The organism is Parapedobacter koreensis, assembly GCF_900109365.1.
Classification (GTDB): Bacteria; Bacteroidota; Bacteroidia; order Sphingobacteriales; family Sphingobacteriaceae; genus Parapedobacter; species Parapedobacter koreensis.
In genome coordinates, this window is the sequence record NZ_FNZR01000006.1 from 288,357 (window position 1) to 346,027 (window position 57,671).

Here is a 57,671-nt window from a genome sequence, read left to right on the forward strand (position 1 = left end):
CACACTCAATGCCGCGGCCGACAATAAAAACCCCTGTTTGAAAAACAAGGCAGCCGTGAAGAGTTTGCCGGTAAGGGCATTGAACAACGGGAGCAACATGACGCTGATCAATACGGCCAATACCAACGCCAACGAAGTGATTAGTATGGATTCGCCCAAAAACTGTTTCAAGAGCTGTGGTCGCCCGGCTCCCATCACTTTGCGGATGCCGATTTCCATGCCGCGATTTACGGACTGCGCAATGGCTAAGTTGGTGTAGTTTACACAGGCAATCAGCAAAATGAGCACGGCTACTACGCTCAATACATAGATATACGTGATGTTGCCGTTGGATTCCAGCCCAGCCAATGGCGAATGCAGGTGCACAGCTTGTAGCGGCTCCAGGTGAAAGGTCCAGTAATCATTTTCTGGAAGGCTCATTTCCTCCTGATTGACTTGCCGCATATGACTGGCAACAGCAGTTGCCAACGGATCGATTTGGCTCGCATCTTGGAGTAGCAGGTAGGTAATGTAATTGGCAGTACCCCATATTTCCGTTTTGGATGCATTGAGCGTATTGAAGGAAATGATCAGGTCGTATTGAATTTGCGAATTGAGTGGAGCATCGCCCGCGATCCCGGTTATTTCATATTCACGATCCCCGCCATCGAGCCGGAATGTTTTGCCAATGGGATCGGCATTTCCAAAGTATTTTTTTGCGGCAGAAGTAGACAGCACGGCTTTTTGAGGAGCATCCAACACATTGTTGGCATTGCCCTGCAACAACGGGAAGGAAAAGATGTGAAAGAAATCCGCATCAGCATATAAAACGTTGTGTTCTTCAAACGACTGCTGGCCGATGGCTACCGAATGCGCATATTTACTCGTGCGGACGTACCGTTCTACCTGAGGAAACGTCCGTTTGAACTCAGGTCCTACCTTAGTGCCGGTCTGGGCAAACTGACGTTCGGATCCGGACCTGCTCATATCCGATGTTACCCGCACAATCCGGTCGGCTTTTTCATGGAACCGATCGTAGGTTACCTCATTCCAGATATATATCCCAATCAACATACAGGCCGCGAGGCCGGTTGTCAGCCCAACGATGTTGACAAAGCTATACAGTTTGTTTTTGCGGAAGCTCCGCCAGGCAGTTTTGAAATAGTTTTTTAGCATTTTTTAGACGTTAGACAATAGGCTTGCCCATTTTTAGTTTTTATTCCTTTATCTTCCTCATCACCCACCACTCATTACCACCGATTCAAGCCGTTGCGGATGAAACCTAGGAGACGGCAGCAAAGCGAATCTACACCCTTCTTCCCGCCTCCACTGTTTTATGCCCGTTGCAGCCAAGGCCTAGGAGACGTTAGCGAAGCGCCACGGATCCAGTCTTAGCTGCAATGGGCTAAAACACCAATCACTCATCCCGCAGCGAATCCACCGGATTGGCTAAAGCTGCTTTGATGGCCTGCGAACTAACCGTCGCTAACGCAAGCACAAGTGCTCCGGTACCTGTCAATACAAAAATCCCCCAACTGATTGGCGCACGGTACGTATACATATGGAGAAAGTAACGATCCATAAACCAATAAGAAAAAGGGAAAGCCACTAAACAGGCTATTAACACCAGTATCACAAATTCTTTTGACAGCAGTTTGGCAATGGAGAATACCGAAGCCCCCAACACTTTTCGGACGCCGATTTCCTTGGTGCGATTTTCGGCCATATACGCCGCCAACGCAAATAAGCCAAGGCAGGAAATGGCGATGGTGATGAAGGTAAATAACGCTGCCAGTGTGCCGTACGTCTGGGTTTCCTCGAATTTTTGCCGATAGGCTTCATCCACAAAACTATATTCAAAAGGGAATTCGGGATTATAGCGTTTGAAGATGGCTTCCGTTCTGCTCAAGGCTTCCGATGTCGTTAAAGCGGGGTTAAACTTGATGTGCATCGCATTGAACCATCCCGCAGCCCCTTCGATGACCATTGGTGGGATGGGTTCAAAAGGTGAACGTAGGATAAAATCTTTAATGACGCCGATGACATGCCAGTCCTTGCCATTGTCTTGAATGGGTTGTCCAATAGGATCTTCAAAACCCATGGCCTTTGCCGCAGATTCGCTGAGGATAATCCCCAAGGAATCGGTCGGATACGTTGAGAGATCGAAATCTCGCCCTGCAACGAGGGTGAGGCCGGCAGTTTTTACAATGTGGTCGTCCGCACAAAACCTATCGAAGACGGTTTTGTCATCCGGCCGTTTGCCTTGCCAACTGAACGCCCAGCTGTTGCTCCATCCTTCGGTAAGGGGTGCACTCGTCCGGGTTACGGACTCCGCGACCCCACTATTGAGTAATTCGTTTTTGATGAGGGTACTATTTTTAGCCACTAATCCTTCCTCAAAGATGTAGACAAGGTTGTTTTGGCTGTAGCCGTTTTCGCGGTCTTTGCCATGCTGTACCTGCCGCTGTATGACAATGGTGCTCACGACGAGCGCAATGGCTACTGTAAATTGGGTGACGACCAGTACCTTCCGTGGATTAAACGCGGCATTGACACGTTTAAACGTGCCCTTCAGCACTTTCACAGGCTGGAACGACGAAAGGAAAAAGGCTGGATAACTGCCCGCCAGCGTGCCGGTAAGTAGGATAAAGCTGAGAAAGGATACCCAAAAAATAGGTGATGCAAAATCGATGAACAACCGACGATCCACCAGCTCTCCGAATGCCGGCAAACTCAACCATACGATGCCCAGTGCCAGTACCCCGCCGATGAAGGCGATAAGGACGGATTCACAGAGGAATTGTCCAATAAGAGAATGCCGATATGCACCCGCCACTTTGCGGACGCCTACCTCCTTGGCCCGCTTTTCACTCCGGGCAGTGCTGAGGTTCATGAAATTGATGCAGGCGATGAGCAAGACGAAGGCTGCGACAAAGAGAAATGCTTGCACCATATCGATGCGTCCGCCTGCCATTTTACCATTCACGAATTTGGTATACAACCACCAATTGGGCAGCGCATAGAGGAACACTTCATTGTCTTCCCGTCCATCTGAGTGTCTGATGGTGATATCACGGATTTTTTTGTTCACGTCGTCAATGGAGGCCCCGGGAGTGAGCTCAATATAGGTCGAGACGGAGTTGTTGCCCCAAAAATTGTCAGACATTCCCAACTTTTCCATGTAGGCCCAGGGCATGAAGAATTCCGCCTGTCGAAACCGTGTATTGCCGGGCATATCGGCCATGACGCCCGATACGGTGGCTAAGTCTATCGTATCCAGCCGGATGGTCTTTCCTATGGCATCTTCATTGCCAAACAGTCGTTTGGCAAGCGACTGGGTGATCACTACGTTTGTGGTGTTGGTAAGCACGTTGTTCGCGTTGCCCTGAATAAGCGGGAAGTCAAACATTTGCAGAAATGCCGAATCCACAAAAATGCCGTTCCCTTTTAGCTTCTTATCGCCCACGGTCATTAAGACAGGGCCCATGCTTGAATAACGGCTTATGCGGACGATCTCTGGAAATTCTGCTTGCAACGCGGGACCGAGGGGCTTGGGGGTGCTAAACCAGGTGTTCAATTCGCCATTGAAGACAGCTTGGTTGGCCGCTATGTATAATCGGTCCTTTTTGCTGTGGAACATATCAAAACTTACTTCGTTTTGTATCCACAGCAGGATAAGTATAGCGGCCGCCATTCCAAGGGCAAGCCCCCCGATGTTGAGCGCCGAATAACCCTTGTTATTCCAAAGGTTGCGCCATGCGATTTTGAAGTAGTTTTTGATCATTTCTTAAATGTCAGATATAGGACACTAGATTTGAGACACCAGATAGGCTGCTCCTTGCTCTTTTTATCCTTCATCTTTTTTTACACACCCCCGGCCACTATTCCCTCCACCAGGAGACGGCTGCAAAGCCAGTACCGTTACCCTACGGTCTCCATCAGCACCTGCCCATCCAGCATGCGGATGATGCGATCGGCATAGCGAGCGTCGTGCTCGCTGTGTGTCACCATCACAATGGTCGTGCCCTGCTCATTAAGCTCGGTAAGCAACTGCATTACTTCATTACCGTTGTTGGAATCGAGGTTACCAGTAGGTTCGTCAGCGAGGATAAGTTTGGGTTTATTCACCACAGCACGGGCTACAGCCACACGTTGCTGCTGACCGCCAGAAAGCTGTTGCGGGAAGTGGTTGCGACGATGCATGATTTGCACCTTTTCCAAGACTTCTTCTACCCGTTGCTTACGCTCGGCAGCGGGCACCTTGGTATAAATAAGAGGTAATTCCACGTTTTCAAATACCGTCAGTTCATCAATTAAGTTGAAACTTTGGAATACGAAACCAATATTGTGCTTACGCAGGTCAGAACGTTTGCGTTCGTTGAACTTGGCCACTTCAATGCCGTTGAATAGGTAGCTGCCTTCGTCTAAATCGTCCAGCAAGCCGACGATGTTGAGCAGTGTGGACTTTCCACAGCCTGACGGTCCCATCACGGCTACAAACTCGCCTTCTTTCACATGGATGCTCAGGTTATTGAGCGCTACCGTCTCCACCTCCTCGGTGCGGTAAAATTTTTGTAGTTCGGTAATTTTTATCATGTTATTTTGCTTTCAGCAGTCGGCTATTGGCTATCAGCGGCTGGCCTTGTGCGTGGTTCGTTACTTGTTGTTCTTCTTTATTCCAGAACTATTCATTATCGTTCCAATTTTTTAATGAATTGGAAATCAATGATGTGTTGCTTATGTTGATTTTGAAACTGTTCGATATCGAACACTTGTTGTCCGCAAGCGGACAATCGGCAAACTTGGATGATAGCCGGCATTTGGTAAGGGTTCTGCTTGGTGGCAAAGGCAACCTATGGGATAAGCGTATGTAAGATGTTTGCTGGGCTAAGGGAGGCGTACGTGGATGTGGACGCTATCAGAGACCAATTCGCTCCCGAACGACATAAAGGTGAGGAAGACCTCTATATCAGTACCTATCCAATTTTCCTTTGCCGGAAGGATGCACTCCTGTGCATCGCGGGTTGTCTCGTTAAGGAAATTTTGCCAGATTCCCAACGCATGCGAATAGACGAGAATGGACAGCCTGTCAGTGCCATATGCTTTTTCCGCACCGGTATTATCGCACCAAGAGACGTGAAGCCCGGAGTCGGTCCACCTGGCATTTACTGCCTCTGCACCTGGAAGGTCACCTTGACTGGTACGGAATTTACTCCAGTCGATTTCAAGGTTCGGGTATTCTCCTTTAAGCGCTTGCTTTTTGTTTAGCGAAAGTGCCAGGTTGAACGCGCTCATATTCAACGGATCCGCTACATTACGGAAGCTCGTGCGGATGAATACGGTTAATGGTTTGAGTGCTTCCATGATGACCTTCATGGCCTGCTCATTGGCCAATCGGGCCTCGCTTCTCGGCTTGCTGCTCTTGCGGGGCAACCCACGGATGACATCAAGTCCCTTCCATTTATAGCCGACTACACTGCCTACTTTTCCGCTGAAGCTCCCATTCGGTCCATTTTTGAATACTGCCATTGCCCAATCTCCTATTTTTTGATCCCCAAATATAAAATGTTGGTTTAAATAATCAAAAGAATAATAATATATTAATCATATATAATACATATATTATTCATATTTTCCCCTATAAATACCCTATTAAAACCCTATAATATATGAATAATATTTTATTAAACTGGAGATTTTTCGTTGTATTAATAAAGAAAGAATGGGTGTGGTCAACGTGATCCATAGCACCCTGCGTCAAGTTAAATGCGTATTATTTTTTTGATTATCTTGTCTTTTTAAGCGGCATATATCAATTTGCTTTGTTTTCTTTGTATATAGAACATCAAATGATCGATATGGCGGCTTCACGTTATTCCTTCCCTTACCCAGTACAGGAGCTATTTGCTAAACGGGTGGCGTATTTTTCTATGGAATTTGCGATTGACCAAGCGTTGAAAATTTACAGCGGTGGCCTGGGCTTCCTGGCCGGTTCGCACCTGCGCAGTGCTTATGCATTGGGGCAGCACCTCGTAGGAGTTGGTATGCTGTGGAAGCTGGGCTATTATGATCAGGGCCGCAACGAGGATCAAACGTTGCGCGTAGATTGGCAGCAGAAACTGTACGCTTACCTCGAAGATACGGGTATTACGTTTACCGTTCGCATCCATGATGCCGACGTATGGGTGAAGGCCTATTACCTGCCGCCCCATGTTTTCCAGAGTGCACCATTATACTTGCTGACAACGGATGTGGCCGAAAACGACTATGTTTCCCGAACCATTTCCCACCGCTTGTATGACGGCAATGCGGCTACCAAACTGGCGCAATACATGGTATTGGGCATTGGGGGTGGAAAACTGCTTGATTTGTTGGGCTATGATGCCGAGATTTACCACCTGAATGAAGCCCATGCACTGCCTGTAGCGTTTCACTTGCTGCAAAAGTTCAATAAAGACCGGGAGGCACTACGGCAACATTTAGTGTTTACGACCCATACTCCGGAAGAGGCGGGCAACGAGAAACATCCCATAGACCTATGTCTCGAAATGGGCTACTTCAGTGGGCTAGCTAAGCCGGAGGTCCAAGAGGCCACAGGGATTGACGATGGACTATTCAACCTCTCATTAGCGGCACTACGGCTGGCCAAAAGGGCCAATGGGGTATCTGAACTGCACGGCCACGTGGCCAGCGAGATGTGGGGAAAGTACGACGGTATCTGCGACATTGATCACATCACCAATGCACAGAATTATAGCTATTGGGCGGATACTGAGCTTTACGAAGCTGCTGATCGAGCGGATGATGCCCGCTTGGCCGAGCGTAAGGCGACATTGAAGCGCCAGACATTTCTCGATGTGGCCGATCAGACGGGCCGCTTGTTCCGACCCGATGTGCTTACCATCGTCTGGGCAAGGCGATTTGCGGGCTACAAACGTGCCGATCTGCTGCTCCGCGATCGGGAACGATTTGAGCGGCTGGTGACGAATACGGAGTATCCCGTGCAGATCATCTGGGCGGGCAAGCCATACCCTGCCGACCAGGGAGCCGTCGACCTGTTCAACTCGCTTGTGCATTTGAGTCATCAATATCCGAATGTGGCCGTGCTCACCGGCTATGAGCTGGCCTTGAGCAAACTGTTAAAGCAGGGTGCCGATATTTGGCTCAATAATCCGCGGATACCGCGTGAGGCATCGGGAACCAGCGGTATGACTGCTGCCATGAATGGTGCACTCAACCTTTCAACCAACGACGGTTGGATACCGGAGTTTATTAAGCCGGGAGTCAACGGATTTCTGGTGCCAGAGGCCGATTATCAACATATCGGCATCAATGAACAGGACAACCACGATGCGTATTACCTGTATGAATTGCTGGAGGAACATGTACTACCGATGTATTATGAGCGGCAGCACGAATGGCTTGCCCTGGTGAAGCAAAGCATGGCCGATGTCCGCACGGCCTTTGGCAGTGACCGTATGGCTCGGGAGTATTATGAGAAGTTGTATGTTTAGCTGTGGCTGAGCGGATACCTGCGATTAGCGATATTGCAGCAATGCCCGCTCAATATCTTCCAGGTAAATCTGCCATGGCATCTCGACATAAGGGTCTTGGGCATGATAGCCATCGCCTGTGAAGAGCGCTTTGGCTTTTTCGAGGCTTGCGAGTGCTTGGGCTTTTTTCCCAATCTTTGCTAGCAGCAATCCCCGGTAATAGTGCCCATCAGCCAGTTTATCATAGTGGGCGATTTGCCGGTCCAAGTCCGCTAACGCGCCATCGTAGTCTTTCAATTCCATCTTAAGAATGCCGCGATAGAGATAATCGTGATAGCCTACCCATTCTGGGCCGAGATGTCGAATAGCTTCATCAATGGTTTGATCAAAATACTTCAGCGCCGCCGATGAATCCTGTAAGCCGAGTTTGGCGAACGCCATCCATGAATGGATATTAAAATCGCCGACCATCTTGGGCGAGCCGGCTACGAGCGTATCATACCGTTGGAGGTCGGCCAATCCGCCCGCATAGTCGTGCAAGAACTTGACTTTGCACCAACCCCGGGTGTCCAGGTAATTTGAGGGCTCCAGTTCCACTACTTTGTTGATGAGTTGCATCCACGTGGCGTAGTCTCCGCGCTTGAGGTAGGGCACGCTTTTCTCATGCCAAGCTTTGGCGAAGGCGGGGCATAGGGCGATGGCACTGTCTAAGTATTGTTGGGATCGCGCGCTGCCTTGGTTGCCTTTTTGATTGTACAGCCTTTCGGCCAGTTCACAGTCCGAAAGCCCAGCGTTCGGGTCGTACCTATTCGTATTCCGCTGTCCGCAGGCCGTTACCACAAATAGGCTAAGGCAATATATCCACCACTTGACCATCGTTTATTTTGAATGTTAACTGTTGGAAATAATCATAGGACGATCCCTGGTATTGCCCGGGGATCCAATCATCCAAGGCCTTGGTGAAGGTGAGGATTGCCGCTACAAAGGCGGGATCAAATATGGTAGGCTTGTAGATTCGGTCGATTTGCAGTACGCGGAAACGGTCGACCTCACCACGGCAGTTGACCACAAAACGGACGGTAATATATCCGGTCTTTATCGGTATAGCCCGCTGTTTAGCCAGCGGCTTTATTTCCAGCAGTTGCAGTAAGCGTTTGCGTCCGCCCTGGTATCCGCCGGATACGGCATAATTTTCTTGGATGGTACCACCGCAAAGCGTGAAATCTGGATTGTCCAAAGCGGGATCGAATGTGATGTGACCTACAGGCATCCCATCCTTGTGTTTAAGGTCTGTCAACTGCTGGGCTGTACTAGACAGTGGCGCTGTCCATAGGACGAAGGCTGACCAAAATAATACCTTCATGCATCCAGCCATTTCAAAATATCGGGCTCAATGGCTTCCGGCTTGGTGGTGGGCGCATAGCGCTTACGGGGCCTGCCATCTTTGTCTATTAGAAACTTCGTGAAATTCCACTTGATGCGGCTACCGAACAGGCCTCCCAACTGGCTTTTCAGGTACCTAAACACGGGATGGGTGTTTTTGCCATTGACATCGCATTTCTCGAACAGTTGGAACGTCACCCCATGGTTGACCTTGCAGCTTTCCTCCACGGTGTCGTTGGTTTCGGGCTCCTGCCCCATGAATTGATTGCAGGGGAATCCCAGCACGACCAAGCCCTTGTCTTTATAGCGTTGATGCAACGTTTCCAGGCCTTCGAATTGTGGCGCAAGACCGCATTTAGTCGCGGTATTGACTACCAAGACCATATTACCTTTGAACGCTGACATCGGAATAGCTTTCCCTTGTGGGGTATTAGCCGATAATTCATAAAACGTCATTGCCATAAAGCGAAGGTACGGAAAATGAGTTTATACAAAAAAATCCACCCAATGGCCAATATTTGTATGGCCAAATTTTTTATGGTTGTTAATGGCTTTGCAAATTCATGTGGGATTTTGGGGAGTAAGAAATAGGATTATTTCATTTTTTATTATAAAAATATACGAAATAGGTAATTGTAACTCAAATTATATATAAATATTTTGATACATAGCTGATATTGCAATATTTTTATTCACATTTGTAATCTAATCGCGATTTAATAAAAATATTTACTTCCCATTAATCAAATTGTTTAATTTTTCATCGTTGAATGCTTGTTTGTTTGTGTATTTTGTAAACTCTATTATCTTTTTTAATTAATCAAATTTATATGAAACAAAAACTACTATGTTTCTTCGTGCTCAGCATGGTATTGACAGGGTCAGTCTTTGCGCAAGGTCGAAGAATCACCGGAACGGTGACGTCAGCAGATGATGGTTCGCCCTTATCTGGCGTTTCGGTAATTGTGCGTGGTACGTCATTGGGTGCCCAGACAGACTCGGAAGGGAATTATTCGGTAACGGTACCAAGCGGCGCATCGTCACTGATTTTTCGCATGATTGGCTATGCAGAGCAGGACATTTCATTGGGTGGAAACACAACCATCGATGTCGCTTTAGCGCTGGATGCCTCGGTATTGACCGAAGTTATCGTTACGGGTTACGGTCAGGAAATCAAAAAGCAAAGCTTGACTGGGGCTGTATCGGTGTTGAGTGGCGGGGATATTGAAAATATGCCCACCCAAACCTTCGACCGGGCGCTCCAGGGCCGCTTGGGCGGTGTTCAGGTTACCTCCAGTGGGGGGCAACCCGGGGGTGGTTTGCAGATTAATATCCGCGGAGCGGTGTCGGTAAATGGTAATGCGCAGCCGCTATACATTATTGACGGTGTGCAGATGAACCCGCCGAGTGGTGCTGGAGGCGCATCAAGCGTCACTTCACAGAACATCTTCGCTTCCATCAACCAGGAGGATATTGAGTCCATACAGGTGCTGAAAGATGCGGCAACGGCTTCCATTTATGGTTCGCAAGCGGCAAATGGCGTTGTGATCATCACCACGAAAAAAGGTAAAGTAGGCAAGACCACCGTAAAAGCTAATATCCAGCAAGGTTGGTCGACCAACCCTAACCCGTATAACTTGCTGAGCGGTCCGGATTATTATCGGCTCTACGCACGGGCTTATGCCAACCAATATACGTGGACGCAAGGTAGTCCTGAAGCCGGTGTGCGGGCATTTAATCAGTCGATCTACGGTACCCCTGAATCGCCGGACATTTCGTCCATTCCCAATGTGAATTGGTATGACGCGGTTTTCCGGACAGCCAAGCTTGGCCAGTATAACGTTTCGTTTGCTGGCGGTAGTGAAAAGACGACATTTTTCGTGTCCGGTGGTTATAATTCTACGGAAGGAACGAATATCGGATCCGATTTTACCCGTGGGACGTTCCGGGCTAATTTGACGCATTCGGTGTCAAATAAGTTTTCGATCGAATCGAATATCAGTTTGTCAGGTACCCGGTCACGCGGACCGACGTCTGGCAACGGCTTTTATGTCAACTCGCCGTTTTCAGGAACGCTTTTGGTACCGACATTGAACCCCATTTACAATGAAGACGGTACATGGAACAATGATCTGATCAATGGGTATGGTTACAACATCTTGCAATTGATCGAAGAGCAGAAGCGTTCGACAAATACCTATGCAACGGTCAGCAACATGGCCTTGAATTACGATGTCATTCCTGGCTTACGTTTGAAGGCGTACGCAGGTATCGATTTTTCAGATGCCAATAACTTCACGTATAGCCCCTCGTCTATCCCGCAATTCTTAGCTGTTGGAGGCTCGGGCTCTGAAAACTACCGGCGGAGAATGAACTGGAACACGTCATTGACGGCATCGTTTAACCGGACATTCAATGAAAATCACAATTTCAGCGCGTTGGGTGGATTTGAATACAGGGATTATTCGGATACGGAATTATCCGCTGCCGCGCAGGGATTTGCCAATCCGGCGTTGGAACTGATTAGCCAAGCTGCTACGAATACAAGCTATGGTTCTACTTTCACAGGCTACAGGCTGGCCAGCTTGATTGGTAGTGTCAACTACGATTACAAAGCGAAATACCTGTTGACAGCGAATGTGCGGTACGATGGGTCGTCACGCTTCGGGGCAGATAACAAGTTCGGTTTGTTTGGTGGTGTATCGGCCGGCTGGCGGATATCTGAGGAAACGTTTATGGATCCGCTTTCCTTCCTTGATGAGCTAAAATTGAGAGCCAGCTACGGGATCACGGGTGACCAAAGTGGTATTGGTGACTTTGAGCCCTTGCCATTATTTAGTTCACCGGGAGCTGCCGCTTCCTATAACGGAAGCCCCACGTTGAGACCTTCGCAAATCGCTTCGCTCGCATTGGGTTGGGAAAGCTTGCATTCGTTGAACTTGGGGTTGGATTTTGGATTCTTCAAAAATCGAATCTTTGGTACGTTTGATATTTACAGCAACGATCGGGATAACATGTTGCTGAATCAGCAATTGCCCATGGATTCCGGATACGGATCAGTGACTATCAATGCGGGTAAAGCGCGGATGCAGGGGATTGATATTGAACTCGGTGTGGTGCCATTCCGCTCAAACAGTGGGTTTAAATGGACATCGTCCTTCAATATTGCGTTTGTACGCAGTAAATTACTTGCGTTGAATGACGGCGCCACGGAGGTCAACAACGGTCGCTATGTGGTCGGCAAGCAATTGAATTTGGTGTATTCGCCGATTTGGGCGGGCGTTAACCCTGCTGATGGCCGGGCGATGTACTATGACGCAAACGGCAACATCACCTATTCACCCCAAAGTACTGCTGATCGGAAAATAATTGGCTCGTACAACCCTGATTTTTATGGTGGATGGACCAATACGTTCTCCTACAAAGGCTTTACGCTGGACGCGTTGTTCCAATACCAATACGGTAATACGGCAATGACCCAAACGAATTATGCGCTTGAACTATCCGGTGCATATGGCTACAATGTGCTGCATTCCCAATTGTATGACTCATGGACTACTCCGGGACAAATTGCTACAGTACCCAGGCCTTATTGGGGTGGTGCTGAGCCCGGAAACGTAGCCATAACTACCTTTTCGTCACGCTGGATACAGGATGCTTCTTACATCCGGTTGAAGCAAGTTTCGCTGAATTATGATCTGCCACGCCCTTGGTTATCCAAGATTGGAGTCCAAGGTCTTCAGCTTTATGTGCAAGCATTGAACTTGTTGACAATCACTGAATACACCGGTGAAGACCCGGAAAATACGTCGTATACCGGCAATTTGAACGTCTATCCGCATCCGCGTACCTATACAGTGGGGGCCAATTTTACATTTTAATGTTGAATGAGTTATGAAAATTAAAGTATTAAGTATATATGCGATTTCCGTTGGTCTACTGATGACGGCGTGTGAGAGCATGGTGGAATTAGATCCAAAGAACAATGTGGTTGCAGGGGCCGTTTTTGGGAATTTGTCTGGGGCGCAGGCCGTGCTCAATTCGGCATACAACCGGATGATTCGATCCAATGCATCCTACGGCAGGGACTACGTGCTTATGGGAGATGCCCTTGCTGACAATCTTTTTACCGCCACGCAGTATTCCTCCCAGCGGTGGAATACGGTCAACGTAAATAACATTGGCCAGCACTACAACTCGTGGGAGGTCTGCTACCAAATCATCAATGACCTGAATGAAGTGATAGCGAAAGCGCCGCAAATACCCATTGTCGAGAGCGAACGGAAGAATTTAAACAGCCTGTTGGCGCAAGCGTATACACTTCGGGCGCTGACGTATTTTGATATCGCACGCGCATACGGCTATGAGCCCAACAAAATCCCAACAACTGGCCAAGGTGCGGGATTCGACAGAAGTGCGGTAATCCGGCTTACGCCTACTACAGATGTGGAAAGTGCGCAGCCTATCCGCAGGTCTTCCATCGTAGAAACCTACACCCAGGTGGAAAATGATCTCACTACAGCGATTGGATTGTTTGCGGATGCCACTGAGCCGACGAACTATTACATGACACTCGGTACAGCGTATGCATTGCGGGGCCGATTGAATTTATACTGGGAACGTTGGGAAGCTGCCATCAGTGATTTTGATGATGCTTTTGCCAATTCGGATGCCGAGTTGACGGATGATATCGTATCTGCATTTACCTCGATTAGAAATCCGGAATCGTTTACCCAGCTTTCCGTGGATTACGCTACGCAGGCATTGGGCTCTGGTGATTCGCCTTACGGGTATACGCACCGTCCGGGTTACAATGGAATCCAGACGTTTGGTGGGCAAACACTGGCAAACGAGGTATTTGCGCTGCTTGAAGAAGGTGACGATCGCTTGGGGTTAATCTTTTTTGACGGTGGATTTAATTGGTCCAACAAATACAACGGTGCTGCCGGATTGTATGCCGACCACTTGACCATCATCCGCTACAGCGATGTGTTGCTCATGAAAGCCGAAGCCTTGGCTCAATTGGAGCGATACGGTGAAGCGGCCGCGTTGGTGACCACCTTGCGGAGCAATCGCAACGCCTCGCTCAGCGGTATCCCCACTGGCCCAGCTATTATGAATTACATCAAGGACGAACGTCGGCGTGAGCTGCATTTTGAGGGACAGCGTTGGTTTGATTTGAAGCGGTGGGGAGAGGGAATTACCAAACCTGCACAAGCAACGGGAGCGAGCTTTATCCCATCCGATGATATCCGAATCCTCGCCCGGATACCGGTTACACAGATTACATTGTTTCCGGAGTTACCCCAAAATCCAGGTTATTAATTTTATGATTTGATGAACGATATGAAAAAATTACATGTTAATAGTTTGATGGGTATGCTCTTTGTGTTGCTGGCACTTGGCGGTTGCATGGAAGAGCGGGAGTTGAGATATACCGGACCTACCGTGGTCGAATTCAAAAATCACCTGTTCGGCCGTGTTGCCGGGTATCTTCCAACGGGCGTGTATCCCAACCAATCGGGAACACCAATGACTACCTTGTCCAAATACATCTCTGTTGAAACGCGGGGAAAAGATTCCGTTTTGGTTCAACTCATTGGACCACAACTGTCATCAGATTCCCAAATCGAATTCAGTATTGCCGAAAATAGCACGGCAGTGGAAGGAACGCATTTTGAATTTGAGTCGGCCGGGTCTCGCACCGTTACGCTGCCAGCAAATTCTTCGTCCACTTACATTGTCTACGACTTGATACCAGGCAGTTTGGAAACCGGTGAAACGGTGACATTGCGACTGAACCTGATCGGAAACGACCAGGTTGGTTTTAGTCAGAACTACAGCCAGTTTACCACTTATTTGCGACAATAGTCGTTAGTGACATTTCGCTTGAAATCGGTTGTTAATTGTCCAACAATTAGCAACCGATTTTGGCGTTTGGTACAACCGTATTTTTCACATGATTAACTTGATTATTATGCGTCTATTTTTTACGTTATCATGTTATCTCCTTGGCTTGCCTTTCTTAAGCGGGCAGGTGGTGGAGCATGTCAACGGAACCGTTGTCACGGAGAAGCAGTATACAGACATCCAGGGTAACCCGTACCTGTTTAACGGATGGCGAAAAGGGGAAGTGACCTTAACTGGCAATGAAAAGTTTACGGGGCTAAACCTGAAATACGACCAGGTCAATGACGAGGTGCTATACGAAGGCAAAGGAGGTAATGATTATCACTTTGCTAAGCAGGTGGTTGCATTTTCCATCGTTGCTGATGACGGTGAATCGGCATCCTATCGTAACGGGTTTGGTGCATACGAAAAGTTAGGCAACAACGCGTTTTACCAAGTACTTTACGATGGTAAGGTGAAATTTCTGAGAAAGGAAGTCAAGACCATTGTGGAACGTATCGTATACGGTTCGGCCAATGCCAATAAACTGGTACAACGATCGGAACGCTATTTTATTAAGCTGGAAGGGAAAACATTGGCTGAGGTCAAGCGCGATCGAAAATCCCTACTTGCCTTTTTGGGACCGGAAAAATCCGGTGATTTGGGAGCCTTTATCGACCGGGAAAAGCTGAAATTCAAATCGGACGAGGACGTCATCAAATTACTGCAGTATTTCGAGGGGATGTAGATGTAATAAGGGGGCCACTTCATTGCAGCCCCCTTTATTATTTTCACGATATACGTTGGACGCAATGGTCCGCTACCTTGTTTTCGGAATTTCCCTGTTCATTTCCACCATGTCGACGCTGTCACTAGCGGAGTTGCCCAGCAGGTGTTGGCTAAAGTAATCGCCCATCTTCCAGAAGAAGTACTCCATCATGTTGGCGTACCCATGTTGCTGGCCGGGCATCAACAGGAAATCGAATCGTTTATTCGCTTTGATAAGTGCTTCGGCCATCTGGATGGTATTGGCGGGATGGACATTGTTGTCTACATCTCCGGTAGATAATAACAGATGCCCTTTGAGGTTTCGGGCAAGCTCGCTATTTTTTGCAATACTGTAGATGAATGTGGTGTCGCCTTTTGGCGTGATTCGCTCGGTCACCCCATGGTGCCGTTCGCTCCATCGACGGTTATAAATGTTGTTTTCATGGTTTCCTGAGCCGGAGACCGCTACCTTAAAAAAGTCAGGGTATACCAACATGGCTGCGGTAGACATAAATCCGCCGCCGGAGTGACCGGTAATACCTACGCGATTGATGTCTATAAAGGGATACCTGTCGGCAAGTTGCTCGGCAGCAGCTTTTTTATCCGCCAGCCCATAGTCCCGGAGATTGCCGTAGCCATAGGTGTGGTACCACTTAGACCGATTGGGATGCCCTCCTCTGTTGCCTATGGTGATAACGACAAAGCCAAACTGTGCCAGCCGATCTACCCGATCCATGCTACGTCCAAAAGCCTTATTGACCGATTCGGTTTGCGGGCCTGGGTACACATACTCAATGATGGGATAACTGCGCGTGGAATCGAAGTCAAATGGTTTGTACATCACACCGTAAATGTCGGTAATCCCGTCATCGGATTTTACCTTAAAAGGTTCTGGGAATTTGTAACCGGCTTCGAATAGCCTGGAAAGATCTGCGGTTTCCAAATCCATGATTTTTTGCCCGGCACTGTTGTATAGTACCGATACCGGTGCAGTATTCACGCGTGAAAAGTTGTCTACGAAAAACTGGTTGTTTTCGTCCATGTTTGATTGATGGTCAAAATCACCGGGGTTCAACAACTTCATGCCGCTGCCGTTGAGGTTGACGCTATAAAGATGCATGTAATAGGGATCCTCGTTGGGCTCGCGTCCGTTGGCTGCAAAATAGAGTGTCCGTGTTTTTTCATCTACTCCCACAACGTTTGAACTGAAGAATTCACCCGAAGTGATTTGGTTTTTTAAATTACCTTGCCTGTCATAGAGGTAAAAATGACCCCAGCCGTCGCGTTCTGACCAAAAAACAAACTCCTCGCCATTGTTGATCAGTTCGGGCTGCTGAACGTCTTGGTAGGTATTGGAACGTTCTTCGACGAGGATATCGACCGTTCCGTCAACGCCGACAGTGCCCATGTCTATGCGCTTCATATCACGGCTGGTGCGCGCGAAATAAAAACGTTCATTGGTGCCCAGCCAGGTGGTGATCCGGATTTCGTCGTTGTTTCTTCCGAATCCAAATCCACCTTGAGACTGATTGTCAGTCCACAGGGAAAGCGTCTGGTTTTTAAACGCAGAGACATCAATGCGTCTTGGTTTTTTTGTGGCAAAATCGAAGATATATAATTCTTGTTCGGTGCTGTCGACTTCTCCGGGCATTTGATACTTATACGTTTCGAGGGTGGGTCGTTTCCCTCCGACATTATTGATCACCCACAGGGGATTGATTCCGCGATTGTCTTTTTTAGTCACCACAAAATGGCGGCCATCTGGCGACCAGATGATCCGTGCACTTCGACGTTCTTCCTTCGGATCTTTATCGCCAGTGGTTGTATTATTGGGATCGCCACCCCAAGCATAGTATTGAATGCCATCCGTGGTAATCTGATGCTCTACGATGGTACTGTCTTTTTCATTCTTTTTTGCTTTGGCGTAGTTTTCCCGATCCATCCAGTAGAGATTGTAGTTGCGGGCGAATATCACCGTATTGGTATCCGGCGAAAACGATGCCCATGAGGGGTGAGGTTTCGGTTTAAGGGAATCTGCAAGTTCAGTAAGCTGCCGTGTAGCTAAATCGTATTCAAAATAAAATACTTTCTTTTTCAGCGAATCCGACTTGTTGGTGGTTTTGGCAAGCTCTTCCTTGGTCTTTAACGTGTCTTTCGTGCTGTTTACCTCAAAACGGATCTTTCGTTCATCTTCGGTAAACTTCAGGCCGCGCAGTTCAATGTGCTGTGCGTCAAACGGATCTTTTACGATACGGGTGAGCTGAGTCGCAAGTTGGGCATTGTCAAATAATTTCTGCTTGGTACGTGCTGCTGGGTCGACAATGTACCATTGCTGTCCGGCCGTGGTTTCATAGGAATACCAAAACCGATTGGTTTTTTCCAGCCAATTGGGATTTACCGAGGTGGAAAAGATTAGTTTGCGTAGCTTTTCCGGTGAAAATTTGGCGGCCAGTTGGTAGTTGGCACTTGGGGGCTGGGGGATCTGTTGGCAGAATCCATCTATAGATACGAAAAGTATCCATAGCATTAGGTAATTTTTTATACTCATAAAAATTATTTGGTTAATTATATATAAATAGTCGGTAAATTATTAGTTTTCGCGGTAATTTCGTTTAATAATTATGTAATATTCACGTGAAGGTTGGTTATGTACTAAAATTGTGATATACGGTGCCAAAATTCGATAGAAATGGCTGGCAAAAGTTTGTGCTGTAATTGCTGATTCTTCAACAATAACACCCTATTTTTGCATGTCTATTCGACATATTTTATTTATAACAACGCATGTTATCTACAAGCCATAGGGTGTTTTTGGAAGTGGCTACCCACCTCAGTTTTTCCAAGGCAGCAAAGTCGCTGTTCATGAGCCAACCGGCTGTTAGCCGGCACATCAAGCTGTTGGAAGAGCAATATAAGTTTGCGCTGTTTGCGCGCTCGTCAACAGGCATCCAATTAACATCGGTAGGTGAAAGGGTTTACCATTACCTGGCTGAAGCACAGGAACTTCAACGGAAAATCGATTATGAAATCAGCGCATTGCAGTCAGAGCAGGCGGCAAAGGGAAACCTTTTAATTGGTGCCAGTACGACGGTATCGCTGTACATCATCCCGTCCTTGGTATCCGGTTTCTTACAGGAGTTTAAAAAGGTATTCATCCGGGTGGTCAACCGGAATATGGAGCATGTCATCCATGCGCTGATGAATAAGGAGATAGACCTCGGCATTGTCGAAGTGGATAACAAACTCGGGGCATTCAGCTATGATTATTTTACGTCCGATCGTATCATCGTAGTCTGTTCGCCATTGAATCCGATCACACGTAAAGATGCGTTCTCATTGGATGATTTAGTGAAGGCACCCGTAGCGCTACGAGAGAACGGCTCGGGAACCCTCGCTGTGGTGCAGCGTGAACTAAGCAAAGTCGGTATATCCATTTCGGACTTGAATACACAAGTAAGGTTGGGGGGCACCGAGGCGCTCAAGAATTACCTGTTGGCGGATCGTTGCATCGGATTTATCCCCCAAAAAGCCGTTATGCGGGAGTTGGCCAGCGGTGAACTGGTGGAACTCCCGGTCCCCGGGCTTACATTCGAGCGGGATTTTTTCTTCGTACGGCGGAAGGGTGATGATTTTGAACTGACCAAGCGATTTATCCGATTCTGCAAGCAACACACCTCAATCGATGCGCTCCCCGTTAAAACGGATCTTAATGCAATTCCTGAAGTAGGATAAAGACAGCCATGCTGATAACCAGCCATCCGAATCCTTTTTGAAGCTGCGGACCGGACACCTTGTTGGAGGCTATTAATCCCAGGGATAGCCCCAGCGTGGCCAAGGCGGTAAAGGTAAGCAGGAAGGGCCATTCGATCGCCGGGTTGGGTAAGCTGCCCAGAAAGCCGATGAAGGTATTGGTGGCTACGATGAATAGTGTAGTACCCATGGCCTTTTGCACGGAAAGGTTGCCGAGGAATATCAACGCAGGAATAATGAGGAAACCGCCGCCATTGCCTACCAAACCACCCAAGCTGCCAATAATAATGCCTTCCAACAGGAATAGGGGCAATGTTTTTGCAAGTGGTTTTGGAGCGGCAGCATGTGTTGACGATTTTCGCCGCACCATGGAAATGCCCGCACCAAGCATTAGCGTGGCAAACAGCAAGAGGACGCCGACAGGTTTTTCCAGGGAAAAATCGCCGATACGGACAACAGGATCGGGTATCAGGGGCAGCAACCATTTCCGCGTCAGGTACAACGATACCACGGAAGGCATGCCGAAGACCCATACCATCGGCCAGTCGACCAACTGCGCTTTCCACTTGCTTGCCACGCCGATAAAACTGGTGGTGCTCACCATAAACAGCGAATAGGTAGTAGCAAGCAGTGGGTTGATGTGGAAGAGGTACACAAATGATGGGATGGCGAGTAATGCGCCCCCACTTCCGGTAAGACCGATAATCAGGCCAATCACCAAGGCCGAGCTGTATGCGATCATGCAACAAAATTTGCCGCAAAGCTATAGACTGGCGGTATATGCCGGCGTTCGAAATTTGTTATCGGCCATAAGCGGTTGTTATGGGAATGTTATGTCTTCTTTAAGTTTGTGAACGGATTGGCTATAGGAAATTGTGTAAAAAATATTTTTGATTTTACGAATAACTTCGTACTTTTGAAATACGAAATAAATCGTATAAAAATGGCACAGATAAAACCGACAGAAAGTGAACTGGAAATTTTACAGATTTTATGGGAGAAAGGAGAGTCCAGTGTACGGGATGTCCATGAAATCTTATTGAAAACTAAAGACGTAGGGTATACAACCACGTTGAAGATTATGCAAATCATGCATGAGAAGGGATTGGTGAACAGGGATAGTTCGGCGAGGACACACATCTATACGGCTAATGTGGGTCGGGAATCAACGCAGCAGCATCTGTTGGATAAAATGATAACCCAGGTGTTTAACGGGTCGGCCGCGCGGCTGGTCATGCATGCATTGGGCAACAACAAGGCCAGTGCGGAAGAAATAGCGGAAATTAAAAAGTATCTCGATAATTTAGAAAAGTAACCGCCATGGAAAATTTTGTTCCATTGATTTTTAACGGATTGGGATGGGCGATCGTACACTCCCTATGGGTAGGAGCCATCCTTTACGGTTCCCTAATGCTGGTTTTCCAATTTGGAAATTGGCGAGCCAAGACGAAATCATTGTTGCTGGCAATAACACTGTCCGTACTTCTGGCTTTTTTTTGCCTGACGTTTTTATACGGTTTGATAGACCGATCGTTAAGTGCATCTGCAACGATTACGGACGTCGATATCTTCCTTCTTCAATCGTTTGATTATGAACAATCGGTAACGCTCAAAACACATATTGAACGTTATTTTCCCGTGGTCATCGCTTTTTATATCCTCGGCGTTTTTTTGCAGGCTGTATTGGTCATCAATGGTTTTCGGAAATTGCGTATCATCCGGAAACAGGGCTTGCTGGACGTACCCGGACCGTGGAAGACACTATTGACCAGTATAAAACTGCGGTTGGGACTTCGTACACCCATTGCCTTCCACCTTTCTACGCTGGTGGATGTCCCCATGGTAGTTGGCCACTTGAAGCCCATCATCTTATTTCCCATGGCTGTTTATACCGGCATGCGCATGGAGCAGGTGGAAGCCGTGCTTATCCATGAATTGGCACACATCAAGCGGAACGATTACCTGATAAACCTCATTAAAACGATAACGGAAACGTTGCTGTTTTTCAATCCTTTTGTCTGGCTCATCGGCAAGGCGCTGGAGATGGAAAGGGAAAACGCGTGCGACGATGTGGTGGTGGACCTTACCGCCAAGCCCGTGTATTATGCACGGACACTCCTGTGGTTGGAGGAACAACGACAGCAACCCAGCCCCAGCTTGGCCTTGCAGGCCGTAAGCAAGAAAAAACAATTGTTACACCGGATTCAACGAATGACTAACATGAACAAAAATTATTTGAACGCCAAGCATAAACTGGCTGTCCTGACATTGATGCTCGGCTGCATCGCGTCGCTCGCTTGGGTGAAACCTTTTATAAAGGATACAGCACCAACTGAAACGGCTGAGTTACTATCTACTACCGTTGGTGAGCAGACCAGCTTTCCAGCGGATTCCGCAAAGGCAGTGACGTTTCAGGCGGTGGCAAGTGATACGGTGCCCGTGGGTAAAGAACCGTACATTACGTTCATTGGTAAAGATAGCGATGCGCTGATCTTCGACAAATACGAAGACCTTCCTGACAGCCTAAAAGAGAAAGTAGATCACCGTCGTTACTTAGCCGACTCCCTCCGCATTATGTACAGCTCATCCGCTTGGAAAGAGAAAATGGAAAGAATGCGATTGTCAAAGGAAGAACGGGATAAAATGACCGCCCAGGTGCACCAGCATATGGATTCGTTAAACACGCTTTTCGAGTCAAAAGAATGGAAGGAAAAATTTAGCGCCATCGCACAAAATACGGATGTCATCCGTAGGCAAACCGATTCCATCCGCGCTTATTTTGACTCGTCTACATGGAAGGATAAACTGAAAGCGCATGCAGATTCGCTAAGCGCATTTTTCAATTCTTCGGAGGGCAAAAAGGCAAGGGAGCGATTGAAGCAACAGCTGGAAGAAAATAAAATTAATGCTACAGAGTGGCGGGAAATGATTATCCAGCAAGACCGGATTACGCAACGATATTTGGATTCCATTAGGACCTACCTCAATTCGCCGGAGTGGAAAAGCAAGATGAATCAATGGAATAAAGAATCAAAGGGCAACGATACCACGCTGGTATGGCCGACGATGACTATCACTATAAAAAAACACCAAGAAGCATTAGCATCCCTTCAGCAGCAATATGCAAGCATCAATGAGGATAAAGCACGGCGGTATTATCGGGTGCTCGAACATCATCAAAAGCGATATATAGACGGTAGCATCAAACCGTGGTTTGATCTGAATAACCGATAACTTTACGCTGCTCAAAACATGAAGTTTAGTAAAGTCTTGTCAGAATAGCCTGTTTATGAAACTATTTTATTGACAGATCTTCACGATCAGGAATCTGCCGTAGGCTCCTATTCCAGAAGACGGTGATGAGGATCCAAATGACAATACATGTGATGGTAACCTGCATATCCCGCAAAATCATCAGGGCATGGATGGAAGCGGCCACGAGCAGGGAGTTGGTTTTGTCCGTGGCATAAGCCATGATGATCGATACGACAATACATAGCAGGACAAAAATATGAAGTCCGCCAAATGAGTCAAAGCTGTCGAAAATAAGCAGGTGCCAAAATCCCCAAAGTATGCCGGTGATAATGCCTTTCAGCCAAAAAGACGTAGTGCCCAATTTGTCATTTAGGAACCCGCGCCAGGCGCTTTCTTCAAACAGGTCATAAATCAATGTCGATAGGCAAGTTATAAATGCCCATAGGTGCGGGTTGACGCCGAGATTATTGGTGAATCCGACGACGGTATAGGCGATTAAAAAAATACTGCTAAAGAGCAGGCTGCTCACGGGCCTGTTGCCCAGCAGTGTGGTTCGCCGTTTTGTTTTGAAAAGACGGTAAGCGAGGATACTGGCAAGTAACAACCCAATACCGTGATTCCAATTAAAAGGGACTTTGAGGTCAAACAACCGTATCCAAACTTCCCTGATTATATTCGGAAACTGGATTAGCAAATACGTTAGTCCACAGGCCAGCAGGTAAAAGAGGACGATGTTGGCCCATTTTATTTTGTCATTCATCTCTTAGGCTTCTGGTTGGGTTGGCTAACGCCGCCTTAATGGCCTGTGAGCTCACGGTGAGCAGGGCGATGAGGAGAACACCGAGGCCAATGGCCGCAAACACCCACCAGTAGATATCGGTATGGTAGGTGAATTTCTTGAGCCAACTATCCATTGCCCAATAGGCGATGGGAAAGGCCACGAGGCAGGCAATGCCGACGAGCGTCAGAAATTCCTTGTTGAGCAGGTTGACCAGCGACAGCACCGATGCGCCCAACACCTTGCGGACCCCGATTTCCTTGGTGCGGTTTTCGGCCATGTAGGCAGCAAGGCCAAATAGGCCAAGGCACGAGATGAAAATGGTAAGGAAGGTAAAGAGGCCTGCGATGTTGCCCAGTTGTTGGGTATCACTGAATTTTGCGGCATACTCCTGATCGATGAAACTGTAATTAAACGGTTCATTGGGATTGTATGCTTTCAGGATTTGCCGGGTTTTGTCCAGCGCTGCCTGTGTGGGCAAGTCCGGGTTGAATTTGATGTGCATAATCGAAAACCAGCTGCTGGCACCGTACATGACGATAGGCCGGATCCGTTCAAAAGGAGATCCCATAATAACGTCTTTTACTACACCCACAATGTGCCAGTCCTGCTCGTGGTCGCGGATGGTTTTGCCAATGGGGTCGTCAAAGCCCATGGCGTGTTGTGCGGACTCGGTAATCAGTGCCGCATTGGAATCGGTAGGGAATTTGGTGAGATCGAGATCCCGACCTTGCACCAGTTCCATGCCGAGGGTCGTCACGGCGCCTTCATCGACATGGAGGCGATCAAACGTCTGGCTGTTATCGGGTGCCTTTCCGTCCCAATAAATCATGCCGTTGCTCCAGATGCTGGTGACGGGGGAGATGCTGCGGGTAATCGACGTGGCTACGTTGTCATTGAGCAACGCATGCTTAATCAACGAAAAATTTTTGGCAATGTCGCCCGATAGGAAGACATAAATGAGGTTGTTTTTGTCGTAGCCGTTCTGGCGATCCTGCGCATGCTGGATTTGCTGCCGGATGATGAAGGTGGCCACCATGAGGATGATGGCGATGGTAAATTGCAGCACCACCAACGCCTTGCGGGGGTTAACCGCCTTGTTGAACCCTTTGAACGTGCCTTTGAGCACCTTCACCGGCTTAAACCCGGAAAGGAAGAAGGCCGGATAACTTCCCGAGAGGATTCCCGTAAATAGGATAACCCCCAGGATACCTGCCCAGAGCGGGACACTGCTGAAGTCGATGGCCAGTTGTATACCTACAAACTCACCGAAAGCAGGGAGGCTCACCAGTACAATGGCTACGGATAGCATGCCCGCGAGTGAAGCCAACAGGATGGACTCGGTGAGGAACTGACCGATGAGCACATGTCGCCGTGCACCGACGACTTTCCGTACACCTACCTCTTTGGCGCGTTTTTCGGAGCGGGCAGTGGATAGGTTCATGAAATTGATGCAGGCAATGAGCAGGATAAATACAGCAATAGCTGTGAAAAGCTGGACCATTTCAATGCGCCCTCCGGCAAGGTGGCCGTTTTCAAATTCGGAGTGCAACCACCAATCTGGAAAGGAATGGAGGAAAATTTCGAATTTCGTGTCGCCGTTTTTGATGGAAACGTTTTGGATGTTTTGGTTGACTCTGGCCAACTGCACTTGGGCAGCAAGCTCCACATAGGTGGTCACGGAATTGTTGTGCCACAGGTCGTCCGACCAACCGATGCGTTCCATGTACGTCCACGGCAGGAGGTAGTCAAACTTGAACCGGGTATTGGTGGGCAGGTTTTTCAGCACGCCCGACACCGTGGCGTAATCCGCGCTGTCGATGCGCACCTGTTGCCCCAGTACGTCCGTTTTGCCAAACAGCCGCATAGCAAGGGCTTCGGTGATGACGATGTCGTTGGCATGGGATAACGCCATCATGGGGTTGCCGGCAACGAGCGGGAAATCAAACATCGAAAGGAACGTGCTGTCTACAAACGCGCCCCCGGCATTAGCTTGGGTCTCCTCCACGGTAAAGAGGAAGCCTGTGCCGGAATAGCGGGTGACCTGTGCGATCTCTGGATAATCGGCAACAAGCGCAGGCCCCAAGGGTTTTGGGGTGTTGGGCCAGCAGCGGAGTTCGTTGTTCAGCATGCCGCGGTTCATGGCTACATACAGGCGGTCACCCTTGGTATGGAAGCCGTCGACACTCCGTTCGTGTTTCACCCACAACAGGATGAGCAGAGCGCTGGCTAAACCAAGGGCTAACCCGGCGATATTCAGGATGGAAAAACCTTTGCGCTTGCCAAGGTTTCTCCATGCGATTTTAAAGTTGTTTGTTGTCATAGTGTTGAGCTATAGGCAGTAAGCTTTAGGCTTTCTGCATAGTAAATCATTCATCCCGCAGGCTTTTGGTCGGATTCATTAACGCCGCCTTGATGGCCTGCGAACTCACGGTAAGCAGCGCGATAACCAACGCTCCAACCCCTGCCAGGGCAAACACCCACCAATGCAGGTCGGTATGGTATTGGTAATCGCTCAGCCAGTCGCTCATCAGCCACCAGGCGATGGGGAAGGCCACGGCGCAGGACACCAATACGAGTATGACGAACTCGCGGTTGAGCATGCCTACAAGCGATGCTACTGAAGCCCCCAATACTTTACGGATACCCATTTCCTTGGTACGCCGTTCGGCAGTGAAGGCGGCGAGGCCAAACAGGCCGAGGCAGGAGATGATGATGGACAGCACGGCGAATACACCGGCCAGCTTTTGGATGAGCATTTCGGATTTGAATTTCTGATCGAACAGGTCATCCAGAAAATTATATTCAAACGGGTATTCTGGATTAAAAGTTTTGATTGTTTTTTCAATTTCCACGACAGTTTTGCCAAGATCTACACCAGCCTTCGTACGGATATTCATTACGCCATTGGCCGACTGCATGGGATAGAACAGCAAAGGATCTGCCGGTGTGTACACGTTGTTGTACACGAAATCCTTAACAACACCGATGATGGTCAATGGATTGTCGCTTCCCCACCATACCGACTGTCCGGCTACTTTGCCGTCGGGTTTGATTACCTTGGCAAACGCTTCATTGATGATAATGCTGGTACTATCGCCCAGCATGTTCGGTCGGTAATTTCGACCGTCTACCAATTGCAATCCCATGGTCGGGATAAAATCGGCGTCGGTCTGCATAAAGCCAACGAGCATATTCATATTGGGATCTTTACCTTCCCAATCCGGAGCACCACCGTTGCTGTAGATGCTCAGGATGTTCAGATTGCTCAGTCCCACCTGTTCCACTCCGGGAATCTGCTGTAGTTGGGTCTTTATGGCCGCTATACGGTCCGGCATATTGCCCAGTATGGACGTGGTCAGTAGTTGACTGCGGTCAAAGCCCATATCCCTGTCTTTCACGTATTTTATCTGTTGGTATATAATAGATGTGCAGGTAATCAAGGTGATGGAAGCTGCATATTGAAGTATCACCAAGCCCCTGCGGATAAAGCTTGTCGCACCCGCCTTTTGTTTGTCGCCTTTCAATGTGCTTATTGGATTGAAGGAAGAAAGATAAAATGCGGGGTAAATGCCAGACAGCGTACCACAGACTAAGACAATGCCGGCCAAGAATAGCAAGTGGGTCGGGCGGAACAGGTCAATGATCAATTGCTTTTCTACCAAGTTGTTGAAAGCGCCAATAGCGAGGTGGCTTATGCCGACTGCCAATAGGGAAGACAATGTGGCCAGCATGACCGATTCTGCCAAAAACTGTATGATGAGTGATGATCGTTTTGCCCCTACCACCTTGCGCATGCCTACTTCCTTGGCCCGCTTCTCTGAACGGGCAGTGGCTAGATTCATAAAGTTGATGCAGGCGATGAGCAGCACTATCCAGGCCACTATGCTGAACAGCCGCACGTACTTGATGCGCCCTTCCTGTTCCACTCCGTCCTTGAAGCTGTTGTACAAGCGCCACCGCTCCATGGGATAGAGAAAGTTGCTGGAGGTAGGGTGCTCATCGCTCTGTTTCTCGGCAATGAAGTGATGTAGCTTGCTGTTGGCGGCAGTCAAGTCTGCATTGGGCTTCAGCAGAACAATGGTATTGGTCGAATTGCTGCCCCAATTTTGCAAATCCCTATTGGTACGCTCATAATTTTTAAACGGTATGAGCCAGTTGAAGCGGATGGAGCTGTTGTTGAGCATATCTTCCACCACGCCTGTTACCGTATAGCTCTCCCCGTTATCGACCTTTACCGTTTTTCCAAGGGCACTGTCATTTCCGAACAAACGCTTGGCCATAGAAGAAGAAATGACCAATGAATTGATGTCCTGAAGCGCTGTTTTTCTATCTCCTTCCAGAAAATTTAGGGAAAAGATGTGGATGAAAGCGGGATCCACATAGGCGCCGGTTTGGTTCAGGTTTTTATCGCCTATACTAAACAGCTTGGACCTGCGGTCATCTACGCGCGTTGCATCGGCTATTTCCGGAATCTCTGCCTTGATGGCATCCGCCAATTTGCCGGGGGTAGCGGCAAAAACAAAGGTGTTTTCGCCGTAGTGCTGCTCTGATTTTACCTCGTAAATGAGTGCCTTATTCGGAAAATGATCATCAAAGTTCACTTCATCCTCCACCCACAAAAAAATGAGTGAAGCGGCAGTAATGCCCACTGCCAGTCCGAAGATATTGAGGAAACTGTACCCCCGAGTTTTCCAGAGGTTACGGAAGGTGGTTTTGAAATAGTTCTTGATCATTTTTTAGCTATTAAACAACAGACATTAGACAACAGACTTGCCTATCTTTATTCCTTAATCCTTTTTGCTATCAGCTTTCGGCCTAATGCTTGCAGCGTGTAGCCTACAGCTTACTGCTGTAAATCATTCATCCCGCAAGCTCTTCGTCGGATTCGTCAATGCGGCTTTGATCGCTTGCGAACTCACAGTGAGCAGGGCGATAACCAATGCTCCGCCACCGGCCAATGCAAATACCCACCAGTGCAGGTCGGTGTGGTACTGGTAGTTGCCAAGCCAGTCGCTCATGATCCACCACGCAAGGGGGAAGGCCAAGGCACAGGATACCAATACGAGCACGACAAATTCCCTGTTGAGCAATCCGACCAGCGACGATACGGATGCGCCGAGCACTTTGCGAATGCCCATTTCCTTCGTACGCCGTTCGGCGGTGAATGCGGCAAGGCCAAACAGGCCGAGGCAGGAGATGATGATAGATAGCACGGCAAATACGCCGGCGAGCCTTTGGATAAGCATCTCGGATTTAAATTTCTCGTTAAAGACATTATCCAAAAAATCGTACTCAAAGGGATATCCCGGATTATTGGCTTTGATAATTTGCTCGATTTGGGCTACCGTCTTGGCGAGGTCTACGCCAGCTTTCGTCTTGATGTTGATGACACCGGAAGACGAACCGAAAGGATGGAAAAACAGTGGTTCGGACGGTGCATACATATCGTTATAGACGAAATCATTGACTACGCCGATGATGGTGTAGTGGATATCATTCCATTCCATGGTTTGTCCGGTCACCGCTCCGTCCGGTTTGATCAGCTTGGCAAAGGTTTCATTGATGATGACACTGGTGCTGTCACCCAGAAGACCCTGACGGAAATTACGGCCTTCTATCAACTTCATGTCCATGGCAGGAATAAAATCGGCATCGGCAAGTAGAAATCCAACAAGCACTTGGCTGTTCGGGTCTTTCCCCGCCCAGTCCGTGCCACTGGTGTTGTTGCCAATGTTAAGCACGGTTGTGTTACTCAACCCTACGTGTTCTATATTCCCTGTCGCCATCAGTTGGTTCTTGATAACGTCGATATGTTTATGCATATCGCCGCGTAGTTGGGTGGTCAACACCTGGCTGCGATCGAAACCCATGTCACGACCTTTCACGTGCTGGATTTGCTGGAAGATGATGGCGGTGCATATGATGAGTATAATGGATGCTCCATATTGGAGCACCACTAGTCCGCGACGGATGAACCCCGCTGCTCCGGCTTTTTGCTTAGCCCCTTTCAACGTCGTGATGGGATTAAAAGACGAAAGGTAAAATGCAGGATAGCTCCCTGAAATGAGGCCGCAAATAAGTACGATCCCGATAAGGAAAGCGAGGTGCATGGGATCAACCAACTCAATGGTCAACTCCTTTTCGACAAGGTTATTGAACGCACCGATGGAGAAATAAGCGAGCCCAATAGCGAGTAATGCTGACAATGTTGCCAAAATAATGGATTCCCCAAGGAATTGCCCAATTAGGGATTTTTTGGTAGCTCCCACGACCTTGCGCATGCCCACTTCTTTTGCCCGCTTTTCGGAGCGGGCGGTGGTGAGGTTCATAAAATTGATGCAAGCGATGAGCAGCACCACCCATGCGATGATGCTGAACAGTTTTACATACTTGATACGGCCTTCCTGCTCATTGCCGTTTTGGTCAAAACTGTTGTACAACCGCCACCGTTCCATGGGATAGAGAAAGTTATAAGTGCCAAGCTTGTCGGATCCGGATTTGATAATGGCGAAATCATAGAGTTTCCTGTTGACTTCGTTGAGGTCTGCGGTAGGCTCCAACTGGAAGAATGTGAGTAATCCGATGTTGTTCCAAGTCGTTGTCCAATTGTTCCAGCTTTCATAGGCTTCAAATGGAATGAGCCAGTCAAATGGGTATGTGCTGTTTTTCGGTAAGTCTTTTACTACGCCGGTGATGACATAGTTTTCACTGTTGTTGACCCGCACCGTTCTTCCGAGTGCCGGTTCTTTGCCGAAAATTCGCTCGGCAGTGGCCTGCGTGACGATCATGTTATGAACGTCGGTCATGGCGGTCGCCCGATTGCCTGCTACAAACTCAAGCGAAAAGATGTCCATGAAGTCCGGGTCGACAAAACGGCCATTTTGATACATGTTGTTGTCACCGATAGTAAATACATAAGGTGTAGTGTTGGCCGCACGAGCGGCATATTGAATGCCTGGGATCTCGGCCTTGACGGCAGGTGCCAGCGGCCCGGAATTGGCGTCAAACACATAGGACACTCCTTCATAGATCTGCTTGGACTTAGAGATGTAGGTGTTTTCCTTATCCGGGAAGTGGGCATTGTAACTCATCTCGTCCTCCACCCACAAAAAAATGAGTGAAGCGGCAGTAATGCCCACTGCCAGTCCGAAGATATTGAGGAAACTGTACCCCCGAGTTTTCCAGAGGTTACGGAAGGTGGTTTTGAAATAGTTCTTGATCATTTTTTAGCTATTAGACAATAGACATTAGACAACAGACTTGCCTATCTTTATTCCTTAATCCTTTTCGCTATCAGCTTTCGGCCTAATGCTTGCAGCGTGTAGCCTACAGCTTACTGCTGTAAATCACTCATCCCGCAAGCTCTTCGTCGGATTCGTCAATGCGGCTTTGATCGCTTGCGAACTCACAGTGAGCAGGGCGATAACCAATGCTCCGCCACCGGCCAATGCAAATACCCACCAGTGCAGGTCGGTGTGGTACTGGTAGTTGCCAAGCCAGTCGCTCATGATCCACCACGCAAGGGGGAAGGCCAAGGCACAGGATACCAATACGAGCACGACAAATTCCCTGTTGAGCAATCCGACCAGCGACGATACGGATGCGCCGAGCACTTTGCGAATGCCCATTTCCTTCGTACGCCGTTCGGCGGTGAATGCGGCAAGGCCAAACAGGCCGAGGCAGGAGATGATGATAGATAGCACGGCAAATACGCCGGCGAGCCTTTGGATAAGCATCTCGGATTTAAATTTCTCATTAAAGACATTATCCAAAAAATCATATTCAAAGGGATATCCCGGATTGTTTGCTTTGAGGATATCACCTACCTGGGCAACCGTTTTGGAAAGGTCTATCCCTGCTTTGGTCTTGATATTAAGCACACCCCACTTTGTCGCAAACGGATAGAACAGGACGGGTTCTGCAGGTGTATATACGTTGTTGTATACGAAGTCTTTCACTACGCCGATGACCGTGTAAGGTTCTTCACCCCAGCGCACTGTTTGCCCGGCAGCCTGGCCATCGGGTTGGATGAGCTTGGCAAAGGCTTCGTTGATGACAATGCTGCTGCTGTCGCCCAACATATGCGGCCGGAAATTGCGTCCGTCTACCAACTGCATGCCCATGGTGGGAATGAAATCGGCATCGGTATGCATGACGCCGATAAGGATTTGTTTGTTTGGATCTTTCCCCTCCCAATTGATACCCCATGTGTTCGCACCGATATTCAGTACACTCATGTTGCTGAGCCCAGCGGTTTCAACACCGCCGGTGGCAAGGAGTTGCTCCTTAATGACGTCGATATGATCCAGCATCTTCCCGCGTAGTGGGGTGGTGAGCACTTGGCTATGTTCGAAGCCCATGTCGCGACCTTTTACATGCTGTATTTGCTGGAAAATGATGGTGGTACAGCTAATCAATGTGATGGAAGCAGCATATTGGAGTACGACCAATCCCCGGCGGACGGTGCTGGCAGCCCCCGTCTTTTGCTTTGCTCCTTTCAGCGTAGCAATGGGATTGAAGGAAGACAAATAAAATGCGGGATAACTGCCTGAAACGAGCCCGCAAACCAGTACAATCCCTGCAAGGAAGGTGATGTGGAGGGGCTCAACAATTCCAATGGCCAACTCTTTGTCGACCATGTTGTTAAACGGTCGAATGAACAGGTAGATTAGCCCGATGGAGAGCAAGGCAGATAGCGATGCGAGAATAATCGATTCGCCTAAAAACTGGCTGATCAAGGATGTTTTGGTGGCTCCCGCGACTTTGCGCATGCCCACTTCCTTTGCGCGTTTCTCGGAGCGGGCAGTGACAAGGTTCATGAAATTGATGCAGGCGATGAGCAGTACTACCCAAGCAATGATGCTGAACAGCCGAACGTACTTAATGCGGCCTTCCTGTTCGTTTCCGTCCCGGTCGAAGCTATTGTACAACCGCCAACGCGCCATCGGGTATAGGAAATTTTTATAGAACAGATCACCCCCTACCTTATGTTCGGCAAAATCATACAGGTTCTTGTTGACATCGGCGAGCTTGGCTGAAGGTTCCAGTTGCACATAGGTCAAAAAACTGTTATTGCCCCAGCTGTCAAACCCACCTTCACTTATGCGTTCGAACTTTTCAAAAGGGATAATCCAATCAAACTGCACACTACTGTTTTTCGGGAGGTCTTTGACTACTCCCGCTATGGTGTAGCTTTCTTCATTGTTTATGCGCACGTGCTTACCTATTACGGGTTCCTCACCAAAGAGCCGATTAGCTGCCGTTTGGGTAAGTACGATGTCGTCGATGTTCTGCATTGCCGAAGCTCGGCTGCCCTCCACAAATTCCAGCGAGAAGATATCCATGAAATCGGGATCGGCATAAAATCCCGTTTGGTACAGGTTGTTGTCTCCTTGGTTGAACAGCAAGGGCATGGGCCAGTTTACACGCGCTGCATATTTGACTCCAGGTAGCTCGGCTTTAATGGCCGGCGCCAACGGCCCTGGGTTGGCTTCAAACACGTACGTGCCACCGTCATGGGTTTGCCTTGACTTGGATAGGTAGATGTGTTCTTTATTCGGGAAATGGCTGTCATAGCTCACCTCGTCTTCCACCCATAAGAAAATGAGCGATGCACAGCTAATTCCAATGGCTAGTCCAAAGATGTTGAGAAAACTATACCCCTTGGTTTTCCAGAGGTTGCGGAAGGTGGTTTTGAGATAATTCTTGATCATTTTAGATATTAGATAATAGACAACAGACAATAGACATTAGACAACAGGCTTGCCCATCTTTGTTTCTTAATCTTTTTCGCTGTCGGCTTATTGCCCAGTAGGGGATCGATATCCGATATCGTTCCAAAAATATAAAAAGCTGTTTTTTAGTTTTTTATGTTCTTTTCAGAAAGTGCGTGATGTTCGGAATCGGACACTTGCTGTTCGATATCGGACGGTGTGGTTGATTTTGGCCGTTTTAAGCAATTATGGATATATCTTCCTTACTTATTTCGCAATAAAATCTATTGTATTGCTTATGCATCTTCTCAATTACTGGCCAATGGTTTTTCAATAATGAAATTAGATCTTGGTTACTGATGTTACCTAAACAGATTCTGATGATATGTTTTGGCGTCTGTTTAATGAAATAGGTATTACGGAAATCGATGTCTTTCGTTATCACTGTCAATCCGTGTTTGTCCGCATAGGAAGCAATTTGGTGATCGCTTGAGTGGTAACCTTCCAGAATATTGTTGACATGGGTTGCTTCTACAAGGCGATCGTTGATCAAGAAGTTTTTGATTTTGAATGCAATATGGACATCCAGCAAAAATTTCATGTGGTTATACCGCTTCGGCTAACGATCGGCCAGATACCGAAATCTTTGCAAAACGAAGCGCAGCCATTATATCTTCCTTTTCCAGTTCAGGGTGATCTTCGATAATCTCTTCCGTAGTCATGCCAGCCGAAAGCATATCCAGAATTACTTCCACAGGCCATCTCATATTTCTAATGGCCGGCTTTCCATGACAAATATCCGGGTTGATAGTAATCCGAGCGAGTAAATTATCCATTTATACCTCCGTATGTTTTTATCAAAGATAAGCAAATCCATCGATTATAACAAAATCCGGTATCACGTATTACTCATCACGCAAACTCTTCGTCGGATTCGTCAATGCGGCTTTGATGGCCTGCGAGCTGACGGTGAGCAGTGCGATAAGCAATGCGCCGAGACCCGCGAAGGCAAACACCCACCAGTGCAGGTCGGTGCGGTACGGGTAGCTACCCAGCCAGTCGTTCATCATCCACCAAGCGATGGGAAAAGCTACGGCGCAGGACACCAGCACGAGCACAACAAATTCGCAGGTGAGCATGCCGACCAATGACGAAATGGACGCGCCCAGTACCTTGCGGATACCCATTTCCTTGGTGCGCCGTTCGGCAGTGAAGGCGGCAAGACCAAACAGGCCCAGACAGGAAATCACAATTGAAAGTATGGCAAACGTTCCGGCCAGTTTTTGGATCAACGCTTCGGATTTGAATTGTTGGTCGAATAATGCATCCAGAAATTGATAATCAAACGGGTATTCAGGGTTGTGGGATTTGATGACTTTCTCTATTTGGGAAATTGCAGTTGTCAGGTCTGCCCCCGCTTTTATTTTCATATTAAGATGGCCCCAAGGCGATGTCTCGAACGGATAAAAGAATAGTGGTGCAGGTACGCTATACATATTATTATAGACGAAATCCTTGACCACACCTACGATGGTAAAAGCTCCGGCGTTGTCTATGGTCCGTCCCACCACCTTTCCGTCCGGTTGGATAAGCTTGGCAAACGTCTCATTGACGATTGCACTGGCACTATCACCCAGCATCTGCGGTCTAAAATTGCGGCCATCTATCACTTCCATCCCTAACGAGGGTATCAGATCGGCATCCGCACGAAAGTTATAGATATTCACTTGTTTGTCAGGGGATTTCCCTTCCCATCCCACATTCCAGGAATAGGTACCGATAAACAATATTCTTCTTTCACTTACACTCGCGCTTTCCACTGCACCGGTGGCGATTAGCTGGTTCTTAATGGTTTCGAGATGTGCGGATAACTGCCCATGCAGCGGCGTTAACAAGACTTGGCTACGCTCATAGCCTGCATCACGTCCTTTGACATGTTGGATTTGCTGGAAGATGATGGCCGTGCAAATAATGAGTGTGATGGAAGCCGAATACTGAAGCACAACCAGTCCACGACGGATAAAGCCTGTCGCTCCGGCTTTTTGTTTAGCTCCTTTTAGTGTAGCTATAGGATTGAACGAAGAGAGGTAAAATGCCGGGTATATTCCAGAAAATAAACCGCAAACCAATACAATACCGCCCAAGAAGGAGAAGTGCGTTGGGTTGAACAGATCCATCACCAGCTCTTTTTCGACCAGACTATTGAATACTCCGATAGCAAGGTGAATAAGCCCAACGGCAAGCAGGGCGGAGATGGTAGCCAAGATAATAGATTCGCCCAAAAACTGACCAATAAGCGATGTCCGGGTAGCACCCACGACTTTGCGCATGCCTACTTCTTTGGCGCGTTTTTCGGATCGGGCGGTAGCCAAGTTCATAAAATTGATGCAGGCAATAAGCAGTACTACCCAGGCAATGATGCTAAATAGCCGGACGTATTTCATGCGGCCTTCCTGTTCGTTGCCGTCACGATCAAAACTGTTATACAAGCGCCAACGCTCCATGGGGTAGAGCATATTGTACGTAGTCAACTGCTCGTCGCTGGATTGGCGGATGACAAAGTCGTAAAGCATTTCATTGACCTGAGCCACATCAGCCGATGGTTCCAACCCCACATAGGTCATTAATACGTTATTTCGCCACTGCCGTATCCATTGGTTTTCTTGTTCATACACGTCAAACGGGATCAGCCAATCAAATTGGAGCGTACTGTTTTTTGGAAGGTCTTTCACCACGCCCGATACGGTATAGCTTTTGTCATTGTCGACACGCACCATCTTTCCCAGTACGGGTTCGTTGCCAAAAATCCGGGTAGCGGCCGATTCGGTAAGGACGACCTTATCGGGGCTGTCCATAGCTGTAGCCTTGTCACCCTCCGCAAATTCCAGTGCGAAAATATCCATTAAATCCGGCTCGGCATAGTACCCATTTTGGAAGATACTGTTGTCTCCGAAACAGAACATAATTGAGGTCATCCAGGCCACACGGGCAGCGTGTCGGATGCCGGGTATTTCGGCCTTTATCGCCGGACCCAGCAGCCCCGGCACGGCGTCGGAAACATTGGCCACCCCATCTAAGGTCTGCTTTGATTTTACGATATAGCTATTTTCTTTGTTGGGAAGATTGTCGTAGTTTATCTCATCTTCCACCCACAGGAAAATAAAGGATGCCGCTGCAATACCTAAGGCAAGCCCGAAGATATTGAGAAAGCTGTAACCCCGGGTTTTCCAGAGGTTACGGAACGTGGTTTTGAGGTAGTTGGTCAACATGGCTTTAAGCTATAAGCAGTAAGCTTTAGGCTCCTGCCGAGTCAATGTTTTATTTTTTAGCTTGAAACCTCCAGCATCAGGTCGCTTGAGCTTAGTGCTTACAGCTTCAGCTATTCCGTCCTAATCGCCTTAATCGGGTTTTCCCGTGCTGCCCGCAGCGACTTGCCGCAGACCGTGATGGCGGCGATGGCGAATGCCGTCAAACCGGCTACGACAAATACCCACCATTCCATGCTGGTGCGGTACACATAGTTGTCCAGCCATCGGTTCATCATCCACCATCCTAGAGGGAAAGCTACCAGGAAAGAAATACCCACCAGCTTGAGGAAATCTTTTGATATGAGTAAGATAATATTGGAGACACTGGCTCCCAATGTCTTGCGAATGCCAATTTCCTTTACCTTGGTCTCGGCAGTGTAGGTGACCAATCCAAAAAGCCCGAGGCAGGAGAGCAGGATGGCCACCCCGGCAAACACATTAAACAGTTTTCCCGAGCGGATATCGCTTTTGTACAGTTCATCGAACGATTGATCCATGAACGTATAGTTGAACTCGTAATCTGCGTTGTGTGTTTTCCAAAGCCCTTCAACCGCCGCCAGGACCTTGGCAGCATCGGCTCCGGTAGTTTTGACATACATGGTGTTCCACCCCCAATCCGGATCCATGAACAGGATGCAGGGTTCGATGGTGGTTTTCATGTCCTTGAAATGAAAATCTTTCACCACGCCCGCAATGATACCCGGGGTACCGTGGAAGGTGACCGGTTTTCCTATGGGGTCTTCCAATCCCATTACCTTGATGGCGGTTTCGTTCAACAGGTAATGGTTACTGTCGGCAGCAGTACCTGTAAAACCCTGCCCGGCTACCAATTCCATATCCATCACCTTGGGGAAGGTGCGGTCTACAGATAGCTGACTGATCATGAAGCTGGCCATATTGGCCGGTTTACCCTCCCATTCCAGATCTCCTGTGGAGCTCTGTACATTCAGTACGCATTGCGTGGATGCGGTAACACCCAACACACCGGACTGCTGCTCCAGTTGGTCGCGGATGCTCTCGTAATTCTTTCTGAAATTATGGCTTTCAAAGGTGAATACATTTTCCTTGGAATACCCGAGATCCAGTTGCCGGATGTACTCCAATTGCCTGCTGATGATTAACGTGGCTACAATGAGCACTACGGAACACGTAAATTGGACGACTACCAAGGCTTTGCGGAAGCCGCTGTTCTTGCCCAGCCCAGGTATGATTCCCTTCAGAGCCAACGCAGGGTTGAAGGAAGAAAGCATCAATGCAGGGTACACGCCCGCTAATGCAAGTACAAGCAACAGGGATACCCCGAAGATTGCCCAAACTTTGCCATCCAGCAAGCTGAATACCATTTCCTTTCCGGACAAGCTGTTGTATAGGGGCATCAATGCAAATAATAGGCCGATGGCGATGAGCAGGGAAACCAAAAACACCACAAACGATTCAGCGATGAACTGACCGAACAGATGGGCTTTATTGGCACCTACCACTTTCCGCACGCTCACTTCCTTACTCCGGCGGGTAGACCGTGCCGTCACAAGATTGACATAATTGATGCAGGCGATGAGCAGGATGACCATCGCAACCATCGCAAAAATTTTGACTTGCTTCATGCCCTGTTCATCGCCATCCGGCGAATACAGGTGATACTTAGTGAGCGGCTGCATCAAGTAATTGAGGTCTTTCCAGAAATCCGCGGGCTGGTTTTTCCGGTGGATGTCGGCCAATTGTTTGCCTACCACGGCAGCATTCGCATCGGGCTTGAGGAGAAAGAAGGTTTGGTAATTGAGATTACCCCAATCGGCGTCCAAAGGGTTATTTTGCCTGTTTTCGGAAAGAAATCCAAAAGGCATGAGAAGAGGGAATCCCCACGTGGAATTTTTCGGTGAATCTTCCATCACACCGGTCACGGTGAAATTGTCGCCGTTTTTTACCCGAAGTACCTTGCCCATGGCCGGTTCATCACCGAAATACTTTTTGGCGGTTTCTTCACTCAACACGATGGAGCGATTGTCGGGGAAAGGATTTCCCGGATTGCCCTCCAACAGCTGAAAGTCAAAGATTCGGAAAAACGTTGAATCTACGTATATACTGAGTTCGTTGAATTTCTTGTCTCCATATTCAAACAGGGTATTGCCGCCAAAAGAAGAAAGTCGGCACGCATCTTCGATGGCCGGAATTTCAGCCTTTCCGAAAATCGCCAATGGCGCATTGGTGACGGGCCAGATTTGATCTTTACTTTTGCCGATGGCGGCAGCGCCCACATAAATCCGGTCTGCCTTGTCGTGCATTCGGTCGTAGCTCAACTCATCCCATACCCAAAGCATTAGTAGGACGGACGCGGTAAGGCTTACCGCAAGCCCGATGATGTTGATTGCCGAATACGACCTGTTCTTGACAAGCGTGCGAAAGGCCGTTTTGATGTAGTTTTTTATCATTTGCTTTATACTTTAAGCAGTAAGCTTTAGACTTATCGCTTACAGCCGATAGCCTACGGCTTATAGCCCACCTAGTTGCTGATACTCAACTCCTGTACCCTGTCATACGTTTCATAGCTTGAAGTGACCACCTTATCACCCGGCTCCAGGCCGCTGATCACTTCATAGTAGTCGGGGTTTTGGCGGCCAAGTTGTACATCTACCCGATAGGCAGTTTTGCCATCCTCGGTGAGCTTGAACACCCAGTTGCCCCCGGTTTGTTGATAGAACCCGCCCTTAGCTAGCAATACGGCTTTGGTTTCGTCGCTGAGGGCGAGCCGAATCTGCAGGGTTTGGCCCCGGCGTATACCGTCAGGAACGTTGTCCACAAACTCCATGTCCACTTGGAACCGGCCGTTAGTCACTTGCGTATAGACTTTCTTGATAATTAATTTGTAGCTTTTACCGGCAAAGGTAAATTCGCCTTCCAGATCAGGGTAAATGCGGGAAATATAATGTTCGTCGATATCCGCGCGGACCTTAAAACCGGTAAGCACGTCGATCTGTCCGAGGCGTTCTCCTGCGGGTTTGCTTTGCCCGATTTCGGCGTCGAAGGAAGTCAGCTGGCCGTCTACCGGTGAACGCAGGATCAGGTCATTCACTTTCTGCCGCATGAGTGCCAGTGCAGACATGCCGCTTTCGTAAAGCCGTTTATTCTGCTCAAGGTTTTGTGAACTGCGGATGGAGTCTTGATGAATGTTTTCGCGGGTGAGTTTAACCCGCTGTACCTGGTAGTCATAGTTGTTTTTGGCTTGTTGGTATTCCTGTGCACCGATAGCCTTTTCTTCGAATAGCTTTTTATTCAGATCGTAAATCCGTTTGGCCTCTTTTAGCCCATTTTCCACATCGGCCATCTGATTGCGGTTCGCGATCGACGTTGCGATGGCATTGTTCTCAGCGATCTGCACTTGAGTCAGGTTATTGTACACCTGCGATTCCTGGCCTACGAGGCTCAGTTCGAGATCGGTGTTTGAAAGCCGCATGATGGGGTCGCCCTTTTTGAGGTGGGCGCCATCCTCCACAAATTTCTCTTCTACGCGCCCCCCGACAGAAGCATCGAGAAAGATGCTGCTGATAGGCAGTACCGCGCCATTTACAGGGATAAATTCGCGAAAGGAATCTTCCTTGACTTCTGATATCGTAATACGTTCAGCATCCACGTTGAGCCGTGAATTGCCTGACGTGAAATAATAACTGGCGAATATTAATGCTAATATACCTACCCCACCCGCAACTAACGTGATGCGTTTACTGTTCCATGTTTTTTTTGGTAATGCTCTGTCCATTTTCTTTTTTGTGATCAGTGGTCGGTGACCGGCCACCATACATACAACGCCGTGCCAAAAATATAACTGATTTAAAAACAGTGTATTGCTGTGTTTGGAAAAATAAAACTGTCCGATATCGAACACCTGATGTGCGGTAGCGGACATTGGGCTGTTTTTTGCGCTATTTGGGCATTACCATCATGCTAATATTTGAAGGATAATCTGTGGAGAAGTAAACCTCATGCCATGCGGGCGTGAACTGATGTTCATCAGCCTGGTAGATATCCGTAAATATTTGCGGATTGCGGTCGACCAATGGAAACCAAGAGCTTTGCACCTGTACCATGATGCGGTGGCCTTTTTTAAAAGTATGGGCGGCATCTTGCATATCAAAAGAGACGGGGGTGACCTTCCCCGGCTCAAGGGGCTCTGGTTTTTCGAAGCTGTTCCGGAACTTGGCGCGCATGACCTCGCCGCGTACCAATAATTGATAACCGCCCATAACCGCTGTGGGCCGCTCGGGGTGGTTAGGCATGTTGTCGGGGAATACGTCAATGAGTTTCACAATAAAGTCAGCGTCTGTACTGGTGGTCTTGACAAAAAGGTTGGCCGCTAAGCGACCCGCAATTTGTACATCTTTTGTCAAAGGCTCGGTCATAAATACCAGTACGTCCGGTCTACGGGCGGCGAAGCGCTGGTCTTCAACCATGTAGGCGCTGCCGCGGATCAGCCTTGTCTCGGCCGTATACGGTACCGGATGGTTGGGATCACTGTGATAGGCTGCCGAAACGGTATCGGTGGTTTTGCTTGGTGCTTCAAAATTCAGCCTGCCATGTGGATGAAAATACAGGTTTTGTGTCTGTGCTGCTTTGGGCGGCCATTGATGGTAAGCGTTCCAAACGTGGCTTCCGGTGTCAAATATGTAGGCTTCGGGGAGGTGTGGATCGGGCTTTCCCTTCAGGTAATGCAGGAAGAAGGGCAATTCGATATGTTCCCGGTAAAATTCGCTTGTAGCCGATCCGAAGAACACGTTTTCAAGCCAGTCTCCTTTGCCTCGGGCCCATGTACCGTGATACCATGGACCCATGACGAAGTGCTGTCGAGTTTGTGGGCTTTGGGTGGCAATAGCGGCCTGGGTCTTGATAGGGCCGTAGAGATCTTCCTGATCGAACCAACCGCCGACGCTAAGCACTGCGGGTTTGACATTTTTAAGATGAGGGAGGGGAGTACGCACTTGCCAAAAGCTGTCGTATGTGCCATGTGCCATCAGATCGTTCCACAGCGTATTGTTGGTGCCCTTTAACTTATTTGAAAGATTTTTGAGCGTTTTAGCCTTCAGGTAAAAGTCATAGCCATCCGGTGTGCCATAAGCAGCATAACCGGGCATGCCCCGCGTGGATAAGCTGTCCCGCTCGCGCCCGTAGGATGAGACAAACGTAAACGATCCCATAAGCATGAACGCACCATTGTGATGCCGATCGTCACCCATGAACCAATCGGTCACCGGTGCTTGGGGTGACACGGCTACCAATGCCGGATGGGTGTCCATAAGTGCGGCAGTAGCATAGCCTCCGGGAGCCGAAATGCCCCACATGCCTACTTTTCCGTTGTTATTTGGAATGTTGTTTATGAGCCAATCGACAGTATCATAGGTGTCCGAGCTTTCGTCAATGTCCTGGTTACTGGTTTTATTGGGGTTGTAAGGGCGGACAGCAACGAAATTGCCTTCGGATAGGTATTTGCCTCGGATATCCTGGTATACAAAAATGAATCCTTCATAGGTAAATTGCATATTGGGACCAAGCGGTACACGGTATGCTTGATCACCATACGGCGCAATGCTGTAAGGTGTACGCATGAATAAAATAGGGTATTCCTTGGTCGTGTCTTTGGGGGTGTAAATCGACGTAAATAATTTTGTGCCATCACGCATCGGTACCCCTATTTCTTTCTTATTGTAATGCTCTTGAATGTACAATAGTTCTGCCGGAGTGGGTTGGGCATTGGCCAAAAGGCAAACCATGGTCATGGTGAGGGTAATTAAACAGCGTATCATCATTTACTATTTTTGGTTTTTTGCAAGTTTACGGATTTTGGAGTGAATTTTGGGTTTGGGGTGGCTTGTGAAAGGAATCAATGGGTATTTTTCAATAAATTGTTGAATTTATGAAGAAAAAACGACAGATTTGAGGCAATCTTCATCATGATTCGCTATTTAATTCAAAATATCCATGGAATCATTACAGAATCGACGTGAATTTTTACGGGGAGCGACGCTATTGGCCAGCGCGTTTTCAAGTAGTAACCTCTTTGCTACTTCAATGGGCAACGAGCTAGCGACATATCACAAAGGGCACGGAGCTAAGCCTGCTTTGGATGTCGCACGTGATGAGGACTACTGGTCGTTTGTTCGCCAAGGGTACAGTGCCAGCTTTTCTAACATCCTCATTTTGAATAACGGCGGCGTGTCGCCGCCGCCAATTGTCGTGCAAGAGGCCGTGGAAAACTACCATAGGCTGGCTGATCAGGGGCCTTCTTACTACATGTGGCGGATTCTCGATCAGGGGCGTGAGCCGCTACGGCAAAAACTCGCAGGATTGGCCGGTGCTAATGCCGAAGAAATTGCTATCAACCGGAACGCGACGGAGGCACTGAACACCATTATTTTTGGAATGGAGCTCCAGCGAGGTGATGAAGTCATCGGATGTCACCTGGATTACCCGAACATGGTGCATGCATGGACACAACGATCCCAGCGCGAAGGAATTGTATATAAACAACTTGCCTTTGACTTCCCGGCCGAAGATGATGAGGCAATCGTATCAGCCTACAGGGAAGCGATTACACCACGGACCAAGGTCATCCACGTGACCCATGTGATCAATTGGGTGGGGCAAATCATGCCGGTAAAAAAAATCTGTCAAATGGCCCACGAGCGCGGCATCGAAGTGATTGTGGATGGTGCCCATTCCTTCGGCTTATTGGATTTCAAAATCCCAGATCTGGAGTGCGACTATTTTGGCACCAGCTTGCATAAGTTTTTGTCGGCACCTGTAGGCACAGGAATGATGTGGATGAAGCGTGAGCATATTGGGAAAATCTGGCCGTTGGTATGTGATGGGGAGCCAAAAAGGAGCGATATCCGAAAGTTTGAAACCCTGGGTACGCGCAGTTTTCCGTTGGAGCAAGGGATTGGAGAAGCCATTAATTTTCATGAGGGCATTGGTCCGAAACGGAAAGAGGAGCGTGTGCGCTACCTGAAAGATTATTGGGCAAAGGAAGCGTTGGAGCATATCCCGCGTGTGCGTTTGCATACCTCTCTATTGGCGGCTTATTCCTGTGGGATTTGCGGCGTGAGCATGGATGGTATGGATGCACCAGAACTTGATGCAGCTTTGTTTACTCGGTATAAGATACACACAACGGCCATGGTAAACGACTACGTGAATTGTGTGCGGATCACCCCTCACGTGTATACCAGCTTAAAAGACCTTGACCGGCTACTGGAGGCACTCCACACGATAGCACGGTCATAGGCTATCCATCAACTGCTCGAATGCCATGCCACGCGATGCTTTGAGTAGGACCAATGCGCCACGAATGGGGCGTTGGTGCAGGGCATTCTTAGCAGCCGCTGTAGTCTCATAGAATTCTGCTTTCGGATGGCGATGTTGCATAAATGCTTTGCCTACGAAGATGGTGCGGGTGGCGCCCAATGTAGTGGCTTGTTGTACGACCTTCCCATGCTCCTCATGGGATTCGCTGCCCAGTTCAAACATGTCGCCAAGGATGGCGACCTTGTGGTGGGCGTCAAGCAGCTGCAGGTTTTCCAATGCAGCGGCCATACTGCTGGCATTGGCATTATAGTAATCACAAATCACGGTATTGTGTTCGGTTTTCGTAAGCTGTGAACGGTTGTTGGAGGGGGTATATCCGGCTATTCCCCGATTGATTTTTTCGGGTGTGAGGCCAAAATGCCTGCCAATACAGATTGCGGCAAGGATATTCTCGGTATTATAAGAACCAGTAAGTTGCGTATGTAAGGACTGCCTGGCATCGCTTCCTTTTTCCCACCATTGCAACGCAAGAAGCGGTGTAGCACTTATCAATTCGCCAATGAGGTCATTTGTGCCGGAAAATCCGTATTTGATGGTGTGAAGGGCGTGCCGTGCAGTGGCCATTTCCCTAAGCAATGGGTTGTCATGTTGGAGAAACAATGTGCCATGATGTGCAGCAAGGTAGTCATATAATTCGCCCTTTGTCTTTTTTACCCCTTCAAAGCTGCCGAAGCCTTCCAGGTGTGCTTTGCCCACATTGGTGATGAGGCCATGGGTGGGTTGGGCGATGCTGCAAAGTAATGCGATTTCGCCGAGATGATTGGCACCCATCTCAATGACGGCGATTTCAGTCTGTTGAGTTATGGACAGGATCGTCAATGGCACACCGATGTGGTTATTGAGGTTGCCCCGGGTCGCATAGGTTCTAAATTGCTGTGATAGCACAGCATGGACCAATTCTTTTGTGGTGGTTTTGCCGTTGGTACCGGTGATGCCAATGAAGGGGAACTGGAACTGTTGGCGATGGATGCGTGCCAATTCCTGCAAGGCAACTAATACATTGTCTACGAGCAGAAAACGTTCGTCCAACTGGTATTGCGGTTCATCGATGATAGCATACCGCGCTCCTTTTTCAAGCGCTTCTGCAGCAAATGCGTTGCCATTGAAATTTGAGCCTTTGAGTGCAAAAAATAAGCTTTCGGGTTGGATATTCCGGGTATCGGTACTGATAAGCGGATATGCTAGGAAATAAGGATATAGTGCAGCAGACTCCATGCTGCAAGTTTAGGGAATATTGCTGACTCCAAGAATAGCTTACCACCAGATTTAATCTCGTATTTTTTAAATTTATTAAGCAGATTGGCAAGGAAATTAATCTTTCTTTTTTTTTAGTTATAAAAAATTGTAGTTTTACCGGACAATTTTTTGTCCCGCGACCAATTATAGCTCAGGCAATTTAGCTGAATTGAGGTTTTTTTTATTGAAGAGATGGATGAAACATCACTGTTGAACGGCTTGATTGCCGGAGACAAACGCGCTTTTTCAATGCTTTTCGGTATGTACTGGAAGGAGCTTTATGTCTATGTTATCCGTTTGGTCAAGGATAAAGAAGAGAGTATTGATATTGTGCAAGATACGTTTACGTCGCTGTGGCAGCAGCGTGAACAATTGGCCGAGGTCAAATCGTTGAAGGGCTATATCTATGCTGTGGTGCATCATAAGGCTATCCAATTTATTAAAAGTAGCATACGGCACCGGGATTATGTTGTTGCCATGGCCAATTATTTTCCAGAACCACACCATTCTCTGGAAGAAGAGCTGGATGCGCATGATTTGGCGGCATTTATTAATGCTGAAATTGAAAACCTGCCGCCTCGGATGCGTGAAGTGTTTCTTTTAAGCAGGAATGAACGGCTTTCTTACAAAGAAATTGCTGTTAAGCTATCAATTGCTGAAAATACAGTGAGAAAACAGGTTAGTTTTTCTATCAAGTACCTAAGAATGAAAATAAATGAAGCGTATTTTTCTGCGGGTATTGCTGTGTTTGCAATTATTAAAGCTTTCTTTGGTTAAAATTCCTTTATTTTTTTTGGTTTTCTTGCTGCGCATACAATCGAAGCTGTCTTTTGTTTGGCTATCGCGCGGCTTTTATTGAATTTTTTTTCGCTGAAAAAGAGCATTTTGCGTTTTTTTGTTTTTTTACAATACTACTTTTTGATGAGTTGATACACTTAGCGACTGTAATCCGGTGATATAACCATGGAAAGAAAAGAAGCCAACGATTTGATAAGACGGTACCTTCGGGGCGATTGCACGGAAGAGGAACGCCAGCTTCTTTACCTGTGGCTCACCAAGCAGGTTGCTCAGGAAGAATGGGCCTGGCAACCGGGGGAGGAGGCGGAAGTAGAACGTCGGCTGAGGTTCCAGTTAAGGAATCTGTTGGAATCGCCGCAATCGGAATTGACGCTGTCTTCGAGAAGGACAAGTTTTTCGTTGCGTGCATTGGCTGGTGTGGCCGCTGTGTTACTCTTGTCGTTGGCGGGTTTGGGGATTTGGTATTTCCCTCATCCTCCGATACCGACGACGGGGGCTGTTGCAATACAACAACGGGAACCTGTGAGCTTTCAAACCCACACCGCATTGACCATTCATGCGGATGGAAAGGATTACTTAATAGACAGCCTGCCTGTGGGGAGCGAAACCCATATTGGGCAAGTTGTCGTGAAAAAGACATCAGCAAACAGCTTGAGCTACAGTGGATCGTTGGGCGATACGGCTTTGTCGCCAATCCTTGCCAAGCATACGCTTTTTGTTCCCAAGGGAAGGGATTTCAATATCACGCTTCCTGACGGATCGGATGTGTGGCTTAACACCGAGTCGGCTTTGGAGTTTCCAACGCGTTTTACTGGTGGTGAGCGCCGTGTAACGATTTCGGGGGAGGCGTTTTTTGAAGTTGCATCCGACAAAAAGAATCCGTTTATCGTTGCTGCAAATGATGCAGAAGTCATTGCCACAGGCACCCAATTCAACGTCAAGGCCTATCGTGATGAGAAGGCGATGTACGCGACGTTAGTGGAAGGCGTAATCACCATGGCTACCCCGGGGGAATCACTGATGATGGCACCCAGCCAACAGGCTGTAAGTGAGGTGGGGGTAATGGGCATACAAGTGCACCCCATCAATGTGGCCAATATTATCGCCAAGAAGAACGGCTATTTTGCTTTTTATAAACAAGATATCACCAGTATCATGAAAGAAGTATCTCGGTGGTATGATGTGGAAGTTTATTTTCAGGGGGAGGTTTCACTACGGCTTTTCGGGGGGACATTTTCGAGAAAGCGTACGTTGAGTGAGTTGTTGGAATATTTTGAGTCTATCGGCAACTTTAAATTTAAACAAAAAGGAAGGAGGATTATCGTTATGTCGTGACATCAACTAACTAAAAAACCAGAAGTGCTCGAACACTTCCGGTTCATCATATCCAGCGGCAAACGCTGTGATTAGGTCAATCAATTGCGGAAACAATTTTTAACAAACCTAATATGCAAATGTATAACATTTTTGCTGCCCGAGCAAGAGGCAGTAGTAACTCTCTTTCCCTAACTAGACTTTTGATAACCATGAAGCTATGTATTGCACTGATGCTTATAGCGGTATTTCAAGTCAAAGCGACAGTATACGGTCAAAACGCGACCATTCAAGCCAGAAATGTTTCACTGGTGTGGATTTTTGAAGAATTAAAAAAGCAAACAGATTATGATTTCTTGTATGCATTCGACGACCTCAGCGAAAGTAAGCCGCTCACGGTCAACTTCAAAAATGCGCCCATCACAAAGATTCTGGATGCCGTCTTTGCGAATCAACCTTTGTCTTACCGCATTAAAAAGTCGATGGTACTGGTCACACGCAAGCAATTGCAAATGGCAGTAGCGACTTCCCTCCAGGATTCTACAAAACAAATCTCTGGAACCGTCACTGACGAGACCGGGAATGCCCTAACGGGTGCCTCGGTATCCATACAAGGTGGCGGAGGCAATGGTACCTATACGGATCAAAGTGGACGATTTTCACTGACCGTCCCGCAAAAGGCATCATTGCTCGTTTCGTATGTGGGCTACGAAACGAAAATAGTACCTCTTGATCAACGTACGACCTATGCGATTACGCTCACGGAAGGAGCCAGTGTGTTGGAAGAAGTCGTTGTGGTGGGTTATTCTACCCAAACTAAGAAAGAAATTACCGGTTCGGTGGCTATCGTGGATGTAGAAGACATGAAAAATGTCCCCGCAGGAACTGGCGAGCAGATGCTACAAGGAAGGGCCTCAGGTTTGAACGTGACGACTTCCGGTAGTCCTGGCTCGGCAAGCAACATCCGGATTCGGGGTATTACATCGTTTGGCAACAACAGCCCGTTGGTGATCATCGATGGTGTACAGGGCGAGCTGACAGATATCAATTCGAACGATATTGAGTCTATCCAAGTACTGAAAGATGCCGGTGCTGCAGCGATATATGGGGTACGGGGTTCAAACGGTGTGATTGTAGTAACCACCAAAAAAGGAAAAGCAGGTGCCGCCAAAATTAATTATGATGGTTACTTTGGTATCCAGACGCCGCCGGGTGGCAATGTTTACAACTTGTTAAACACCCAAGAGATGGCCGATGTAACGTGGAAGGCGCTCATCAATTCAGGTCAAGTGGATGCCAATGGTAATCCCAATCACGTGCAATATGGTAATGGACCGACTCCTGTGATACCGGACTATATCCTTGTGGGTACAAATACCGGTGTGGTAGGTAGCCTGACCGAAGAACAATTGGCCAGTTACAATGTCGACTATAGCAGGGGCGGCATCTATCAGATTATCCCCGCAAATAAACAAGGAACAAATTGGTTCGATGAAATATTCGACCCGGCTCCCATACAGAGCCACACCGTATCAGCTTCCAGTGCTAACAACAAATCATCCTACTTTTTCTCTGCTGGATATTTCAATCAACAGGGAACGATGATTGATTCTTACTTAAAGCGGTATAGCGTGCGCGCCAATACGTCGTTCAACGTCAAGGATAATATTCGTGTCGGCGAAAACCTGTATCTCTTTACACGGGATAATCCGAGCTCCTACAGCGGCGTGCAGAACACTTCTGACACGGGCAACCCGTTGATGTTGTCTTTCTTGATGCAGCCCATCATTCCTGTATTTGACTTGATGGGCAACTATGCAGGCACACGGGCCAGGGGGTTGGGACAAAGCCCCAGTCCTTATGCGGTGGCCAAACGTAACGGTGGGTATTACAATAATTCGTGGAGCGCCCAGGGGAATATTTTCGCAGAGGTTGATTTCCTCAAGCACTTCAACTTCAGGACCTCATTCGGCGGGTTCGTGAGGAGCGGCAATACGAACAACTTTCAGCGTCGTACGTATGAAGACGCCGAAAATAATTCGATCAATTCTTACACCGAAGGTTCAAGCTTTACACAACAATGGACATTCACTAATACCCTTCAATATAGCCAGAAATTCGGGCTCCATTCGGTAAAGGTACTGGCTGGTTTAGAAGCGGTTGAAAATTCAGGTCGTTCGCTGGGAGGCAGTTCTGCCGGATATTTCAGCGATGATCCCAGTTATGTGACCTTAAGCTCAGGTTCTGGCAACTTCACGAGCCGCAGCAGCATGTCTGAATATACCCTGTATTCACAGTTTGGCAAAGTCGATTATAATTTCGACGACAAGTACATTGTGGGAGCGACACTTCGCCGTGACGGATCCTCTCGCTTTAGCGAACAAAATCGTTGGGGATTATTCCCGGCATTTTCTGCGGGTTGGCGCGCATCCGAAGAAAGCTTCTTGGAAGCGGCAAGTTGGCTGGACAACTTGATGATCCGTGGAAGCTGGGGTATTTTAGGGAACCAACTTAATGTGGATCCGAGCAATGCCTATACGCAATATAACAGTGCCGTGGGCGGTAGTTTAAATTCATATTATGACATTGGCGGATCAGGGTCAAGCCCACTACAAGGATTCAGGCTCAGCCGGATCGGTAACTTGGCTACCGGATGGGAAGAAGATAGGTTGTCCAATATTGGGTTGGACATGACCGTGTTGAATTCCAAACTTGATTTTTCCGTTGAATATTACCAAAAGCGGATTAACGGGTTACTTTTTGAAGACCAATCGCCTGCGACGGCTGGTGGCGCTTCGTTACCCACGGTAAATATCGGAAATATCGAAAATAAGGGGGTTGACTTCAATGCGAATTATCACGGAACAGCCGGTGAGTTTAAATTTGATTTAGGGCTGAATGTGACCCGTTATAAAAGTAATGTAGTCGATTTGCCAAATACTTATTTTGATTCCGGCTCGACGCGTACGGGTAATTTTGTAAGGAACCAAGTGGGACATCCCGTTGGTGCATTTTTCGGCTATCAAATTGAACGCCTTTTCCGCGATACGGATGATGTGGCTAATTCGCCTACGCAGGATGCCGCAGGTCCCGGTCGGTTTAAATATGCTGATATTACAGGTGATGATCGGATTTCTACCGCAGACCGTACGTTCATTGGTGATCCGAATCCGGATTTTACCTACGGACTGAATGTGAACGCTAACTATAAACAATTTGGGTTGACCATGTTCTTTTACGGATCGCAAGGGAATGAAGCAGTAAACTACCAACGGTGGTGGACGGACTTTTTCCCGTCGTTGCAGGGCGTGAAAAGCAAAGACCTGTTGTATAACTCGTGGCGTCCAGATAACCTGGATGCAAAAACACCCATTATCGAGAATCAGTCGAACTTTAGTAACAACGCAGTTCCTAACTCCTATTATATTGAGAATGCTTCCTTCTTGAAGCTCAAGAACATCATGTTCAGCTATACGTTTGGCGGAAACCAATTGGCACGGGTAGGGATCAATCAATTGCGGATTTATTTGCAGGCTGCGAATCTTTTCACGATTACGAAATATACAGGATTGGATCCGGAACTTGGTGGTACGGAAAGTGCATTTGGTATCGATTACGGGAATTATCCGAACAATCAGCGTAATTATAACTTGGGTGTAAGTTTCACATTTTAAGGAATTGATTGACATGAAAAGACTAATTTTAAAGATAACGGCATACAGCATGAGTGTGGTCACACTCGTAGGCGCGAACTCATGCAGCGATAACTTTTTGAAGGTCGATCCCTTGGGGACGTTGAGCGACCAGACATTGGCTAACGCCGCCGGGGCAGAAGGACTACTCATAGGCGCATACTCGCTGTTGGATAAAGTAGGTGGAGCGGGAAGTGGTAATGGTATTTCGAGCTCCAATTGGGTGTTTGGAAGTATTGCCGGCGGTGACGCGCATAAAGGATCTACACTGGGGGATGTTCCGGATATTGTATCCGTAGAAACGTTTGCTTCGAATGCTGCTGTCGGGTTGTTCAACAGTGAATGGCGGGTCTTGTATGACGCGATACAGCGGTCTAACGAAGTGCTTCGTATTCTGGAGTTGGTGAATGACATGACGCCCGAAGAAAAGGCACAAAAGGCTGCAGAAGCCCGTTTTTTACGGGGGCATTTCCATTTCGAAGCCAAGAAAAAATGGAATAATGTGCCTTATCTGGATGAGAGCATCAATTACAACAATGGCAACTTGAATGTACCCAATACGGAAGATATTTGGCCAAAAATAGAAGCTGATTTTGCCTTCGCAGCGGAAAATCTTCCGGCTACACAGTCGGCAATAGGCAGGGCCAATAGCTGGGCAGCCAAAGCTTATTTGGCCAAAACCTATCTTTACCAGCACAAATACCCGGAGGCTAAGCCGTTGTTCGACGATATTATTGCGAACGGCACGAATCCGTTGGGTGTTAAATATGACCTCGTCAATTTCCACGACAATTTTAACGCAGAGCGGTCCAATAATGCAGAAACGGTATTTGCGGTACAGTTTTCTGTAAATGACGGCTCGAACGGGCAAAATGGAAACCGCGGTGACCGGCTCAATGGCCCTTACAACTGGGGGCCCGCAGGAGGCAGCGGCTTTTTCCAACCTTCGCAAAGTTTGGTTAACTCATTCCGCGTAGACGAAAAAGGGCTTCCTTATTTGGATGATTTCAACGCGGTGGACGTTAAAAACGATCAAGGGATACCCTCCACTACGCCATTCACACCTGATGAAACCGCACTCGATCCGCGCTTGGATTGGACTGTCGGACGCCGTGGTGTCCCTTACCTGGATTGGGGAATACATCCGGGACAGGCGGCTGTGCGTGAGCAATCGACCGGCGGACCGTATGCTACAATAAAAACGGTATACTACAAAGGCCAGGAAGGCGTATATTCTGACGCTACGGCACTTTACGGAATCTATACGACCATTAGCTATAAAGTGATCCGGTTTGCCGATGTGTTGTTAATGGCTGCTGAAGTGGAAGTGGAATTGGGCAATTTGCAGAGAGCTACTGATTTGGTGAACCAGGTGCGGGGGCGGATGAGCGATCCCGCAACTTGGGTGCACGGGTATATTGACAATAATACACCTGGATTGGGCTTTTCGGATGTTCCAGCAGCCAATTATAAAATTGGACTATATCCCACTGCATTTCCTAATCCCGAATATGCACGGAAGGCTGTGCGGTTCGAACGGAAGTTGGAATTGGCTATGGAAGGACATCGCTTCTTTGATCTCGTGCGATACGGCACCGTTGCGGATGAGCTGACCGCCTATTGGCAGAAGGAAAAGGCAGTTCACACCTATCTTGGATCGGCCGTTTTTCAAACCGGTAAACACGAATATTATCCGATTCCACAAGCTCAAATCGATTTGAGTTTAGGGACATTGACACCGAATCCCAATTATTAAATTTATATGAATATCAAGGAGCATTCTTTAGTTGCTTGGTTTTCTTTTAGTTAACAAAAAACAAGTAAAATTCAAAAAAATGGAAAATTCAACATCGTTATCACGCCGTTCCTGGTTGAAAAACGCTGCCGTCATCGGAGCCTCAGCAGTAGCTGCGCCCAGCTTAATTGCTAAAGCAGACAGCAAGGCCTCCAAAGCAGCACCTTATTCTCCTCCTATACGGTTTGCGGTATCTACGTATTCTTACTGGCATTTCGAAAAAGTAAAATACCCGATTGAGAAAGTTATCGAAAATGCTTCCAAATTGGGTTTTGACGGGGTGGAAATCCTGCACAGGCAAATGGAAAGCGAGGAAGTCTCTTACATGAACAAATTGAAGCGCCTTGCTTTTGACGCTGGATTGGCTTTGCCGATGCTTTCGATCCACCAGAGCTTTGTACAACCTGATGTGGAACGTCGTAACCGGGATATCGCACACACCAAACGTTGTATCGGACTGGCCGTTCAATTGGGTATTCCATGTATCCGGATGAATACCGGTAGCTGGGGGACTGGTCGTTCTGCTCCTGATTATTACAAAACGGGAAAAGAGACGCCGCTTCCAGGCTATACCGATGAGGACGCGATTAAATGGTGTATCGATGGATTGGGAGAATGCCTCGTGGATGCGGAGAAAGCGGGTGTAATACTGGCTATTGAAAACCACTGGGGTCTTTCTTCGAATATCGACTACCTTGAACGTATCTATACGGCGCTTAAGGATTCTCCTGCCATGGGACTTAACTTGGATACCGGAAACTACGTAGGTGATCCGTATCCGCAGTTTGAGCGGTTGGTAGGCGTTGCCGATATCATTCAAGCGAAGACGTATTATGGCGGTGGCCACTATTACGATTTGGAACTTGACTACCCACGTATGGGTAAGATTGCGCGTGATAAGGGCTTCAAAGGCTATGTGTCATTGGAGATGGAAGGTAAGGAAAATCCGGATATCGCCGTGCCCAAAAGCTTAGAAGTGTTGCGCAACGCATTCAATGGATAAGAAGGGAAGAATAGAAGGAAGCCATGATAAGGCTTCCTTCTGTTTATGGATGATTCGCATACATTTTTAATTGCTACTATGGATATTTTTCTTCGGTTGAGGTTGTCGTCAATGATGTTTCTGCAATATTTTGTATGGGGCATGTGGTATGTAACAATGGGTACGTTCATGATGGCCCATCTTAAGGCAGGGGCTGTGGATGTGGGGAGTGCTTATGCAACCTTTTCCATCGGGGCTATCATTTCGCCCTTTTTTGTTGGATTAGTGGCCGACCGTTTTTTTCCTTCCCAGCGCGTCTTGGGGGTATTGCACATCGCTGGGGCTATCGTGCTTTTCTTTGTTGGGAAGGTTACGGAGTTATCTATGTTCTGGTGGTTGATTTTATTGTATACACTCCTTTACACGCCTACCATTTCGCTTGCCAATTCCATTTCCTTCCGGCAAATGGAGAATCCGGGGAAACAGTTTCCCGCAGTACGGGTATTGGGTACCATCGGGTGGATTGTTTCCGGTCTGCTCATTGGTTACCTGGAACTGGATAGTTCGGCGCTTATTTTTCATATCGCAGCAATTGCTTCTGTATTGCTTGGGGTGCTTAGCTTTATGCTGCCGCATACGCCGCCAAATCGGACGAATCAAGCCTCCTGGAAATCGCTGTTGGGACTTGATGCATTGGTGTTGTTTAAAAACCGCGCTTTCTTGCTGTTTTTTATCTTATCCATACTGATTTGCATTCCGCTGACATTTTATTACAATTTTGCTAATCCTTTTTTAAACGATATTGGGGTGTCCAATGCTGCCGGAAAAATGACACTCGGACAGGCATCGGAGGCATTGTTTATGCTGCTTATTCCGTTTCTTTTCGTAAAACTGGGTGTTAAGCGGATGTTGACGTTGGCTTTGATCTGTTGGATATTGCGTTATGTTTTCTTCGCCTTTGGCGATGCAGATAACACCATGTGGATGCTTTTGGTCGGTATCGCGTTACACGGTGCTTGCTACGATTTCTTTTTTGTCACCGGACAAATCTATACCGAAAATGTGGCGGGTGGGCAGATCAAGAATGCAGCACAAGGACTGATTACATTTGCGACATATGGAATCGGGATGTTTTTAGGTTCCTATATTTCGGGATACCTTACGGAAAGATACGTCATCGTGGGTGATAACCATACGACTTACAATTGGGAGAGTGTCTGGTTAATTCCTGCATATATATCGGTAGCACTGCTTGTGCTATTAGTGTTATTTTTCAACGACAAGAAAAAAAGACAACAGTCATATGAATAGAAGACAAGCGATCAAGGGTGTAGCGGTACTTATTGGAGGTACGGCTGCCATTTCTACTTTCGGGCTGATGACACAATCATGTTCCGGAGAAAATAAAGAAACGTCGGCGTTCAGTGATGCCGACCGGGAGTTGATGGACACGGTTTGTGATACATTGATTCCAGAAACGGATATTCCGGGAGCAAAAGCTGCCGGAGTTGGCCCATTTGTGCTGATGATGCTGGAAGACTGCCATAGTGTGGAAGATAGGGAACTGGTATCCGTGGGATTATCAACTGTGGAAAAGGAAGCCAAACAACAACACGGCAAATCGTTCAACAAATTGGCAGCGGAGGATCGGGAAAAGCTGTTAAAAACGTTTGAAGGTGATAGGGCCCCATTTCTCGGTTTGATTAAACGGCTGGCTAATCAAGGGTACTATACATCCGAAATCGGCGCTACACAAGCGCTGGTAATGGACTTTACACCGGGTGACTATCAGGCTTGCGTGCCGTTGCAGGAAGGCCAGCGCGCTTGGGCAATGTAAAGGTGGTAGACAAACACTAACTAAACATAAAAAAGATGAACCTGAATATTAGGGCCGAACAAGGAAATACCTATGATGCCATAGTCGTTGGATCGGGTATTAGTGGAGGATGGTCGGCGAAAGAACTGACCGAAAAAGGATTGAAAGTGCTGATGCTTGAGCGCGGACGCAATATCGAGCATATCAAGGACTATGAAAATACGTTGAAACAGCCTTGGGAATTTAAACACCGAGGTGAGTTGACCAACGAACAGGTGAGAACCCACCCTGTACAGACGCGTCATGGCCATTACAACGAGTACAACGAAAGTTTCTGGGTGAACGACGAAGAAAACCCTTATGTAGAGGTTAAACGGTTTGATTGGTTCAGGGGCTATCAGGTGGGTGGACGATCGCTGATGTGGGGGAGGGGATGTTTGCGGATGGGCGAAGTGGACTTCGAAGCCAATGCCAAGGAAGGAATAGGAGTGCCTTGGCCTATCCGTTATCAGGATATTGCCCCCTGGTATGATTACGTGGAGCGTTTTGCAGGCATCAGCGGGCAGGCAGAAGGGTTGCCCCAGTGTCCTGACGGCGTCTTTTTGCCTCCCATGGAAATGAACTGTGTGGAAAAAGAAGTCAAGAAACGGATTGAGACTCACTACAATCGTGATCGGGTGCTAACGATTTTCCGTATGGCCAACCTGACCGTACCGCATAATGGCCGCGGGAAGTGCCAGAATCGTAACCTTTGTGCCCGGGGTTGTCCTTACGGGGCGTATTTCAGCACGCAGTCCGCTACGTTGCCCGCTGCCGTGGCTACGGGCAACTTAACATTGCGTCCGTTTTCGGTGGTGAGTGAAATCATCTATGACAAGGAAACCAAAAAAGCGAAGGGTGTCCGTGTCATCGATACCCAAACATTGGAGACCACGGAATATTATGCGAAGATCATTTTCCTGAATGCATCGACATTGGGAAGCACCTATATTCTAATGAATTCCGTTTCGGATGCTTTCCCCGAAGGAATGGGAAATGGAAGTGGGCAATTGGGCCACAACTTAATGGATCACCACTTTCGGGTGGGCGCATCCGGTACGTATGAGGGCTTCGAAGACGTCTATTATTCTGGTAGGAGACCTGCAGCTGTATATGTGCCCCGGTATCGCAATTTAGGGAACGAAAAGCGGGATTATTTGCGGGGATTTGGGATGTCTGGCAGTGCGAGTCGCTCCGGATGGCAAAAGAACATAGCCGAATTGAGCTATGCAGGGGAAATCGAGGAGCGCACAAAACCCGGAGAGTGGCGTATGGGGCTTGCAGGATGGGGCGAGACGCTTCCATACTACGAAAACCGGGTGTGGCTGGATCATTCCAAAAAAGATAAATGGGGGTTGCCCCTGCTTACCATCGATGCGGAGTTTAAAGAGAATGAGTTAAAAATGCGCATCGATATGAAGAATGATGCTGCTGAGATGCTGGAAGTGGCGGGTTTAAAAAACATAAGCAGCTACGATCGACTCTCACATCCTGGGGCGTGTATCCACGAAATGGGCACAGCCCGTATGGGAAATGATCCGAAGACTTCGGTGCTGAATAAATGGAACCAGTTGCATGAGGTACCCAATGTGTTCGTCACGGACGGTGCGTGTATGACCTCGACGGGAAACCAGAACCCCTCGCTTACTTACATGGCGCTCACTGCACGGGCATGTGATTACGCTGTCAGTGCTTTAAAGAAAGGAGATTTATGACCCAGCACGATCGTGCACCGCTTCGCATACTTGTAGTGGGCTGTGGAAATATGGGGGCCTCACATGCCCAGGCCTACCACGAAATGGATGGTTTTCAGATCTGCGGCCTGGTTTCGCCGGGGAAAAGCAAAGACGCGCTTAATGAGGCGCTGGGCGGCGGCTATACCTTATATGGTGACTACGGGGAGGCATTGGAGCACACCAAACCCGATGCTGTCTGTATCGCTACATATCCAGATACCCATGAGACTTATGCCATCGCTGCTTTTGAGGCGGGGTGTCATGTGTTTATCGAAAAGCCGCTTGCGGATACGGTTGAGGGCGCATTGCGTGTAAAGGAGGCTGCTAAGGCAAGTGGCAAAAAGTTGGTAGTGGGTTATATCTTAAGGCACCACCCTTCCTGGATGCGGTTTATTGTGGAAGCCCGCCATTTGGGTGGTCCGTTGGTCATGCGGATGAACTTAAACCAGCAGAGCCATGGTGCCATGTGGGATACGCACCGTAATTTGATGAAGAGCCTCAGTCCCATTGTGGATTGTGGCGTGCATTATATCGATGTCATGTGCCAGATGGTTGCCGGAGTGCCGACGCAAGTAAGCGCGATAGGTGCGC

The 57,671-nt window shown here is 48.0% G+C and carries 40 protein-coding genes (2 of these 40 cut by a window edge); 19 read left to right on the plus strand and 21 right to left on the minus strand.

Annotation, left to right across the window (positions count from 1 at the left end):
- The 3 genes from BMW65_RS15850 to BMW65_RS15860 all read right to left on the minus strand — a co-directional run.
- Positions 1-1,155: the 5' end (the start) of an ABC transporter permease gene (locus tag BMW65_RS15850; RefSeq protein ID WP_090606819.1), read on the minus strand. Its footprint begins 1,245 nt before the window's first position; 1,155 of the gene's 2,400 nt are visible here — the first part of the coding sequence; the start codon lies at positions 1,153-1,155; the stop codon falls past the left edge of the window.
- Positions 1,156-1,396: 241 nt separating this feature from the next.
- Complete coding sequence (locus tag BMW65_RS15855; protein WP_090606820.1) at positions 1,397-3,763, minus strand: ABC transporter permease; 2,367 nt, start codon at positions 3,761-3,763, stop codon at positions 1,397-1,399.
- A gap of 137 nt (positions 3,764-3,900) precedes the next feature.
- Entirely contained in the window at positions 3,901-4,575 is a 675-nt protein-coding gene (locus tag BMW65_RS15860) for an ABC transporter ATP-binding protein (RefSeq protein ID WP_090606822.1), read from the minus strand.
- Between the two features lie 143 nt (positions 4,576-4,718).
- Here BMW65_RS15860 and BMW65_RS24685 point away from each other — a divergent pair, with 143 nt between their 5' ends.
- Positions 4,719-4,853, plus strand: a complete 135-nt coding sequence (locus tag BMW65_RS24685; RefSeq protein WP_262497334.1) for a hypothetical protein — start codon at positions 4,719-4,721, stop codon at positions 4,851-4,853.
- Positions 4,854-4,866: 13 nt separating this feature from the next.
- Here the strand turns inward: BMW65_RS24685 and BMW65_RS15870 are convergent, their stop codons facing one another.
- Positions 4,867-5,508 carry a DUF6266 family protein gene (locus BMW65_RS15870; RefSeq protein ID WP_090606825.1) on the minus strand — a complete coding sequence of 214 codons (642 nt, stop codon included), beginning with the start codon at positions 5,506-5,508 and terminating at the stop codon, positions 4,867-4,869.
- A gap of 329 nt (positions 5,509-5,837) precedes the next feature.
- Between BMW65_RS15870 and glgP the strand changes: the two genes are divergently transcribed.
- A complete protein-coding gene (gene glgP, locus BMW65_RS15875) occupies positions 5,838-7,493 on the plus strand; it encodes an alpha-glucan family phosphorylase (RefSeq protein WP_218145430.1) in 1,656 nt (551 codons plus the stop codon).
- A 24-nt stretch (positions 7,494-7,517) separates the two neighbouring features.
- Here glgP and BMW65_RS15880 read toward each other — a convergent pair whose 3' ends face one another.
- The 3 genes from BMW65_RS15880 to BMW65_RS15890 are packed head-to-tail and all read right to left on the minus strand — an operon-like array spanning position 7,518 to position 9,317.
- Positions 7,518-8,348 carry a tetratricopeptide repeat protein gene (locus BMW65_RS15880; protein WP_090606828.1) on the minus strand — a complete coding sequence of 277 codons (831 nt, stop codon included), beginning with the start codon at positions 8,346-8,348 and terminating at the stop codon, positions 7,518-7,520.
- A complete protein-coding gene (locus BMW65_RS15885; RefSeq protein ID WP_090606830.1) occupies positions 8,320-8,835 on the minus strand; it encodes a hypothetical protein in 516 nt (171 codons plus the stop codon). The genes BMW65_RS15880 and BMW65_RS15885 overlap by 29 nt, the downstream gene beginning before the upstream one ends.
- Complete coding sequence (locus tag BMW65_RS15890; protein ID WP_090606832.1) at positions 8,832-9,317, minus strand: glutathione peroxidase; 486 nt, start codon at positions 9,315-9,317, stop codon at positions 8,832-8,834. Before BMW65_RS15890 ends, BMW65_RS15885 begins: the two co-directional genes overlap by 4 nt.
- Positions 9,318-9,685: 368 nt before the next feature.
- Here BMW65_RS15890 and BMW65_RS15895 point away from each other — a divergent pair, with 368 nt between their 5' ends.
- From BMW65_RS15895 to BMW65_RS15910, 4 genes are all read left to right on the plus strand, one after another.
- Positions 9,686-12,736: a SusC/RagA family TonB-linked outer membrane protein gene (locus tag BMW65_RS15895; RefSeq protein ID WP_090606833.1), complete on the plus strand. Its 3,051-nt coding sequence runs from the start codon at positions 9,686-9,688 to the stop codon at positions 12,734-12,736.
- Between the two features lie 13 nt (positions 12,737-12,749).
- A complete protein-coding gene (locus tag BMW65_RS15900) occupies positions 12,750-14,180 on the plus strand; it encodes a RagB/SusD family nutrient uptake outer membrane protein (protein WP_090606835.1) in 1,431 nt (476 codons plus the stop codon).
- A gap of 21 nt (positions 14,181-14,201) precedes the next feature.
- Entirely contained in the window at positions 14,202-14,726 is a 525-nt protein-coding gene (locus BMW65_RS15905; RefSeq protein WP_143053904.1) for a DUF4843 domain-containing protein, read from the plus strand.
- A 106-nt stretch (positions 14,727-14,832) separates the two neighbouring features.
- Entirely contained in the window at positions 14,833-15,492 is a 660-nt protein-coding gene (locus tag BMW65_RS15910; protein ID WP_143053905.1) for a hypothetical protein, read from the plus strand.
- Between the two features lie 72 nt (positions 15,493-15,564).
- On the opposite strand, the gene BMW65_RS15915 is transcribed toward BMW65_RS15910, so the two are convergent.
- Positions 15,565-18,060 (minus strand): S9 family peptidase, encoded by a 2,496-nt coding sequence (locus BMW65_RS15915; protein ID WP_218145431.1) that lies wholly within the window; start codon positions 18,058-18,060, stop codon positions 15,565-15,567.
- 236 nt (positions 18,061-18,296) lie between these two features.
- Between BMW65_RS15915 and BMW65_RS15920 the strand changes: the two genes are divergently transcribed.
- Positions 18,297-19,244 carry a LysR family transcriptional regulator gene (locus BMW65_RS15920; RefSeq protein WP_090606841.1) on the plus strand — a complete coding sequence of 316 codons (948 nt, stop codon included), beginning with the start codon at positions 18,297-18,299 and terminating at the stop codon, positions 19,242-19,244.
- Here BMW65_RS15920 and BMW65_RS15925 read toward each other — a convergent pair.
- Positions 19,219-20,004, minus strand: a complete 786-nt coding sequence (locus tag BMW65_RS15925; protein WP_090606843.1) for a sulfite exporter TauE/SafE family protein — start codon at positions 20,002-20,004, stop codon at positions 19,219-19,221. The two genes, BMW65_RS15920 and BMW65_RS15925, sit on opposite strands and share 26 nt — an antisense overlap.
- A gap of 201 nt (positions 20,005-20,205) precedes the next feature.
- On the opposite strand from BMW65_RS15925, the gene BMW65_RS15930 reads away from it, so the two are divergent.
- Entirely contained in the window at positions 20,206-20,577 is a 372-nt protein-coding gene (locus BMW65_RS15930; RefSeq protein ID WP_090606916.1) for a BlaI/MecI/CopY family transcriptional regulator, read from the plus strand.
- Positions 20,578-20,582: 5 nt separating this feature from the next.
- A complete protein-coding gene (locus tag BMW65_RS15935) occupies positions 20,583-22,496 on the plus strand; it encodes a M56 family metallopeptidase (protein ID WP_090606844.1) in 1,914 nt (637 codons plus the stop codon).
- Between the two features lie 61 nt (positions 22,497-22,557).
- On the opposite strand, the gene BMW65_RS15940 is transcribed toward BMW65_RS15935, so the two are convergent.
- The 11 genes from BMW65_RS15940 to BMW65_RS15990 form a co-directional block, all read right to left on the minus strand.
- Entirely contained in the window at positions 22,558-23,277 is a 720-nt protein-coding gene (locus BMW65_RS15940; protein ID WP_090606846.1) for a CPBP family intramembrane glutamic endopeptidase, read from the minus strand.
- Positions 23,270-25,618 (minus strand): ABC transporter permease, encoded by a 2,349-nt coding sequence (locus tag BMW65_RS15945; protein ID WP_090606847.1) that lies wholly within the window; start codon positions 25,616-25,618, stop codon positions 23,270-23,272. The genes BMW65_RS15940 and BMW65_RS15945 overlap by 8 nt, the downstream gene beginning before the upstream one ends.
- Positions 25,619-25,664: 46 nt before the next feature.
- Positions 25,665-28,031, minus strand: coding sequence for an ABC transporter permease (locus BMW65_RS15950; protein ID WP_090606849.1), 2,367 nt, complete (start codon positions 28,029-28,031; stop codon positions 25,665-25,667).
- 123 nt (positions 28,032-28,154) lie between these two features.
- Entirely contained in the window at positions 28,155-30,521 is a 2,367-nt protein-coding gene (locus BMW65_RS15955) for an ABC transporter permease (RefSeq protein ID WP_090606851.1), read from the minus strand.
- 123 nt (positions 30,522-30,644) lie between these two features.
- Positions 30,645-33,011: an ABC transporter permease gene (locus BMW65_RS15960; RefSeq protein WP_090606852.1), complete on the minus strand. Its 2,367-nt coding sequence runs from the start codon at positions 33,009-33,011 to the stop codon at positions 30,645-30,647.
- Between the two features lie 238 nt (positions 33,012-33,249).
- Positions 33,250-33,612 carry a DUF5615 family PIN-like protein gene (locus BMW65_RS24885; RefSeq protein ID WP_090606854.1) on the minus strand — a complete coding sequence of 121 codons (363 nt, stop codon included), beginning with the start codon at positions 33,610-33,612 and terminating at the stop codon, positions 33,250-33,252.
- Between the two features lie 4 nt (positions 33,613-33,616).
- A complete protein-coding gene (locus BMW65_RS24690) occupies positions 33,617-33,847 on the minus strand; it encodes a DUF433 domain-containing protein (protein ID WP_090606855.1) in 231 nt (76 codons plus the stop codon).
- A 69-nt stretch (positions 33,848-33,916) separates the two neighbouring features.
- The gene (locus BMW65_RS15975) at positions 33,917-36,280 is read right to left on the minus strand and encodes an ABC transporter permease (protein ID WP_090606857.1); all 2,364 of its coding nucleotides are present in this window, start codon (positions 36,278-36,280) and stop codon (positions 33,917-33,919) included.
- 110 nt (positions 36,281-36,390) lie between these two features.
- Positions 36,391-38,748, minus strand: a complete 2,358-nt coding sequence (locus tag BMW65_RS15980) for an ABC transporter permease (RefSeq protein ID WP_090606858.1) — start codon at positions 38,746-38,748, stop codon at positions 36,391-36,393.
- A gap of 71 nt (positions 38,749-38,819) precedes the next feature.
- Positions 38,820-40,073, minus strand: a complete 1,254-nt coding sequence (locus BMW65_RS15985; protein ID WP_090606918.1) for an efflux RND transporter periplasmic adaptor subunit — start codon at positions 40,071-40,073, stop codon at positions 38,820-38,822.
- 163 nt (positions 40,074-40,236) lie between these two features.
- Positions 40,237-42,114: a CocE/NonD family hydrolase gene (locus tag BMW65_RS15990; RefSeq protein ID WP_090606860.1), complete on the minus strand. Its 1,878-nt coding sequence runs from the start codon at positions 42,112-42,114 to the stop codon at positions 40,237-40,239.
- A 172-nt stretch (positions 42,115-42,286) separates the two neighbouring features.
- On the opposite strand from BMW65_RS15990, the gene BMW65_RS15995 reads away from it, so the two are divergent.
- Entirely contained in the window at positions 42,287-43,591 is a 1,305-nt protein-coding gene (locus BMW65_RS15995; RefSeq protein ID WP_090606861.1) for an aminotransferase class V-fold PLP-dependent enzyme, read from the plus strand.
- Here the strand turns inward: BMW65_RS15995 and BMW65_RS16000 are convergent.
- On the minus strand, positions 43,586-44,887 hold the full coding sequence (locus tag BMW65_RS16000; protein WP_090606863.1) for a UDP-N-acetylmuramoyl-tripeptide--D-alanyl-D-alanine ligase: 1,302 nt from the start codon (positions 44,885-44,887) through the stop codon (positions 43,586-43,588). The two genes, BMW65_RS15995 and BMW65_RS16000, sit on opposite strands and share 6 nt — an antisense overlap.
- A 213-nt stretch (positions 44,888-45,100) precedes the next feature.
- Here BMW65_RS16000 and BMW65_RS16005 point away from each other — a divergent pair, with 213 nt between their 5' ends.
- The 9 genes from BMW65_RS16005 to BMW65_RS16045 form a co-directional block, all read left to right on the plus strand.
- Positions 45,101-45,685, plus strand: coding sequence for an RNA polymerase sigma factor (locus tag BMW65_RS16005; protein ID WP_090606864.1), 585 nt, complete (start codon positions 45,101-45,103; stop codon positions 45,683-45,685).
- Positions 45,686-45,871: 186 nt separating this feature from the next.
- A complete protein-coding gene (locus BMW65_RS16010) occupies positions 45,872-47,041 on the plus strand; it encodes a FecR family protein (RefSeq protein ID WP_090606866.1) in 1,170 nt (389 codons plus the stop codon).
- Positions 47,042-47,232: 191 nt separating this feature from the next.
- Positions 47,233-50,694, plus strand: a complete 3,462-nt coding sequence (locus tag BMW65_RS16015) for a TonB-dependent receptor (protein WP_218145432.1) — start codon at positions 47,233-47,235, stop codon at positions 50,692-50,694.
- A gap of 13 nt (positions 50,695-50,707) precedes the next feature.
- Positions 50,708-52,468, plus strand: a complete 1,761-nt coding sequence (locus BMW65_RS16020; RefSeq protein WP_090606868.1) for a RagB/SusD family nutrient uptake outer membrane protein — start codon at positions 50,708-50,710, stop codon at positions 52,466-52,468.
- A 79-nt stretch (positions 52,469-52,547) separates the two neighbouring features.
- Positions 52,548-53,510, plus strand: coding sequence for a sugar phosphate isomerase/epimerase family protein (locus BMW65_RS16025; RefSeq protein ID WP_090606869.1), 963 nt, complete (start codon positions 52,548-52,550; stop codon positions 53,508-53,510).
- A gap of 78 nt (positions 53,511-53,588) precedes the next feature.
- Positions 53,589-54,800: a nucleoside permease gene (locus BMW65_RS16030; RefSeq protein ID WP_090606871.1), complete on the plus strand. Its 1,212-nt coding sequence runs from the start codon at positions 53,589-53,591 to the stop codon at positions 54,798-54,800.
- Positions 54,793-55,326, plus strand: a complete 534-nt coding sequence (locus BMW65_RS16035; RefSeq protein WP_090606872.1) for a gluconate 2-dehydrogenase subunit 3 family protein — start codon at positions 54,793-54,795, stop codon at positions 55,324-55,326. The genes BMW65_RS16030 and BMW65_RS16035 overlap by 8 nt, the downstream gene beginning before the upstream one ends.
- A gap of 35 nt (positions 55,327-55,361) precedes the next feature.
- Entirely contained in the window at positions 55,362-57,059 is a 1,698-nt protein-coding gene (locus BMW65_RS16040; protein ID WP_090606874.1) for a GMC oxidoreductase, read from the plus strand.
- Positions 57,056-57,671 carry the 5' portion of a Gfo/Idh/MocA family protein gene (locus BMW65_RS16045; protein ID WP_090606875.1) on the plus strand. The gene runs 485 nt beyond the window's last position, so only the first 616 of its 1,101 coding nucleotides appear in the window; its start codon is at positions 57,056-57,058; its stop codon lies off the right edge, out of view. Before BMW65_RS16040 ends, BMW65_RS16045 begins: the two co-directional genes overlap by 4 nt.

Excerpts from the sequence above, each read along its gene's own strand:
- BMW65_RS15920 (WP_090606841.1), top strand. The coding sequence starts at position 18,297 with ATGTTATCTACAAGCCATAGGGTGTTTTTGGAAGTGGCTACCCACCTC.
- BMW65_RS15900 (WP_090606835.1), top strand. The coding sequence starts at position 12,750 with ATGAAAATTAAAGTATTAAGTATATATGCGATTTCCGTTGGTCTACTG.
- BMW65_RS15855 (WP_090606820.1), bottom strand. The coding sequence starts at position 3,763 with ATGATCAAAAACTACTTCAAAATCGCATGGCGCAACCTTTGGAATAAC.
- BMW65_RS15890 (WP_090606832.1), bottom strand. The coding sequence starts at position 9,317 with ATGGCAATGACGTTTTATGAATTATCGGCTAATACCCCACAAGGGAAA.
- BMW65_RS15915 (WP_218145431.1), bottom strand. The coding sequence starts at position 18,060 with ATGAGTATAAAAAATTACCTAATGCTATGGATACTTTTCGTATCTATA.
- BMW65_RS15960 (WP_090606852.1), bottom strand. The coding sequence starts at position 33,011 with ATGATCAAGAATTATCTCAAAACCACCTTCCGCAACCTCTGGAAAACC.
- BMW65_RS16020 (WP_090606868.1), top strand. The coding sequence starts at position 50,708 with ATGAAAAGACTAATTTTAAAGATAACGGCATACAGCATGAGTGTGGTC.
- BMW65_RS24885 (WP_090606854.1), bottom strand. The coding sequence starts at position 33,612 with ATGAAATTTTTGCTGGATGTCCATATTGCATTCAAAATCAAAAACTTC.
- BMW65_RS15995 (WP_090606861.1), top strand. The coding sequence starts at position 42,287 with ATGGAATCATTACAGAATCGACGTGAATTTTTACGGGGAGCGACGCTA.
- BMW65_RS15880 (WP_090606828.1), bottom strand. The coding sequence starts at position 8,348 with ATGGTCAAGTGGTGGATATATTGCCTTAGCCTATTTGTGGTAACGGCC.
- BMW65_RS16035 (WP_090606872.1), top strand. The coding sequence starts at position 54,793 with ATGAATAGAAGACAAGCGATCAAGGGTGTAGCGGTACTTATTGGAGGT.
- BMW65_RS24685 (WP_262497334.1), top strand. The coding sequence starts at position 4,719 with ATGTTGATTTTGAAACTGTTCGATATCGAACACTTGTTGTCCGCAAGC.
- BMW65_RS15925 (WP_090606843.1), bottom strand. The coding sequence starts at position 20,004 with ATGATCGCATACAGCTCGGCCTTGGTGATTGGCCTGATTATCGGTCTT.
- BMW65_RS15860 (WP_090606822.1), bottom strand. The coding sequence starts at position 4,575 with ATGATAAAAATTACCGAACTACAAAAATTTTACCGCACCGAGGAGGTG.
- BMW65_RS16000 (WP_090606863.1), bottom strand. The coding sequence starts at position 44,887 with ATGGAGTCTGCTGCACTATATCCTTATTTCCTAGCATATCCGCTTATC.
- BMW65_RS15895 (WP_090606833.1), top strand. The coding sequence starts at position 9,686 with ATGAAACAAAAACTACTATGTTTCTTCGTGCTCAGCATGGTATTGACA.
- BMW65_RS16025 (WP_090606869.1), top strand. The coding sequence starts at position 52,548 with ATGGAAAATTCAACATCGTTATCACGCCGTTCCTGGTTGAAAAACGCT.
- BMW65_RS16005 (WP_090606864.1), top strand. The coding sequence starts at position 45,101 with ATGGATGAAACATCACTGTTGAACGGCTTGATTGCCGGAGACAAACGC.
- BMW65_RS16030 (WP_090606871.1), top strand. The coding sequence starts at position 53,589 with ATGGATATTTTTCTTCGGTTGAGGTTGTCGTCAATGATGTTTCTGCAA.
- BMW65_RS16015 (WP_218145432.1), top strand. The coding sequence starts at position 47,233 with ATGAAGCTATGTATTGCACTGATGCTTATAGCGGTATTTCAAGTCAAA.
- BMW65_RS16040 (WP_090606874.1), top strand. The coding sequence starts at position 55,362 with ATGAACCTGAATATTAGGGCCGAACAAGGAAATACCTATGATGCCATA.
- BMW65_RS15985 (WP_090606918.1), bottom strand. The coding sequence starts at position 40,073 with ATGGACAGAGCATTACCAAAAAAAACATGGAACAGTAAACGCATCACG.
- BMW65_RS15950 (WP_090606849.1), bottom strand. The coding sequence starts at position 28,031 with ATGATCAAGAACTATTTCAAAACCACCTTCCGTAACCTCTGGAAAACT.
- BMW65_RS15885 (WP_090606830.1), bottom strand. The coding sequence starts at position 8,835 with ATGAAGGTATTATTTTGGTCAGCCTTCGTCCTATGGACAGCGCCACTG.
- BMW65_RS15910 (WP_143053905.1), top strand. The coding sequence starts at position 14,833 with ATGCGTCTATTTTTTACGTTATCATGTTATCTCCTTGGCTTGCCTTTC.
- BMW65_RS15935 (WP_090606844.1), top strand. The coding sequence starts at position 20,583 with ATGGAAAATTTTGTTCCATTGATTTTTAACGGATTGGGATGGGCGATC.
- BMW65_RS15945 (WP_090606847.1), bottom strand. The coding sequence starts at position 25,618 with ATGACAACAAACAACTTTAAAATCGCATGGAGAAACCTTGGCAAGCGC.
- BMW65_RS16010 (WP_090606866.1), top strand. The coding sequence starts at position 45,872 with ATGGAAAGAAAAGAAGCCAACGATTTGATAAGACGGTACCTTCGGGGC.
- BMW65_RS15980 (WP_090606858.1), bottom strand. The coding sequence starts at position 38,748 with ATGATAAAAAACTACATCAAAACGGCCTTTCGCACGCTTGTCAAGAAC.
- BMW65_RS24690 (WP_090606855.1), bottom strand. The coding sequence starts at position 33,847 with ATGGATAATTTACTCGCTCGGATTACTATCAACCCGGATATTTGTCAT.
- BMW65_RS15870 (WP_090606825.1), bottom strand. The coding sequence starts at position 5,508 with ATGGCAGTATTCAAAAATGGACCGAATGGGAGCTTCAGCGGAAAAGTA.
- BMW65_RS15905 (WP_143053904.1), top strand. The coding sequence starts at position 14,202 with ATGAAAAAATTACATGTTAATAGTTTGATGGGTATGCTCTTTGTGTTG.
- BMW65_RS15955 (WP_090606851.1), bottom strand. The coding sequence starts at position 30,521 with ATGATCAAGAACTATTTCAAAACCACCTTCCGTAACCTCTGGAAAACT.
- BMW65_RS15940 (WP_090606846.1), bottom strand. The coding sequence starts at position 23,277 with ATGAATGACAAAATAAAATGGGCCAACATCGTCCTCTTTTACCTGCTG.
- BMW65_RS15990 (WP_090606860.1), bottom strand. The coding sequence starts at position 42,114 with ATGATGATACGCTGTTTAATTACCCTCACCATGACCATGGTTTGCCTT.
- glgP (WP_218145430.1), top strand. The coding sequence starts at position 5,838 with ATGGCGGCTTCACGTTATTCCTTCCCTTACCCAGTACAGGAGCTATTT.
- BMW65_RS15975 (WP_090606857.1), bottom strand. The coding sequence starts at position 36,280 with ATGTTGACCAACTACCTCAAAACCACGTTCCGTAACCTCTGGAAAACC.
- BMW65_RS15930 (WP_090606916.1), top strand. The coding sequence starts at position 20,206 with ATGGCACAGATAAAACCGACAGAAAGTGAACTGGAAATTTTACAGATT.